The organism is Paenibacillus sp. FSL R5-0475, assembly GCF_038004585.1.
Taxonomy (GTDB): Bacteria; Bacillota; Bacilli; order Paenibacillales; family Paenibacillaceae; genus Paenibacillus_AQ.
The window spans coordinates 7,029,751-7,087,421 of the sequence record NZ_JBBORK010000001.1 but is presented as its reverse complement, the minus strand read 5'-3'; the positions used below and the strand labels follow the sequence as shown (position 1 = coordinate 7,087,421).

The window sequence follows — 57,671 nt, the reverse complement described above, 5'->3', positions numbered from 1 at the left end:
CTGCGTCCATGAAATAATGGGCAGACTCAGATTCCAGAACAATCCCCTTATAATCAGGTGAACGCAATATCCCCGCCGCTCCTCGATCTCCATCTAATCCCTGTAGTGCTGGAAACAACGTCTTCGAGAACAAAGCCGGGGGCATAGCCGACCCATTGCTGACGCTAGCGACATAGTCCATCTCCGGAGATTGTTCAAACGTTTGTATTAGACGATTCACTAATGCTGTAGTAATAAATGGCTGATCCGCAAGCGCCACAACTACTGCATCGGGCTGTAAAGGTAATACCGCATTAAGACCGCAGCGCAGTGAAAAAGACAATCCTAGATGTGCGGTTAAGCAAGTTTCGGTACGTCTGGAGCCTTGCGGTTCAATCGCGGGTGGCAGCCATTCCAAGTTGTCATCCGCACGCACTACCACGATTAGCGGTTCTAGATTGCAACGATCCAATTCACTAAGCGCGACGCTCCCGAGTGAGACCTCCTGCGACAATTTCAGTGAAACCTTGGACACGCCCATCCGCCTGCTCTGCCCCGCTGCCAAATATATTCCTGCTACCTTCAATACTATCCGCTCCTTTGGGCAGCTCTCGTGAGCCCACCCTTCTAATTTGAATAATTTCTGCTATAATACTGACCGCAATCTCCTCCGGACCTTCTCCTCCAATCGGCAACCCTACAGGTGCATGCAAAGATGCAGGAGCCTCAAGCCCTTCCAGTAAAAGAGCTATCCGAGCTTTTGAACCAATAATGCCGATGTATAGCGGGGCTAGCGGAATTACACTCTCAAGGAACTGTCTATCCCGCCCAAGCTGATGACTACAAATCAATACATAATCCCGCTGAGCTACGCCCAAGCGTTGAACAAGCTCTGTAGGGGAACAAATTACTTGTTCAGCTCGAGGAAACTTATTGTGCAAGCTTCCTTCGCGCCAATCCGCAACCGCAACCCGAAAGCCAACTCTGTCAGCAAGTTCCGCAATTGGAACCACATCACGTCCTCCGCCAAAAATCACAAGCCGCGGTTTAGGCACAAAGCATGTATGGAATGCTGTCAATTCAGCTGAAGCGGCCATAAAGCGACCTGCCGCCATGCTTTCTTTTGCCGAGTGGGATAATTTCGGTTGTTGCTTGTTCTGCGATAGTGAAGTATCAGTATCCAGCTGCAGCTTATAGGTAAAACCTCTCGCCGCTGCCTCCCGAAACAGAACTAACCGCTCTCCTGCCGCCAGTCTGACACTCGCCTGCACCAAAAGCTCATAAAACACCCCCTGCACAGGTTCAAGCACCACTTTGATTTTGCCTCCACAGCCGACAGTCTCACCCCAGGACAGATCATCCGGAGACAACATATTGTATTCCACAATTTCGGGCAGCCCTCGTTCCCATATCTCAGAGGTACGTAACTCCAGATCGTTTTCCAAACAACCTGGACTCAGACTCCCAATCGTGCCCCCTTCAAAAAACAGCATCACTGCCCCAGGTTTACGATACGAGTGTCCCTCCACCTCAATCAGTGTTGCCAGCACCGCAGGCGCCTGATGGGTTTGAATATGCATTGCGATCTCATGTGTATTCACGAGGTTCCCCTCCTCCGTGTTTGCATTTCAACCCAGAACTTAGACCTTAGTCCCGCCCAAGCATCCTCCGAAACATGAATACTAGCTTTAGCCTCATTAGATCATTTATTTTTTTAAAATCGACGTCCAAGAGCTCACTAAGCTTCTCGATCCGGTAGGTAGCCGTGTTCCGATGAATAAACAACTTTTTGGCTGTCTCATTGACATGCCCATCGTTCTCTAGATAAATCTCCAGCGTCCGCAGCATTTCTCGCACATACTCCGGCTCACGGCTAAGCAGTCCTCTAAGCGTTCCGTTGCAATATTTCTCCATGACCTCTGTCGGGATTTGCCCAAGAAGCAAGGAAAGCTCAAGCTGCCGATAATGCACAACATTCCCATGCACTCCCTCAAACTGAAGCATCCCCATACATTCCTTCACCTCCGCAAAAGCCTCCTTCAGCCCATCCGGCTTCAATTTACAACTACTTATCGCAGCTCGTGGATAACACCCCTTGTCAAACTTAAGGTTATCAAAACAAGCCTGGATTACATCCCGAAATTGCTCAGGACTCTGAAGAGCTGCCGGATAGATGGACAATAATCCTTGGTCTACAAGCACATGAATGGCCTTTAAATCCCGCAGTACGGGGTGTTCAGTGTATTCTTCTTTTAATCTAAGCAGCTCACTTTGGCGTTCTTCACTCGTCGTAGCAATATCGGTTAATAAGAGACAGAATGGCGATTGAAGCAGCTCTATCTCCAGCTTTACAGCAGACTGTACTAAATCGGAGTAAGATAAGTTACCATTTAGACAACGTCTCAGCAATCCACTGAACTCCCTATGTTCTGCCTGTTCAAAATAATCCTCGTATCCTGAGTGAATATGATATGAAATAAGTTCAGCACCCTGAACGAACAAGCTCTCTTCCACCGGGAGCAATAAAGGGTCGATGGAACAATACAATAAATATCCCGAGCACTTTTCTCCTTGTATTAGTGGTGTGCGATAACCTGCACGATCCTCTACACGAAAACGTTGATTCCGTTTCTGCCATGGCCATCCCTCCAGCAACTGTGAGGTCTGGTATTCAGAATTGTTATAGATTACATCCCCGCGTGCGCTAACCACTACAAGTGAATGGCCAATCACATCAGACACCGAGTCAAACAATGGACGGCTGCGGACAGATCGCAGGGCAAATTGCATCAGTTTTTTCTGCTTCTCCATTATGCTCTGCAAAACATGAGTGCTCCGGCTAAGCTCGGCTCGAAACAGGCCATTCATCTGATCCGAAAAAGTGAACTGGAACGGCAACTGGATTAAGGGGAAGTTAAGGCTCTCCGCTTCTGCGATTAGCTGCTCCGGTATTTTATCCCAAAATCGTCCCAGCTTAATACCCAAGGCCGATGAGCCCCTTCGATTCAGTGTTTGCAGCAAAGCAGAGGCATCCTCCAGATTGTCCTTGATTAAATAAGCTGTAGTTAGCAGCATCTCGCCTTCTTTGATCCAATCCGAAATATCAGGTGCGTCCATCACATTGATCGATTTCACAATTCGATGTTTCCCCTTGGACCCCGCGATAAGCTTCGCCTCGGACAAAGGATAAATGGACAACGCTTCTTCAACCGTAAGATGCATGCCATCCCTCCTTTTCAGGATCAATTGAACCATTTTCGATTCATAATGTTATTTTATGTAACATTATAATTAAAATGAACCTCTTTGGATAGAGCCGAATTAAAATTTAACGATTATTATGTTAGTTAATATAACACTAAATGAACATAACTGATGAACCATTAATCTTTAGTTCACATCACTTGTGTGAGTAGTATAATTAGATCGGACAATATTAGGATGGATTTGGAGGGGATCTTTTGAGTAAAAAGCAAGTGTTTACGGGTTCACCCTGGGAGTCGGTGGTTGGATATTCTCGTGCCATTCGAATCGACAACCGTATCGAAGTCGCAGGAACAACAGCCATGCAAGACGGGGAAATAGTCGGTATAGGAGATCCATACGCGCAGACGAAATTCATTCTACATACCATCGAAAAAGCGCTAAACCAGCTAGATGCTGATTTGTCGCATGTAATTAGAACAAGAATGTTCGTGACAGACATCTCACGCTGGGAAGAAGTCGGCAAAGCACACGGCGAATTTTTCAAAGATATTCAGCCTGTAGCAACCATGGTAGAGGTAAAAGCGCTTATTGATCCACTATTGTTAGTAGAAATAGAAGTCGAAGCATTCGTAGAATAGAGCTCGGATGGGGCACGGGGCATGGCACCTTCTTCACAGAAGGTGCTTTGTTTGCGTGTTCAGATGAAACGCGAGCGTGTCGTGGCTGACCTTTGTGGTGTGGGGCATTTATACCCCTTCTTCCGGTAATATCGCCAGAATTCTTGGATTCTGGGGGATTTATACCCCTCTTTCCTGTAATATGGCCGGAATTACTGGATTCTAGGGTATTTATACCCCTCTTTCCGGCTATATCGCCGGAATTACTGGATTCCGGGGCATTTTCGCCCTTCTTCCCCGCAATATGAGCCAATTTCACGCATTCTACGGGATTTATACCGTTATTTTCAGCTATACGGGCTAATTTCGCGAATTCTACGGGATTTATACCGTTATTTTCAGCTATATGAGCCAATTTCGCGCATTCTACGGGATTTATACCGTTATTTTCAGCTATATGAGCCAATTTCGCACATTCTACGGGATTTATACCGTTATTTTCAGCTATACGGGCCAATTTCGCGAATTCTACGGGATTTATACCGCTCTTCTTCTTCGCATGGCCATGGAGCTGTTTACTGAAATACTGGTCTTAAGTCAACTTTTGAGCGCTGAATTTATCTTTTACTCTAACACACCATTATTGAACCTACTTCATCACATTGAGATCATTTTTTTCAAAACCAATTTCACCTATCTTCTCAAAACCCATCAAGTCCCGTCATCTCAAGACCGCCGCCAAGCCTCCTTCACCCATGAGAGTAACCGAAGATCCTGACCATGTCCGGCGATAACGGACAAACCCAATGGTGGCCCATTTGTAGAGAGCATAGGTAACGTTACTTGAGGCAGGCCTGCCAATCCAGCTATACAGCTCAACATCATCGCCCCACTACGGTTCTCCTCCAATTGACGTAAATCCCCACCACGCAGCGGTGCAGGACCAGGTACTGTCGGAATCACAAGACAATTATCTTCTCCCAGCAGCTGGCGCAACTGGTTAGAAATCTCCGCTCGTTTATTCTGAGCGATACTGTGGTCCTTGCCAGCTAAGTTAGCAGCCCAAGAGAAGCGGGCTGCAATATCTGGTCCAAAGAATGGTTTTACCTCCTTAATCCAGATGCTATGGGTTGTCCAGATTTCACTACCCTGTAACTCTCGAAAAACATCCATCCAGACCTTCAATCCTTCTGGAGCTATATCAGTTTCGAAGAAATGATCAGCACCAGTCCTCAATTGGTTCAATCCATTCGCTAGAACACTCACATCCTTTGGATCGACCAAATTCCAACAGTCCGTAGCGACAAATAAAGTCCCCATGTTCTTTTGTATATTATTCTCCAATTCTTCCTCTTCATTTTTTCCCCCACCGTTCTCTATATTCAATTCTAAATTTCCATCTATGCTCATCGTTACTTTTTCATCCATGCGCCCATTTCCAAGTAAAACCTCCCCCACTTTCTGGAGCACATCCATACGATCAGCCATCCAGCCTACTGTATCAAATTGCGGTGATAACGGGATCACACCTTCCATATTCACAGCACCATGCGTCGGGCGAAAGCCATATACTCCGCAATAGGCGGAAGGGACTCGAATAGAACCACCTGTATCTGTTCCGAGCGCAAAATCAACACTACCTGAAGCTACCGCTACTGCCGATCCACTAGAAGAACCACCTGGGATACAGCCTGCAGCACGTGGATTTATGGGCGTTCCATAATGATGGTTCTCACCGCCCAGACTGTACATTAACTCATCCGTATGAGTCGCTCCTCGAAGCGTCGCTCCCGACTGGAGCAGCTGGCGTACTACTGCTGCATGTTCTGTAGAGGGATTGTGGCTCCGCAGCCAATCTGGATTACCTGCAGAAGAGCTGTGCCCTGCGATCGCATACACATCTTTTACAGCAAAGGTCATTCCGTCCAATATCCCATTCCCTAAACGTCCGACTGTTAGCTCAGAATCTATGAACGCGCCATACCGATTATCCAGAATCATTTCTCCTTCCTCCTCCCCTCACCATTCCTTCTCTGATCATAATCAACCCGTCATCCGTCATTTCTATTAAGAACCTATCGCTCCGTTAAACTAGGATTTTCCCATTTGCCTTTCCGAGAATCCTCTCACGATATCCTTCCTACCAAATAACGGAAGGAGCAAATTGGGGGATTTGGAGAGAGCACCTCACCCTACCAACCTATCGCAGCGCCATCGCAGCGCGGGTCTGTCCCCCCACTACGATATCCATTGTCATCTATGGATATCGCGTGAGCATGACCCACGCTCCCGTCATATGCTTCCACTTTCCGGACAATATGACCGGCTCCCGCCAGATCTGCCAGCACCTCATCCGCTACCCGTCCCTCTACCTTCAGCTCCTGCGTAGGTTCCCCCCACGTCCTCCCCCATACAAAACGTGGTTCACTTACAGACGTTTGCGGATTCATCCCATAATGCAGCATCCTTGTAAGTAGCAACGTTTGAGTCTGCGGCTGACCTTCACCACCTTGCGTACCATATAGAATCGCAGGTTTGCCCTCGCGGCAGGCCATGGCTGGCATCAGTGTGTGGAAGCTGCGCTTATGCGGTTCAAGCGTATTGATATGGTTCGGATCAAGCGAGAAAAACGAACCCCGATTCTGAAGCAGAATTCCTGTATTCCCAGCAACCACTCCTGAGCCAAACTCAAAATACAGACTCTGAATAAAGGAGACCGCATTTCCCTCCTCATCCACCACCGCAGCATATGCAGTATCACTACCAATAGGCTGACTGGTCAGCTGTGCCGCTTTTTGCATCGAGATCGTAGAGGCTAGTTGCCCTGCATAGTTCTTATCCAGCAACTGCACCAAAGGAATAGCACTAAAATCCGGATCTGTAAGCACTCTATCCCGATCACGAAAACTCAGCTTCAGCGCTTCAACAAGCAGGTGGTAATATTCATAAGAGCCATGCTCGATTTCTCCGAAATTAAAATGCTCCAATATATTAAGACTCATCAGCCCCGTAAACCCTTGAGAATTTGGCGGCACTTGATACACCGTATGCCCATGATATTCCGCATGAATCGGCTCGACCCAATCCCCCTGATGATCCGCAAAATCATCCCGTGTGAGATAGCCCCCAGCTGCCAGCATATAATCACAAATATCTTCAGCAATCTTCCCCTTATAAAAAGCGTCCCGTCCACCCGCAGCCAACGTCCTCAGGGTTGCCGCCAGCTGTGTCTGCTGAAATCTCGATCCAGCAGACACAGCCACTCCACCCGGCATATAAATCGCGGATGCCTCCGCCGACAACGTCGCTCCAGCAAACAGCGTATTATTCCGCTGGTCCGGCGACAGCGGAAACCCACTCTGAGCATAGCCGATGGCTGGCTCCAGCACCTCTGCCAGCGTTAAGCGGCCATACTTACTGAGCATAGCATCCCAGCTATCCACCATCCCCGGCACGGTGATGGCACTGCGGATTCCCCGCCTCGGGATAGCTCCCTCCCCGGCATAGCAACTTCTGCGAACTCCGTAACCCGACCGTCCACTTCCGTTATACGCCCGGACACGCGCCTCTTCTGTACTATAGGTCAACCAGAACGAATCCCCACCAAGCCCCGTCATATGCGGGTAGACTATAGCGAGCGTCGCACTAACCGCCACCGCCGCATCAAAGGCATTTCCCCCTTTTCCCAAAATGCGCGCACCCGCGGCCGAAGCTAAATAATGAGGGCTGACGACCATTGTTTTTGTGCCTATTACAGGTTTCTCCGCCATGTTCCCCATCTCCCTATTAACTTCTCGCTTAATTAATGTCATTTAACATTACATAAAAATCCCTTGTCAATCGGTTACGCTAAACCTCAAAATAACCATCCTCTTTTTGTGATTCATGCACAAAGATTAGCTGATTTCTAGTCAACCTCGTAGCTTCACACATATGAATTGTATAGAATGGGCTCTAAACACAAGGGGAGGTCTCACGTGATATCCATCCATAAAGATTATGTACAATTAGCTATCGCCATGTTCAGAACTGGGATTGTCGGCTATGGCGGAGGGCCTTCCGTGATTCCATTAATCCGGCATGATGCGGTAACTCGCTACACTTGGCTAAGCGACGATGAATTCGGGGAGACATTGGCGATTGCCAACGCGCTACCGGGACCTATTGCTACTAAAATGGCGGCTTATCTTGGATATAAACTTCGAGGAGTTAGGGGGGCGATACTGTCAGTTCTGGCACATATTTTACCTAGCTGCCTGGCCATGATCATACTTTTATCGGCTGTGAATTATTTAAGTGGCTCAAAAATAGTAGCTGGGATGATCGCGGGGGTATCTCCTGTCATTGCTGTCATGTTAGGAATAATAGCATATGAGTTTGCGCAAAAAGCCTATAAAGGGCTAGGAAAATATCTCAGCGCTGTCTTCATCCTTCTAGCCTTACTTCTGCTACAAATAATTCACATACACCCAGCTCTCGTAATCGTACTTTTTCTAGGTTACGGAGCCGTTCATTACCGGATCATCGCGAAGCAACAACAAGGAGGATCAAATTGATGGACTGGTTAGAGCTCATATACGGATTTTTCATGGCGAATTTGCTTGGATACGGCGGTGGTCCTTCCTCTATTCCATTGATGTATCAAGAAATCGTTCCCCATTACGGCTGGCTGACCGATGAACAATTCTCTAACATGCTTGCACTTGGCAATGCACTGCCTGGCCCGATTGCTACCAAAATCGCAGCTTACGTCGGCTATGATATCTACGGCTGGTTAGGACTCATCGTAGCTTTGTTAGCAACCGTCTTGCCCTCCGCAGTAGCGCTTATTATCCTGTTAGAGGTCATGCAAAAATACAAGCAATCCCCCGTAGTGAAAGGGATGACATTGCTTGTTCAACCGGTTATTGCAGTTATGATGGCTGCGCTCACTTGGACAATGGTCAAAGGTCCTACGAACTCTATCGGAATCTGGCAAACACTGTTCATTGCCGCAATCGCATTCTGGGCCATCAAGCGGCTTAAGCTGCATCCTGCCTTAGTCATCTTAGCCGCTTTTGCCTATGGTGGTCTGGTACTCCGCTACACGGTCTAACTAAACTATTTTAAAATATATTGTGACAATACCGCCTGTACCTCATAAATATTCACGGATTTATTAAAGGTCTTCTTGAGTGGCACAGTGCTGCTGGAAATATAGATACATAGCTCCGCATCCAGATCAAAGTGCCCTGCCGTCTCCACGGAATAATGCGAGATGCTTTTGTATGGGATGGAATGATAGTCCGTCTTTTTCCCCGTCAGTCCCTGTTTATCCACTAGAATCAGTCGTTTGTCTGTAAAAATAAACATATCTCTAATCAACTTGTAGGCTCGTTCAATTTTCTCTTGAGGGGCAAGGATTTGTGCATATTCCCGTTGTACCTCCGCTAGATTTACTTGTGATGCATTACCCATCAATCCGTCAAAAATCGCCATATAACTTCCCCTTTTCATCTGTTATTTTTAGTGGCTTGTCTCCTCCCACATAGAACCATATTATTCCACATTTCATATTCTATGCAGTGTAAAACTTCGCTCTGCCATCTTTTTACTTGCTAAATTTCCGATTATTGTTTACACTGTCATTAAATTTGTTAAGAAAGGGGTGTGGAAGGAATGGATCACAATTGGACCAACAGTGTTATGAGTCGGCTACCTAAAGCGATAGCTGGCATTGCTCATGTAAATGGCGATAACGGGAGAAGTCTGTCCATTTCCATGAATTTAATAACACTACACAATTGTGAAATGCCTTTCCTGCCATCACCCGGACGGATCAGTTAACCGGAAAATGATAAGGCCGTGGGGAAATTTCCCTACGGTCTTTTTTTATGGTTTTTTACAGAATTCCAGTTTCGATTTAGGGTTCTGGCGGTGCAAAGGGCATTCTTAAAGGAGAATATATATGATTATTCAATGCCAAAATGTTCAAAAATACCACGGTGCACAGCTCGTACTAAATAGCATCACCTTCGATATCCGCCAAGGAGAAAAAATCGGTCTAATCGGCCGCAATGGCTGCGGTAAAACTACACTTTTCCACTTACTGAATGGCGAAGAGCGCCCCGATCAAGGGCAAATCTCAATTCGCAAAGGTAGTGTAGTAGGAATGCTGGCTCAAATTCAAGAGGTTAACGAAAAAGAAACCGTATATGAAGTTCTACAGCGTAGCTTTGCTGAACCTATGCAATGGCAACAACGCCTGCGAGAGCTGGAGCTTGAAATGTCCACCTTCAATACCGGAACGGATGAAACGCTATGGAATCGGCTGCTGAAAGAATATGGTAGCCTTCAGGATAAATTTGAGACCGCAGGAGGCTACGAAATTGAATCCACCATTCAGCGAGTTGCCATTGGTCTAGGAATCGGAACTGGGCAATATAACCGACTCTTCTCCTCTCTTTCTGGCGGCGAGAAAACTAAAGTCGGACTCGCAGAACTGCTACTGCGTAGACCTGATGTACTTCTACTCGATGAGCCAACCAATCATCTAGACATGAACGCCATCGAGTGGTTAGAGCAGTACTTACAGAGCTATGACGGTACAGTGTTAGCCATTTCCCATGATCGTTACTTCCTCGACGCTGTAGTCAAGAAAGTGATCGAGATTGAGGATGGCGAGGCTTTTACCTTCCATACCAACTACAGCGGCTATCAAATAGAGAAGGAAACACGTCTACTTCAACAATTTGCTGATTATCAAGAACAACAGAAAAAAATAAAGCAAATGCAGGAGAGCATCAAACGCCTCATCGAATTTGGGAATCGGGGAACTCCCCCAAACCCTGCCTTTTACCGGCGTGCAGCTTCCATGCAAAAAGCACTGGATCGTATGGTAAAGGTTAAACGTCCTATTCTAGAGCGCAAATCGATGGATTTGCAGCTACAGCAAAATGATCGCTCCGGGAATCAAGTCGTCATACTGGAGGATATCGGTAAGGCATATGGAGAGCGAAGCCTGTTTACAGACGCAAACGAAGTTCTTCGCTACGGAGAAACTACGGCACTTATCGGTGGTAACGGGGCAGGGAAAAGTACACTTTTAAGAATTATATTAGGTCAGGAGACGCCAGACACCGGAAGCTGCACGCTTGGTTCAAGAACCGTGGTTGGTTATCTCGCGCAAGAGGCTGTCCCTGACAATAACAAACAATCCGTACTCCGCTACTTCCGTGAAGAGGCCGGACTAGAAGAAGGTGAAGCGCGCGGGCAGCTCGCACGTTTCCTATTCTACGGTGCCGATGTATTCAAAGACATCACGAATCTATCCGGAGGGGAATGGACCCGCCTGCGTTTCGCTGTGTTGATGCATCGTAAACCAAACCTGTTAATTCTGGATGAACCAACGAACCATCTAGACATTGACTCCCGGGAAGCGCTAGAGGAAGCATTAGAAGAATTCCCAGGTACAGTGCTGGCCGTTTCACATGATCGCTATTTCATTAATCGTCTGTTCCATAAGCTCTGGTCCATTGAAAGTGGACGATTTGGAGTTTTCAACGGCAACTATGAGTATTACAAGGAGAAGCAAGCTGAACAGGCGTTAGCAGTACCAGTCTCTATTCCTGATCAGCCTAAACCTTTCTCTTCAGATGGAACCACTGCACGCTCCGGTAAGCCTCAATCGAACCGTTCCGTGAATGTTAATGTCACCACGGCTAACTCGTCCAGTTCCCGCAAGAAGAGTATCCACTTTGATTGGGAAAAGGCTATTGCCGAAGTTGAGGATCAGCTTGGGGAAATTGATGCCAAAATGCTAGATCCACTGATCAGTAGCAATGCGGCAGAGCTCGCCGAGCTACAGAAAGAACGCGATGCAGTGCAAGAGCAACTAGATGAGCTCTATGCGGGCTGGATGGAAACTGCGGGACACTAACGATTATTACATGAGGAGAGACGGATATGAGCAACGAAACGAAGATTAAGCTTTTTTGGGAAGAATACACCCAGCTTCATCCACAAGCAGCGGATAACTACGAGGCTTGGGCCTTTGGCGACAGTCCTCCAATGGCCGATGAACTGCTAGATCTGGTGATCCGCAGGATTAAGACAGGAACCGCTTCGAACTATGAAATTTATGCAGTCTGTGACGAGACCTTACCAGAAATTGGCCGACATAGTATCCTGCTGGACGGCCGTGGTAATCCGCAAGCAGTGATCGTTACGACAGATGTGCAAATTACACCTTTTAATGAGGTAGGCGCTGACTTTGCCTATAGCGAAGGCGAGGATGACAGAACGCTAGAGTCGTGGCGCCATGAGCATGAGAAGTTCTTCTCCAGAGAATCCTTAGCGTTTTTGAAGAAGCCTTTTGATCCAAAGATGAAGGTAGTTTGCGAGAACTTTAGACTGGTATATTCGAAATCTTGAGAAACGCAGGAAACTAAAAAGGCGGCCTCTTCAGTTACGAAGAGACCGCCTTTGATGTATACTATACAACTAATAGAGTTAGATAATTATTAAAATACGGCTCAGCGCCAAAACCCCAGAATCCAGCCAATCACAGAGATCCATAACGGAATGCTGATTAAGATACCCCAAACCAGCCCAGTGGCAATATTGCCCTCTGCAGGACGCACCACATTTTCCTGTTTCAATGGAATGCTCAACTCTTCTTGTTCCATGCGATCCCCTCCTAAAATTCTTATCGTCACAGTAGAGGAAAAAATGTAGACCGCTCGACCTAAAAGCTTAGAATACCAACATTGTAAGTGCTTACATAATAGTAATTACCCATCATTTACATCATTAAAAACATCACTTTACGGAAGTCATATATAATATGCAAATTCTTAGTCCAATATTACTACTTTTTCTGGATTTCGTAAATATTCAAACATCGTTTCAATCTGCTCACTTGTATTCCTCTCTAATGAGAGCTCAGGCAGTTCATCTTCAGCAAAAAAGGATACTTCACTCGTCTCCACCCCTTGCAGCGCCTCGCCGCCTACAATTCTGCACAAAATAAAAAACTTATACACGTGATACGGCTCCGGAGGATGGTTATGAAATTTCTTATCTAAAACAGCCAGCAAGCGAATTGCTTCTGTCTCAAATCCTGATTCTTCTTGAATTTCCTTAACAACGACTTCACTCGGTGACAGACCGATGTCTCCCCAGCCCCCGGGAAGCGCCCACTTTCCATCTAATTTCTCGCGGACAAGCAGGATTCTGTCATCCTGAAAAACAACACCACGGATATCCACTTTCGGCGTAGAATAGCCACCCTCACTAGCAAAGGAGAGTCTTATTCTCTCCTTGCTTTCGAACGTATAATTAGCGAGGATATCTACACTTAGCTCCCGCAAAGCTTGATACCGTTCTATATCATAGACATCTTTAGCGTAAGTTAGTCCAGTCTGTGCGATGGCCTGTATTTCTTTAGCCCAGGTTAACCATTTCTGCTCCATTGCTGCACCCCTTTAAATAACTTGATTAGGATTACTGGCAAAGCATTAAATGACGGGAGAACAAACCTTTTTTAGCTTCACAGCGGTCTATAATCGTAAATCCAGCCTCCGTGATCATCTCATCCATCGGTTCAATCGCAACGATAACTACCCGATCTGCAATCCGGCGCGCATTCACTAGAATCGCAAACTGTTCCTCAGGTGTAATACTAGAATATAGATTATAAGGCATATCTACAATAGCTACATCGTAATGTTCTGTGATGTCAGCAATATCTCCAAGCGTAACCTCACTTGTGAATCCAAAATGAGCAATATTCGTTCTGGCACCGATCGCGATTTGAGGGTTAATGTCACGTCCAACCATATTGATTCCCATCGAGAGGGCTTCTACCATTACTGTTCCGATGCCGCAGCAAGGATCGATGGCTCGTACACCTTCCGGATTCGGAACGGCTATATTGACCGCAGCTCGGGCTACACGTGTGCTAAGCGCGATAGAGTAGCTACGCGGCTTTTTCATTTGACGGAACCAGGTGGCCTTGTTCTTATGATAAGCTCCAAAGTACCAGCGACCGCCCAGAGTAACAATGCCATATACCAACTGAGGGTGGTTTACATCCGCTTCCCCTTCAATACGTAACCCAATTTCCCGCTCGATCACTCTTCGCTCATCATATTCTATTTTGTCCGCAGGGGACAGATCATTGGTCTTCACAAAAATAACCTTAAACGTCTTGCCGCCAAGCTCCACCTGCTCCGTTTGATCATAAATCTCAGGCAAGCTATCTCCTTCGTACATAACATCAATTCGTTCTTTAATGAAGGGACTGCGGCTGACATCCACCTCTACCTCACTCTTAAAGATTGAAGAAGGTACTTCCTCTCCAAAAAGACAACGAAGCTCCATCTGACATAGTGATAACTCGTCCTCTGAACAGGTGTAAGTATATAAAAATGTGTTTTCTTCACTTTTCTTTTGCAAAATAATCCATCCTCTATCCCAGTAAATTGTACACCTAGCTTGCTACTCCAACATTTCGTGCTGACGATCATACCCTATACGCGCTTTGGCGATTTCAGCGTTGTTTCTATTGACCCATTCCACTAGGGAAGTTAAAGGATCCAGCAAGGACTCTCCTAAACTTGTCAGACCATATTCAACAGTCAAAGGTACCGTAGGCGTAACTTTACGCCAAACTATACCATCTCGTTCTAAATGACGCAGGGTTTGGGTCAGCATCCGTTGTGATATACCACCAGAACGCCGCTGAAGTTCTTTAAACCGCAATGCTTCTGCACCCAAATTAACAATGATGAGCACACTCCATTTGTCCCCAACCCTGTCGAGAATTTGGCGGGTGATGGAGCAATCCTCTAGCGTCGGCATTAGCCGAATGGGTTCGTCCATTGAATGTTCCAAAGTGGTTACCTCCATAGGAACTCAAGCATGTAATAGTGCCTTCTTGTCCCTTAAGTTTAATCAGCTTATCATGGTTACTGTTAGTAATCAACAACCGGAAAGGAACTATTAATTACGAAAAAAAGCTCCGGTCACGAGGATCAGATAAGACGTCTTTCTAATCGCTTTTGATCCATAGTGAGTTCTCCAGTATAATGATTCCTATAGAATGCTAAACAAGACGGTCACGCATGGCGATTAAGCTCATAGCCGGTTTTGCGCAGCAAAACTTAAGGAGGTACATACACACTATGTCATATGAAACGTATTTTTTAACACACCGGGATGAACATCTCGAAGAACTAAAACAATGGCTCAAGATTCCAAGTATTTCTGCCTTGTCTGAGCATAAGGACGATGTACTAGCTGCAGCCCATTGGCTGACAGACACACTAAAGAAAGCCGGACTTGAGAACATTGAACTTCATCCGACAGCGGGACATCCCGTCATATATGCTGACTATCTTCATGCTCCGGGTAAGCCAACCATTCTTGTATACGGCCACTACGATGTGCAGCCAGTAGATCCGCTAAACCTGTGGACTACACCTCCGTTTGAACCAGAGATCCGTGACGGCAAGCTGTATGCACGTGGAGCAACGGATGACAAAGGACAAGTATTCATTCACCTCAAAGCGATTGAAGCAATCCTGAAACAAGAAGGTACTCTTCCTGTTAACATCAAGCTCTGTATCGAAGGCGAAGAAGAAATCGGCAGCGCAAATCTCCCTCCATTCCTGGAAGCTAACAAAGAGAAGCTGGCTGCGGATGCGGTGTTAGTCTCCGATACTTCCCTGCTGGAACGTGGTCGCCCTGCAATTTGCACAGGACTACGTGGCCTAGGATCACTTGAAGTGAGCGTAACTACAGCTCTTACAGACCTGCACTCCGGCTCTTACGGTGGTGGTGTTCCGAATGCACTGCACGCTCTCGTGTCCCTGCTCAGCTCCCTTCATGACGACAAAGGCCGTGTTTCTGTAGAAGGCTTCTATGATGGTGTACCTGAACTTTCTCCAATGCTACGTGAGGAATTCGTGAAGCAAGGCGTGAATGAATATAAGATTCGCGAAGGACTTGGACTTGATGCGTTATACGGCGAAGAAGGTTATTCTTTTGTAGAACGTATTGGTGCTCGCCCTACACTTGAACTTAATGGTGTCTATGGCGGCTTCCAAGGCGAAGGAAGCAAGACCGTTATTCCAAAAGAAGCACATGCCAAGATTACTTGCCGTCTCGTTGGCGATCAGGATCCACAGCATATTCTTGATGCCGTTGAAGCGCATCTGAAGGCTAATATTCAAACCGGAGCGAAAGTGCATGTGACGCAAATGGAGAAGGCACGTGCCTTTAACATCGATCCATCGAACCCTATTCTACAAACTGCAGCAGACGCTTACGGCAAAGTATACGGAACCCGTGCCCTCTTCACCAAAGACGGTGGCTCCATTCCGATCATGGAAAGCTTCTCCCGTGTACTTGAAGCACCAGTGGTCCTGATGGGCTTTGGCCTTGATGATGAGAACCTGCATGCACCGGATGAGCATTTCAACCTGGAGAACTTTGATAAGGGACTGCTCACCATTGTTGAGTTCTTGAAGACTGTTTAAGAGAATCAGGTAGTATAACAAAGCCAGACTCCTCTTCATTGAGGAGCCTGGCTTTTTGATATCTAAGAATAGTTCATGACAAAACCATCAACCAAAACATAAAAAAATCCTTGCATCGCAAGGATTTGGAAGTTTAAATTATGGAGCGGGTGATGGGAATCGAACCCACGCTATCAGCTTGGAAGGCTGAAGTTCTACCATTGAACTACACCCGCATTAGAAAGTGAGTACAAGAGATATTGTATCACCCCCATAAATAAAAATCAACATTTTTTTATTCAAGCATAAACGCCTTCGGCGTCCTTATAAGGACGCCGAAGGCGTTTATGCGAAATATAAGACATAGAGTATGGTGTGAAACTTATACTTTCTTATATTTTACAAGGAAGCGCCAAGGGGAGCCTTTTTCAAAAATGAGGTCTCAAATTCAGCTGCTTGAATAGGTTTACTGAACAAAAACCCTTGAGCTTCATGGCAATGCTGCTCACGCAAAAACTGCAGCTGCTCCTTGTTCTCCACCCCTTCTGCGGTAACCTTGAGCTTCAAATGATGCGCCATAGAAGTAATCGTGGAGACTATTGCCGCATTATTACTGTCCTCCATAACCTCGGAGACAAACGATCTGTCAATCTTTAGCCTGTCGATCGGCATATCCTTCAAATAGTGCAATGAGCTATAACCTGTACCAAAATCATCGATGCTAATGAACACACCTAGCTCTTTCAAGCGCTTCAGCTGATCAAAAGCCGTTTCTTTATCCAAGGTCATACTCTCTGTAATTTCAAGATCTACATAACATGGATCCAAACCAATATCGGTCAGAATGGAATGAATTTTACCAGCCAGGTTCGGCTGAAGGAATTGACGCATAGATAAGTTGATAGAGACGCATATCGGCTGGTAGCCTGCTTGCTGCCACTGTTTATTTTGCTGGCACGCCGTCTTCAGTACCCATTCCCCAATTGGAACAATTAGCCCGCTATCCTCAGCTAATGGAATAAACTCATTAGGTGAGACAATACCACGCTTAGGATGATTCCAGCGCAATAAAGCTTCCATACCTACAATCTCTTCTGTCTCCAGCTGCACCTTTGGCTGATATAAGAGATAGAATTCATCACGCTCAAGCGCTCTTCGAAGGTCATTTTCCAGCTTCAGGCGTTCCTTTGCCTTCATCTGCATGGCTGGGATATAACGACGAATCTCCACACCCTGTTCCTTCGCATTATGAACAGCAGTATCCGCATTTTGAATGAGATGTTCAGCAGTTTCCCCGTCACCGGGATAAATACTCATCCCCAAGCTGAGTGAGATATGGTACTCGCCAGATTCTATATTAACGGGGGCTTCAAATAATCTGAGCAACTCTGTAGCTCGTGCCAAGCATTCTCCAAGACTTGCTCTTTCTGTCATTAGAAAAGCAAACTCATCCGCTCCCATACTATACAGTTCTTCACTGGATCTAGACTCATTACTGAGACGCTCAGATACCAATTTCAATAAAAGGTCTCCGGCATAATGACCCAGAGAGTCATTTATATTCTTAAAATGATTAATATTCATAATAGCCAAAGCTGAGAATTGATCATTTGTGTCCGTCTCTCCAGCATCAATCATTTCTTCTACACGCTGTGTCAGCCGACGTCTATTAGGAAGTCCTGTTAAATCATCATGATACGCCAAATAATTGATCCGTTCTTCGGCCAACTGTTTCTCGTAAAATGGCTCTTCAATTGTCAGGCGATACACGCCGGTAAGCAACTGGTAATAAGCAATTCCGCTACATAACATCCCAAAGAGATCATCAATATTTCCGCCACTTATGGGAGTCATAAAAAAAGCCTGGCCTAGCGAGAAAAAGATAAGTGCCCGAATAATAACAAGCAGCGAGGCTGACTTTTCATTATTCCCAGGAAATACGATGGCAGCAACACCTGCTAAATAAACAAAAAGTACTGCCAGATCAACGAATTGTTTAAGTGTACTCATCCAAGGCTTAGTAAATAACTCAGGCACTGCTGAGTGGATAAATACAAATAATGCGATGAAGAGCACGATCAACATGAAGGCGATTCTGAATACATTTCTTTTTTCGGTAACGGTCACTGGTTTATCTTCTCTACTAAAAATAAACAATATGCCCAGGCCGCTGGATAGACGTGAAAAGGTAAGCAGCCACCTTGATTCCTCAGGGGTTATAAACGATGAAATCAATGGAAATGCTACAAAGCCGAGTGTATGCAAGAAATCAATAATACATATTCCACCAAAAAGAGCTGCGACATATAATCTTCCTTTAGATAATCTGCTAGAGAAGAACAACCATCCCTGTGCAAATATCGCAAATCCAAAAGCAACAGTACAACAGCCGACAATGAGATAGAGTGCAGAAATAATATCCCAATTGTCCAATCGGTTTAACGATGTATGGAAAATTTGAATGAATAGGAACAGTAAGGCTCCTACAATAGCCGCTTGAATTGTCTTTTTCTCTTCTTGTCTCATAGATCCCTCGCGTCTGAAAATGATGTCGATTATTAAGCAACTATGTATAGTCTTGTCCTATGTATAAATATCGGCTAGATCGGTCTTTAAAGTTACATTTCTTTTGTGAGGTCGTATTTTTATGGCGATTATTCATAAATCTTGCATAAATATAAACCATTTTCTTCTAGCAGGCAAGCAAAAATACCTTCAGGCTTCTTATTAGAACGGTAAGTATTTTAGCGAAAAATATTAGAATCATTTATCAGAGAAACTTATAGAAATTTATTTTTATTCAAAAAAAAAGCACTTCCCCCTACGAACGGGTTCAGTGCTTCTGAACAACAGGTTTATTTATCTCCGAAGTTAACCTCTGGTGTTGTAAGCTTATCATAGAAATCAACCGCTTTATCCTTATCCGCCGATGCGCGAAGCGCCATTGCTGAACGTGGATGCTCATCAAGTGTTCCAGTGATCATGTAAGGAATGATATAGCCCCACTCTTCTTTTTCACGTAAAGGAATCATCAGGCGTTCAATGATATCAATTACAGGGCGCAATGTGTAACGTGTATTCTTCAAATGAGTCACTAGCAGCTCTGTAGGACAGTTCCCCGCAGCACGTCCCATTCCATAACAGGAAGCGTCCAGCAGCTCTACACCTTTCTCAGCAGCAATCAACGTATTGGAGAACGCGAGTTGAAGATTATTGTGGGTATGTACTCCCAGGCGTTTGTTTGGCAAATGAGTTTTGAACTTCTCAACTAAGTAATTGATGTCGTTGTGATCTAGACTACCGTAAGAATCCACAATGTATACCACATCAACTACACTCTCACGAATCATTTCGAAAGCTTCTAATAATTCATTCTCCATTACATTCGACAAAGCCATAATATTGATCGTTGTCTCATAGCCTAGATCATGGAAGGTTTGTACCAGTTGTAAGGCCTTCTCCACATCTTTGCTATAACAAGCTACCCGAATCAGATCCAGCATACTTTCGCTGCGAGGTAAAATATCATTCTCATCCACACGACCGATATCAACCAAAGCGGAAAGCTTCGTATGTCCCTTTTGCGGGATAACTTTACGTAAGAAGTCATCGTTTAGAAAACGCCATGGTCCAGCACCTTCTGCTCCTTTGAGCAGTTTAGGGGAGTTTTTATAACCGATTTCCATATAGTCAACACCAGCCTCATTCAAGCCGGCATACAAATTTTGCACAAATTCCACGCTGAAATCCCAGTTGTTAACGAGCCCCCCATCGCGAATGGTGCAGTCAACAATTTTACATTGATTAGTCTTCATAATTATCTCCCTTCAATTCCTGCAATCATCGTATGTGCTATTGCAATCATTATAACCTCTAGCATAGCTTTACTATGCAATTTATATCGTTCAATCATACTTTAATGAAGAATAAATTGTAAAGGTATTTCGCCTTTAGCACTTTAAAGTAATTACCACAGTAGGTCAGGGACAAATGTCACAGTATACAAACACTTAAAAATGCTACATTACAAGAAAACAGTTGAGATTGATTCTCAATCTCTTTTGGAGGGATTACAATAGCTACTTCTACCTGCTGTTCCTTACTGCAATTACAACCTGGCACTGCTGGAAATATTCATAAAATAGAAGGAATGAACCCCGTTCTACGCCGTCGTCTTGCTGATCTCGGAGTGTCAGAGGGTGTGAACATCCGTCTTAAAGGAAAGGGACCTTTTTGGGGACCGATTACGCTAGAATGTAACGGCCAGCTGTTCGCCATACGCCGCAAAGAAGCTTCTCTGATTGAGGTGAACGTATCTTGAGTTCTATAGCTCTTGTGGGCAATCCCAATACAGGTAAGACCTCTCTCTTCAATACATTAACGACTTCATACGAATATGTAGGTAACTGGTCAGGCGTTACGGTTGAGAAAAAGATCGGAAATCTGAAGAACGGGGCAGGCAAGCTCATTGATTTGCCCGGGATCTATTCTCTGCACCCACTCTCCCGTGATGAAGGGGTCGCAGCCCAATATCTGATAGAAGAATCCCCTGAAGCATTAATCAATATCGTGGATGCATCCCAGCTGGAACGTAATCTGCTGCTCACGCTTCAACTACTTGAGTATGGCAAGCCTACTGTACTCGGTCTTAATATGATTGATGTCGCTAATGCGCGTGGTATTCATATTAATCAAACCATTTTACAATCAAGATTGGGTGTCACCGTCCTCCCACTTATAGCAAGAACCGGTAAAGGCAGCGTACAGATGCTTAGCATCCTCGAGGAATCGTCAGCTATTCCTGCTGTAAAGTTCAAGCTGAATTATGGTGAGGTCGTCGAGCGAGCGATATCTTCTATAGAAAAGGAATTACGTTCTATAAAAGATCTGCCCAATCACCGTTGGGTCGCTCTACAGCTATTGGAGCAGAATCCGGTTATACTTCAGTTTCTGAAGTCGCGTATAGATGTTACGGGACTGCTAAGCATCTGCGAGTCTTGTCAGAGTGAGCTACAAATCAAAAAACTCGCCCTGACACTCCCGCAATGGATTCGCTCGAACCGTATGGAGTATATTCGTAATATTTGTGTCGAAGTCCTTGATACGACAGCTCAGAAGCCCCATAACTTAACCGAAAGATTAGATTCGGTATTGACTCATCGATTTTGGGGACTCCCCTTATTCATTTTCTTTATGTATGCTCTCTTTAAGACAACATTTGACTGGGTTGGCGGCCCCCTATCGGATATCGTAGATGGCCTGATATCCGGCCCTATTAGTGATGGAACGAACTCACTGCTTCAGACCATTGGAGCTTCAGGCTTCACGCATGCATTGATTGTGGATGGCATCATCGGCGGTGTAGGAGGCGTACTGGTCTTTGTTCCGCAAATCTTTATTCTCTTTCTGATCATTTCCTTCCTAGAGGATTCCGGATACATGGCAAGGGTCTGCTTGTTGATGGACAGCACCATGGAACGAATGGGACTGAACGGAAAAGCATTCATTCCATTTATCATTGGTTTTGGTTGCAATGTACCGGCCATTATGGCGGCGCGAAGCATCGAACAGCCCAAAGACCGCATGCTGACAACACTGTTAATGCCGCTGATGTCTTGTTCTGCAAGATTACCTGTTTATGCATTATTCGCAGTTGTATTCTTCCCTGAGCAACAAGCGTTTGCCGTTCTCTCTATGTATGTTATGGGGATTGTGTTTGCCCTAATTCTTTGTAAGGTATTCTCTAAATACTTATTCAAGAATGAATCCTCCGTCTTCATCATCGAACTTCCTCCTTACCGTATGCCGCAGATCAAAACCTTATCGCGCAGCACTTGGGAGAAGGGCAAAGGGTTCCTTCGTAAAGCGGGAACGATTATTCTAGCTGGATCAGCCATTATTTGGTTCATGTCTTATGCTGGTCCTGGCGGATTTGATGTAGAAATGGATCATAGCTATCTAGCTAAATTCGGAGGCATGATTGCACCACTACTGGAACCGCTTGGTTTCGGAACGTGGCAGGCCGGCTCTACCTTGGTCCCAGGATTTTTAGCGAAAGAGGTTGTTGTGTCTACGATGAATATCATCTATCACGCACCAGATACCGCTGGATTAGAGAATCAAATTTCACAAGTCTTTACACCGCTGAGTGCAATCAGCTTTATGGCCTTTATCCTGTTATATATTCCTTGTCTGGCCACTGTAGGGGTTATCAAAAAAGAAACAGCCTCTTGGAAATGGACTTTCTTCTCCATTGGCTATTCTCTTGCTCTGGCATATATCGTATCTTTTGTTATTTTCCAAGGTGGGCGATTATTAGGCTGGTCGTAGAACTTGTAATTCGTTGATTCTCTTAATGAAAGTGGGGCACCATAATGATAAATGTTCTAATCGTCACTCTGATCTTCGGTTATTCAGGCTGGATCATCTATCGACATGTGCAAAAGGGCAAGCAAGGCGCTTGCGCTGGCTGTGATAAGGGCAAGACCTGTTCTGCAGCGTCTTTAGATTCTCCCCTCTCCTGCTGCTCAACACCTGTTAATAAGAAGAAGTAGGCTTGCCTAACCGTTATATGAAAGGGTTCATAGTTTAGCTTGCATTGCTTTCGGGTATGTTTGTTATAAGCAACTACAGACTATACCTAAGGAGGTAATCACTATGAACACAAAAAAAACATTTTTCACAACAGCCGCATTGGGCGTAGCCTATTTACTGAAGAATAAGGGAACTCGCGATAAAATAATGAACAGTATTCAATCCTTTACTTCTCAATCAAAGGCTAAAAAATCCAGTGGCAATATTTAATCTTCAGCATTCTTACAAAAGCAAAGAAACCTCGCCTTAGGGAATGGTCGGTCTTCCATCCATTGTCCTAGGGCGAGGTTTCTTTTTGTTGATTATGAAGAGCTAATCATTCGCTTTCGCTGAGCAACCACTGAACCAATGTGCGAACCATGACTCCTGTACCGCCTCTAGGATTAACTCCACGTTCTTTAGAAAGAAATGCGGTTCCAGCAATATCTAGGTGTATCCACGGCAGACCTTCCGCAAACTCACCTACAAATAACCCAGCGGTAGTGGCTCCCCCGAATCTTCCTGCGGTGTTACGGATATCGGCCACTTCGCTCTTTAGCATTTCGCGGAATTCCGGGTAAGCCGGAAGCTGCCATATTTTTTCACCCGAAACATTAGCTGCTGTCAGAAACTGCTCCATAAATTCCTCGTTGTTAGTAACAGCACCTGTAGCTATATCTCCTAATGTCGACAACACTGCACCTGTCAGCGTAGCGACATCAATAACTCGTTTCGCTCCCCATTCCCGGGCATAGGTCAGCGCATCCCCAAGTACAAGTCTGCCTTCTGCATCGGTATTCAATACTTCTATGGTTCTTCCGCTCATTGATGTAATGATATCCCCGGGTTTAAAGGCATTAGCAGATGGCATATTCTCAGCGGATGGAATGACCATTACGACATTAATTCGTGGACGTAATCGGCCTAATGCCTCCATGACTCCAAGCACAGCCGCTGCGCCTCCCATATCACTGATTAACTCTTCCATGCCTGGGGCTCTTTTTAAGGAAATTCCCCCCGTATCAAAAGTAATCCCTTTACCGACCAGCCCCACTACATTATCCCAGTGCCCCGTTCCCTGGTAACGGATGACGATCATTCGCGGAGGGTTTACACTTCCTTTTCCGACTGCGAGCAATCCGCCCATTCCTTTTTGCTCAATTTCCCGTTCATCCAGCACTTCGGAAGGAAATCCATAACGTTCAGCAACTTCGATAGCGGCCATAGCAAGGTCAGATGGAGTCAGCAGATTGCCGGGCATATTCGTCAAGTTCCGTGCCAGATTCGTAGCCTCACCAAAAGCCAGCCCTCTCTGCATGCCCAGATTCCAGTCACGCTCGAAAGTATCCGCTGGCTTCTTCTCGATAGTAAAAATAACCGAGTTTGGACCTATATATTGAGATTGCTCCTGCTTATAGGTGGGACGACGATAGGAACCAAGTGACAACCCCTCAGACAACGCATAGGCAATAGATACGATATCCTTATCTTCTGTTAGCTCCTGAACACCTTCAGGCAACTGAAACACTAGCTGTATTGCCTTCAATCGAAGTGCTGCACGTGCTATCTGAACCGCCATTTGACGTAGGTCTTCAGTACTAAGTAATTGATCCCCTTTTCCAACTAAAATAGCTACAGGACAACCAGATGGATAATCTAATGGCAGTACATAAGTCTGATTCAGCTTCCCACTAAAGAGACCTGACTTTCCTAATAATCGAATTCTGTCATTCCACCTCTCTGAGAGGCCTCCATGTTGGGCTTCCGACTCAGAGATGATAAGAATAAGGGCATCACCCTGTATTTCATTAATGGCACTGCCACTATTAAATTCTATATTCATTGTGTCTACCTCCATTTGTCTCCCAAAACCAACCCCCATTGTAACATAAGCAAGGCCGATCTCTGCATCTGTATTATCCGCAGGGATCAGCCTCTTAAACACTTTATATTCTAATCGAATGTACTAATGAATTAATGAATTAATGGCAATGAGATTACAAAATGAGTACCTTCGTTAACTCTACTACTGACAGAGATACATCCGCCATGATTTTTGATGATTCGGTCACTCACGGATAGCCCAAGCCCAGTCCCATTCTCTTTTGTCGTAAAAAATGGATTGAATAACCTGTCCAGTGTACGGATATCCATGCCCTTACCGTTATCAGAAATGAACATACGGACCTCAGAACCCTCTCTGTGGGCTCCAACCTCTATTATACCCATTAGACCATCTGCTCTATCCGCAACGGCCTCCATAGCGTTTCTAATCAGGTTGAGGACTACCTGTTTCATTTGTTTTACATCTCCAGAAATCATCATATCTCCCTCCTGAAAAGGATGTAGATTGATCTGGCAACCTTTCATCAGGGCTTCGCTCTCTGTAAGCAGCACTACTTCCTTGAGTAAAGCTGACACAGGAATCATTCCCACTTGAGGAACTGACGGCTTGGAGGAAGTAAGGAATTCATGAATGATATCATTGGCACGATCGATCTCTGCCAAGATTATCTTGCCGTATTCCTGCTTCCCAAGCTGCTGTAGATGCGGGTGAAGCAATTGAATAAATCCACGAATTGCAGTTAATGGATTCCGGATTTCATGTGCAATAGATGCAGATAATTTACCTAGCATAGCCAAACTATCGTTCTGGTAAGCCGTTTGCTCAATCAACTTATAATCGGAGATTTCTTTAACTGTAAACAAATAACAACCCTTCATTTGCTCTCCACAGCATAATGTAACCTTCCAGTAACGGCCATACTCGTCTAAAAATTCATAATTTGATTTTCCTTTGTATACCATCTCTCTATAGCTTTGCAGTACTTGCTTTTTCTTAAAGCGGCTTAGTCTAACGTTAGATAATAGGTGTGATATTGTACAGCCGACAAGGGAGTGACGGGTTAATTCTAGCATCCCGTACATTTGCTTATTTACAAAACTTATAACTCCCTCTTCATCAAAAAGCATGATTCCGCTGTCAATATTCTCTAGTACATCCTCGTATGTAGTATCCACAGGCCCTGACTGATAGGTTCTTCCCGGTAATAGAAGACTTTCTTGATATTGGCTAATCACGATACGAAGTTCCCCCTTTTACTGCATTTGACGAAGACGCTAAAGCGACATCAAATTACTATGTATTTGAGTATATGACGAAGCCGCCAGAACATTCGGTAATCGTTGCACTTTTTCCAACCGGTTCAATTATATTCCAATCATATCCAAGTGAAGTAGACAACGCAATCAGAGAAACTGTCGAATGATAAAAAAATTCATAAAATGATTCCAAAGACATATAAAAAATCACATCTAATTATATTTATTACTATTAATTCGTTCAATTGATTTAAACACGTTTAAGAAAAATTCAGAAAAAGCTAAAAGCCCTCGCAGTTGCGAAGGCCTTGATAAAGAAATGGGTCAGACCCAAATTGTAAATAATCTTACGCTTTCTGTTGCAGACGAAGGCGTCTTTGACTCATCACAGCTAATCTTTTCTTCAATTCCCGTTCCCACTTCGTATCCTCAATCTGTTTGGCTACAGCAAGCAGGTCAAGCGCCATATCGATCTGACTCCGCACAATAGCTAGAGGCTCTTCACTCTCGATGTTAATGACATTCTCGAATATTGCAGTTTCGTCTTCCATGACATAGTCCTGAAAATCCACATCAGTAACACCGTCTCCATGTGCGTATTCCGCCAAGATCTCATACTCGTTTTCGACCTTATAGTGAACCTCTACACGATGACATACCGGACAAAAAAGCAGGGGAACATTATGGACTTGCGTGCGATAATGTTTAAGGGTTCCCTTTGTTCCTACCATACTCGCTCCACAGCAAAAGCTCATATTTGTTCACCCTCCTTAGAATAACTAACCCATCTGAGTTTTTATTATTGTATTACATTACCCCAATGGAGATTCCTCCACTCGAGGACATAATATAACTTTTCACGCCTATTTTCAAATCCATTTTTTATTTAAGTCTTTTTTGGTGCAAAAAACCTCCATACAGAAAAAACTTCTGCAAGGAGGTCGAAATCAGAATATCAAAGATCAGATAATAGCAGAACAACATTTAAAGGTTTCTGTCACCTGGTTTCCAGTTCATAGGGCATAAGCCACCAGATTGCAGGGCTTGCAGGACACGAAGTGTTTCTTCTACGCTGCGACCTACATCATTGTGATTAACGACCTGATATTTCAATTCACCTTCAGGATCAATGATGAACAATCCACGCAATGCAATACCTTCTTCTTCAATCAGAATGCCGTAGTCTTTAGCAACTTGTTTAGTAATATCAGCAGCAAGCGGGAAATTCAAACGGCCAAGACCATTCGAATCCTTAGGTGTATTGATCCATGCTTTGTGGCTGTGGATCGAATCTACACTTGCGCCGAGAATTTCTGTATCAAGCGCTTCGAACTGCGCAGCTGCTTCACTGAGAGCTGTGATTTCAGTCGGACATACAAAAGTGAAGTCCAGAGGATAAAAGAAGAATACCAGCCATTTGCCACGATAGTCGGACAGACTTACTTTACCAAAATCCTTACCATCACCTGATACGGTTTGCATAGTAAAATCTGGAGCTGGTCTACCTACTAAACGTTCAGCCATTGCCAAAATCCTCCTTTGATTATGTAAGAAACCAACCATTTCTTGTCGTGATATGCTGGAATAATTTACATCTTGTCTACATATCAAATGGTATCATCGTACAAAATCAAAGTCAATCTTAGACAAATTCCCCTATAATCGTAATTAGAAATTAGATTATATTATGCTTTGCGGATAGCTGCAACAATCAGGTCGCCCATTTCAGATGTACTGATCGCTTTGCTCTTATCTACGGCGATATCACTTGTACGGTGTCCTGCATCCAATACTTCAGCTACTGCAGCCTCTATCGCAGCAGCCGCATCCTCATAACCAAAGGTTAAACGGTACATTAGTGCTAAGGACAGGATTGTTGCAATCGGGTTCGCAAGTCCTTGTCCGGCAATATCAGGTGCGGAGCCGTGAACGGGCTCGTAGAGACCGTAGTTACCATCGCCCATCGAAGCGGAAGCAAGCATACCGATAGAGCCTGTCAACATCGCAGCCTCGTCGCTCAGAATGTCACCAAACATATTCTCGGTAACGATAACATCAAAGCTAGCTGGACGACGCAGCAGCTGCATTGCGCAGTTATCAACGAGTACATGCTCAACCTCTACCTCAGGATATTCTGGAGCAATCTTATTTACGACCTCACGCCATAAACGAGAAGTTTCAAGTACATTCGCTTTATCAACACTTGCCAGCTTATTGCGACGCTTGCCAGCAATCTCAAAAGCCTGACGTACAATTCGTTCCACTTCCATTACGTTATATACACAAGTATCCACTGCTTCTTCACCATGTTCACCTTGACGACGCAGTTTATCTCCAAAATAAATCCCACCAGTCAGCTCACGAACGACCATAAGATCGGTACCTTCCAGCACTTCTGGCTTCAATGTCGAAGCGTCCTTAAGGCAATCGAATACGACTGCTGGACGTAAGTTTGAGAACAATCCAAGTGCTTTGCGAATGCCAAGCAATCCGGTTTCAGGACGAAGCTCCTTAGAATTGTTATCCCACTTCGGTCCGCCTACAGCGCCCAGTAATACGGCGTCAGCACTGCGACAGATTTCCAGTGTATCTTCCGGCAGCGGTGTGCCTCTTTCGTCTATTGCAATGCCTCCAAAAAGAGCGTACTCCGTTTTAAAAGCATAACCAAATACTTCTTCCGTTGCTTTCAATACTTTTTCTGCTTCAGCTACTACTTCAGGTCCAATACCGTCCCCTGCGATTACGGCGATTTTTTTAACCTCACTCATCTCAGTCACTCCTCAAGTGGTCTGCTCTAACAGACATAGTTCTTCTTTATATTGTTGTATCATACCCAGTCGTAAAGGACAAAGATATAGATTCTATTGAGTTGATAGGCATAGCCTATCAACTCAATGAGATAAGACAACTTATCCAAATTGCCGCTTCATATTTGCTCTTATTTGCTCTTATTTCTGAAGATGTTTACAATTAAGTTGAAATCATCTACCTAAGGAGTGAATGCGAAGTGCAATATGCTAAGCTTGGTAAATCCGGTATGAAGGTCAGTCGGCTATGTCTCGGAACAATGAACTTCGGCCCACAAACAGATGAACAAGAAGCCTTCCGTATTATGGACGCTGCACTCGACGCAGGTGTTAATTTTTTTGATACCGCTAACATTTATGGTTGGGGTGAGAATTCCGGTTTAACAGAAACGATTATTGGTCGTTGGTTTAAGCAAGGTGGTGGGCGACGTGAAAAGGTCGTGTTAGCTACCAAGGTATACGGTGCAATGAGCGATAAGCTCGATGGGCCTAATGATGAGGGTGGACTATCATCTTATATTATACGCCGCCATCTAGAGGGGTCTCTGCAGCGTCTCCAGACCGATCATATTGAATTGTACCAGATGCATCACGTTGACCGTAGTGTCTCTTGGGACGAGCTGTGGGGGGCTTTCGAGCTTGCTGTAAACCAAGGAAAGATTGGTTATGTCGGCTCCAGTAACTTTGCGGGATGGGATATCGCTGTAGCCCAACAAGAAGCGAAGGCACGTGGCTTTTTAGGTTTGATTTCTGAGCAGCATAAATACAGCCTCACCTGTCGCCTTCCTGAACTTGAAGTATTACCCTCCTCTCTCCATCATGGATTAGGCGTTATTCCTTGGAGCCCACTGGATGGAGGTCTTCTTGGACGCAATGCACTTAAGAAAATAGAAGGCAGCCGCAGTGGAGGAAATGCTGAGCGCGTAGAGCAATACAAAGATCAACTTGAGGCTTTTGCAAGCTTATGTATAGAGCTTGGGGAACCACAAGATAATGTAGCACTAGCATGGTTATTAGCCAATCCTGCTGTAACCGCACCAATTATTGGACCACGCACACTAGAGCAATTCGAGAGTGCACTGCGCAGTCTTGAGATTGTGCTAGATGAATCTGTCCTTAAACGTTTAGATGAGATCTTTCCAGGACCGGGCGGAGAAGCTCCTAAAGCTTACGCTTGGTAGGTTTCTTATAATTTGAAAAAGGGCGCTAAGGCTTCAGCAGAACCAATCGCTGAAGCCTTAACTCCCTTTCTTGTTCGTACTTATTCAGCTGTGTCCACGGTCACACTTCCATTACTCGTACTTAAGTCCACAGTATAAGTTCCTTTACCAAGAATGGCAGTGCCAAAGCTGTCCCCGTCTAGATCCCAAGGGACATTCCCCTTTAGTGAGCCATTGCTAGTATCCGCTGTAATCTTCGCATCGGACACAGTTGGCAATCCCACCGTAATCTTTCCGTTACTAGACGAACATTTCCATTTTCCAGTCACTGCTGAATTAATAGTGATCTTGCCGTTGCTGCTCTTTGCGGTCAACGCTCCATCTATATTATCCAATATAATCGCACCATTAGAGCTTTTGAGCTGCGCTCCACCTTGGATGTTCTGAACAGTCAGTGAGCCATTGCTGGTATCTGCCTCAACTCCGCCAGCAACATCATGAATATTTATAACCCCATTACTAGTGTCAACCACTAAGCCAGACTTTAAATCCCAGGCTTCTATTGACCCGTCACTAGTATCTACCTCAACGGCAAGGCTGCTAGGTACACTTACATTTAAATAAGGACTTTTAGTATTAAATCCAAACTGAATATTAGAGAACCAATTATGATCTGTATCAAGCTCCATAATCAGTGTATCTCCCTCAGTTTTTACTTTCCATTTCTTTTCCAACGCACTTTCGGCTTCACTTTGTGATTTTCCAGGTAGGAGTAAGCTTCCCTCATAATCCAATGAGCTTCCATCTATTCCCTCGACCTTTACTTTTCCACTTGGAAGTACGATTTTCAGCGTCGTAATATTGTCTTTCACTTCGAGATTGCCGCTTAGTGGAGTTAAATGTGTATTCCCGATTAAACTGCTAAGTGAGCCGCCGGCCATTACGCTCTGTGCACTGCTTGCTCCAACCAACAGGATGATCAATAGGATTGCCCAACCGCTCACACGACTTTTGGCATCGGATTTGATAAACAATCTTAGCAACATCTCGAGTCCGAACAGGATCAACAGTGCTGGCCATAAATAACCAAGTACTTCATAGCTGATCATATTATACTGAGCCATCACAATAATGACACCAAGTGCAATGCAGCCTATAGCTGCAGTAAAACTCCCGATTTTCCATCTCCCCATAGTCAAATCCCCGTTTCTTACGCTCTCGTATTGTTTCTTAGCATCTTCAGACCGTACGCAATCAGACCCAGTGATAACAAGATCGTACCAATGTTAATCTCAATTAACATTCTCCAAAGCGTCGGAAATGCTGAGATCACCAGCATAAGGAACCCAGCAACAACACATCCAACACCAACCCAAGCCGGATTCACATCTTCATGTGGGTAACCCGGCATAGAGGACATCCCCATCGTCCAAGGTTCTCCGAAGCTGTCAGGATGGAACATCATACGCTCATGTTCGGCTGCAGTTATTTTCATCCAAGCCGCTTTCTGCAGGGCATCAAACAATTGGTAAAACCATAGTGCAGCTAGCGCAAAAGGGAAGATCATGGGCTCAGACGGAATAAACATAATACATAAGGAAGCCCCGATCATAAACTGCAGCCCCTGCTTTTTGAAACCTAAGTACAAATGACCTACACCAGGAACCATAGCTAGCATAAAAGTGAGCCAACGTCTCTTCTTAATCATAATACATCCTCCTAAAATTTGGATAGCATAAACTTTTCAGTTTACCTGAATCCATCTATTATTTATAAATCTCTTTATGACTATTTTCTAAAACCACCAAACCATTGGGTCACCGAATTCGACACATGACCATTAATTTCAGTAATCCCATAAGCCAAATTCTCAAAAACGCCAAACTGTAACAATAAGAAGCTCAAGCAGGCAGCCACCGCATAATGCATCCAAGATGTTCTAGGAGCATAGCGACGTCTTACGCTTGTCGCTTTAACCGCTCGCTTTCTGCGTCCTGTTTCGAGCTGCTCGATATGGGCCATAACACCTGCTGCGAGATCTGGAAAGTCCATCTGTTCATGCTGATATTCACTGTCCGTTTCCATTTCTGACCAAAGAGCGGACATTTCCTTAGCTTCCTCCAGCCACTGCGCGCAATCAGGACAGGATTGTATGTGCAACCGGATACTCAGCTCCATATCTGGAGACAGTAGGCCGTCAATGTAATGTGGCATCCATTCCTTCACTATTGCACAATTCATCGCAATTCCTCCCTTTGTCTACGCATCATCTGTCTGGCACGATAAAGCTGCGATTCGATAGTCTTAACGGAAACACCTTTTTGCTCCGCTATCTCTTGATAAGAATTTCGCTGAAAATAGTACAGCTGTACGACCGACCGGTACGGTTCCGCAAGGCTGTTCACATTCTCACCCAGCTCAGCTGATTGTTCCTGCTCTAGCACCTCTTGCTCTGGTGTTTGAGACGTTACCCAATCATTCTCAGTGTAATCAGCTGCACTCCGATGCCTCCACTCCCTATCATTGGCCCGTTTCCAGTCCAGACAGGTTCGATAGGCTATCCGATAAAGCCATGTCGAGAAGGTAGACTGTCCTCTGAAGGAGGGGAGCGCTTTGTATGCTTTTATAAAAACCTCTTGGGCCATATCTTTGGCCGATTCGGCTTCTCCAGTAATCTTGACGCACACTCTGTATACCATGCCTTGATAACGTGTCACCAAATGCCCAAAGGCCTGATGCTCACCGTTCAGCACAGCAGAAATCCATTCCGCCTCTTCCAGCTTTCTCCCCTCCTTCACCTACATAACGTTAGACGCCAGCCAATTCTAATCCCCTGCAACTTTTTTTAATTTTCGAAATATTTTTGGGAAAGGAATATATTGTTTTTTGTCGAATAATGTTTAATTACTATGACTAAAAGAAAACTCTTTCTAATTATCGTGCTATTTCTTACAATACTTACTGGATTTCGCTTCCTATGGGTTTGGGCATCGCCTCATGCCATACAACCACAATTAGTCAAAGGAGTTCTCGATTTACGGAATAAAGACTTAAATCAAGACAAGCTCCTTACCTTAAAAGGCCAATGGGAGTTCTATCCTAATACGCTGCTTCCCACTTTCAATAAAGAATCTCTAAACAAAGCTCCCCCTAAAAAATATATACAAGTCCCGGATCAGTGGAACGATGCCATTCATAATGGCGAAAAGTCTGCTTTTGGCTACGGCTCTTATCGGTTACGGATTCTTGTAGATAAAAACGAAAAGCAGTCTTATGGCATACTCATATCCGGGGTTCGGACTTCTTCGGAAATATATATCAATGGTGAACTACTGGGAAATTCAGGTTCTCCATCTGCCAATAAAGAAGACTATGTTGCTCGTGTATTACCTTACTCCGTATCTTTTACAACGGATAAGACTGAAATTGAAATTGTGATTCATGTAGCCAACTACTCTTTATCTCATACAGGCGGTATTGTTAAACCCATTTTATTTGGTAACGAAAAAACCTTAACACATCAGCGGATCGTTTCCATAGGCCTTCAACTGTTATTATGTGTAGTACTTCTACTTCATGCAGTCTATGCAGCAATATTATATACCATTGGTCCGCGGCAAAAGATGTTGATCTATTTTTTTCTGTTGGTAATTTCCGCTATAACTACAGTACTCATTGATGATGACAAGCTTTTGCTGCATATGCTTCCCTTAAACTACCAATGGAGCTTAAAACTATTAATCATATCTAATATTATGGCTTTTATATTCATCTTACTGACAAGCAAGCAACTAATGTTCCATAATTTAAAAATTAAAAGCGTTCGGATCCTGACCAGCTTATCCTTGGTACATATCCTTTTCATACTGCTTGGTCCCGTTGTCCACTATTACGAATCATATACGCTTCTTTTTTTCATCAATATATTCGTTCTATCATTAGAAGTTGTAGTTCTCTTTCTGAAATCTGCGCTTAAAAACAACGATGGCTCTATTTTTCTATTGCTATCTATCCTAGCCATCATTAACAGCAATCATTGGGGATTGTTCAAAAATTTCGATCTGGTTGACGTTACCTATTATCCTTTCGACCTGATTATTGCCTTTTTATGCTTTGCGACTTTTGGGTTTAAGCGCTATTTCTGGAATGTTAAGCAGACTGAAAATCTGGCAAAAAGCCTTCAAAGAACCGTTACGCAAAAGGATGATTTCCTAGCTAATACCTCTCACGAGCTGAAAAACCCTCTACATAGCATCATTAATATTGCTGAGACCGTCTTAGACAGTGAGAGAGACTCTTTAATGCATCAGAACGCAAATAATCTAGAACTGCTAATTACCGTCGGAAGACGTATGTCTTTACTGATAAACGATCTTCTAGATCAATCACAGCTTCGTGAAAGCAACATTCAATTACAGTTAAGAAATGTTCCCATTCAATCCGTAGCTGTTGGCGTACTCGATATGCTCAAGTTCCTAACGGAAGGTAAGCACATTACACTAATCTCGGAGATTCCCGACTCGTTTCCTTCTATTGTGGCAGATGAGAAAAGGCTCATTCAAATTTTGTTCAATCTGCTTCAAAATGCTGTGAAATATACGAGTGTAGGCTCAGTTAGGGTCCATGCGAATATTCATAAGGGTGTGGCGCGCATCCATATTACGGATACTGGCATTGGAATGAACGAGGAAACACAGCTTAGAGCCTTCCAACCCTATGAACAGGGTGACTCAAGCGTGACAGCAATAAGTGGTGGAATTGGATTGGGCTTAAGTATTTGTAAACAGTTAGTTGAACTTCACGGTGGAGAGATTAGCGTAAAATCTTCACTTGGCAAAGGCTCTACTTTTACTTTTACTATGCCTCTATCCGATTCAAACATTCAAAAATTCAATTTAGAATTCTCAACAGTGACTGAATACACGGACAAACTATCTCATATTAGTCTATCCGAATTTAACACTACATCTGCTACTTCAACGGTTGGAAGAAGACCTAAGATTTTGGCTGTCGACGATGACCCGGTTAATCTAAAAATCCTTACTAGCGTACTATCCATCAAAGACTATGAAATGGTTACGGTAACCAGTGGAATTGATGCTTTAATAAAACTGGATACTGATCAATGGGATTTAATCATTACAGATGTAATGATGCCCCAGATGTCCGGCTATGAATTAACACAGAGAATTCGTGAACGTTTTACTATAGCTGAGCTTCCTATTCTACTTCTGACCGCACGTAGCCAGCCGGAAGATATCTACACCGGATTTGTTTCGGGCGCGAACGACTATGTAATGAAACCCATGAACGCTATGGAGCTAAGAGGACGGGTACGTTCCTTAACAGACTTAAAACAGTCCGTAAATGAACGGCTTCGTCTGGAAGCAGCATATCTTCAAGCGCAAATACAACCACATTTTTTATTCAACACATTAAATTCTATATCTGCTCTGGCATCTTTTGATACACAGCGTATGGGTCACCTTATTGATGCCTTTAGCTCTTATTTACGCTTAAGCTTTAACTTCTTGAACGCTGAGCCGATGATACCGATTGAACACGAGCTTGAGCTTGTCCGTGCCTATCTGTACATAGAGAAAGAGCGCTTTGAGGACAGGATGACCATCAACTGGGAGTTAACAGAAAATCTACATTTTCAGTTACCTCCCTTGACCATTCAGCCACTCGTTGAAAATGCCGTTAGGCATGGTATATTAAGCCGCTCCAAAGGAGGTATGCTTTCAATATCCATCAAAGAACTAGCTGATGACATCGAGATTACAATCGCTGATAATGGTAAAGGTATGACTTCCGAGCAACTTCAGCAACTGCTGAGCAGTCAGTCTAATGTAACAAGAGGGATTGGATTTCTTAATACACATAAACGCTTGTTACGTGTCTATGCTAAGGGTTTGCAAATTAAAAGCAAGGAAGGGCTAGGTACTTCAGTAAGTTTCATAATCCCTTCTGAAAAAAGAAATATGAATCGCAAAAATACCTAGTTACAGACAGACAATAATGAACCGAAATATAAGTAAGAGTTTATTGTTTTTTGCTAAAAAATACTATATTGAGTGGTGAAATAACAATGATTCAAGCAGTATTGGTGGACGATGAACGCCTTGCTCTCGTAAAGTTAGAATTCATGTTAAAAGAAATGGAAGCTGTTCATATCATCGCGTCCTATACAGATCCTGTTCAAGCTATACAAGAAGCTCCAGCCTTGGAGCCTGACGTTATTTTTATTGATATTGAAATGCCAGAAGTGAGCGGACTTCAGGCTGCCGCAATTCTGCAAGAGGTGTGTCCAAACGCTAATATCGTTTTCGTGACCGCGTATAACCAATATGCAGTGGAAGCCTTTGAGCTAAATGCGATTGATTATATTTTGAAGCCTGTGCGACATGACCGTTTATTCAAAACAGTACAACGCTTGGAGGACAGATTGAGGTTTGCACCAAAAAGCACAGAGGTAGCACATGAACTAACGATTCGTTGTTTTCAATCGCTGCGTTTTGAACGAGGAGGACAACCTTTAAACAATCTCCGTTGGAGAACTTCTAAGGCACAAGAATTGTTTGCTTTCTTGCTTCATAATCGCAATCGATTCGTCAGTAAAGATACCCTGATTGACCTACTATGGCCAGATTTCAACCTTAAAAAGGCTTCTACCCATCTCTACACAACCATTTATCAAGTACGGCAATGTTTAAAGCAGAGTGAGGTAGATCTGCATATCAGCAACGTTAGTGGCGGGGAAGGGTATACGCTTGAGACCGGGCCGCTTCTAATCGATGCAGCCCAGTGGGAGCACAACATTCTTGCACTCGAATCCATCGGAGAGAACAATTGTTCAGAACATCAAACCTTATTTGAACTTTATTCGGGGGATTATTTTGGAGATTACGATTATTTGTGGGCGGAGGGCGAACGACAACGTCTGCGCACCATTTGGCTACACCATGCTATGGGAATGGCCCAGTTCTATATCGACAACAACAGAGTTCCCGAAGCTGTCACCGTGTATCAAAAGGTAGTACAGCTTCAGCCCTATTTTGAACAAGGACATTTAGGATTAATGAAGGTCTACGACAGTATTGGGGAACGATCCGCAGTGGAAGAACAATATAAGAATCTGACGGAATTATTGAAAGGCGATCTAAGTATTGGTCTTCCGGCCGTTGTTCAAGATTGGTATGAAGAATGGGAACTACATAACCTTAGAATACGCAGCAAGAAATAGTTTCTATTTATCAAAGACACCCGGATCTATTCGGGTGTCTTTGTTGTTACGATATATTAATTGCTGCGTTTGAAACAGCTAGTTAAACGAAGCTAGCGAATTACGCAAGATTGAACAAACTTGTCCGAAGCAAATTCAAACATTGTTCAATAAGCCGCAATTCTAACATGTTGTTGGCAGAGCTATGCCCTATTATCCTAGTTCCGGTTGATCTACGAAGGTAACAGCGGTATCTGAAGTGCTGTGCAATTCAAAGATGACAATCTCATTGTCGCCTTGTTTCAATAGAGGACCTGGCACATACATTGTTTTCTGTGGTCCGATATTCCAATAGCGTCCAAGGTTGAACCCATTAATGAACACGACGCCTTTAGTCCATCCTTCCATGCTCAAGAACGTATCACAAGGTTCATCCACAACCAAGGTGCTGCGGAAGAAGCTAGGTTCCATTTGCCTGAATAAACCTTCAAACTGCAGACCAGATAAATCCGTTAATGGCAACGTATAAGTCGTCCATTCCGACAGAAACTGCCGTCCATAACGTACCCCTTCGGTAATCCCTTTACAATCTCTCATAAAAGGACCATAGTTGACACGTCCTAAATTCTCCACAAGTATACTAACATGCAGCCCTTCGGCCGGAACCTCGAACTCTAATTTCACCTCTGGCTCTACACGATCTAAGGTTGCAGTGAGCTCTCCATTCAGAAAGACTAATGCACGATCATGTAAATCCTGGATGAAGAACTCATCTTTGGGACGAGGTCCTGTAAGGAACGTACTATAATGAATAAAGCCATAATCCTGACCCAATTTCTCCATCGATTCAGGGTATGCAGAGTGAATAGGTGCAGAAATACGATTCAAGTTTGCGGTAAGTGAAGTCTGCTCCTTCATCTCTACTCTCCCATATGCTCTCTTAGCGACAGGAGCTGGCAACTCAATGGGTCCGAGATCTACATATTTGGAGATCACTTCACGAACTGCATAATATTTAGCTGTCGGCTCACCGGATTCACTCAGTAAGGAATCATAGTCATAACTAGTAATTGTTGGTTCATAGCTGTCAAACGTATGTCCATTCGCTCCGTTGTAGAACCCAAAGTTAGTTCCGCCATGAAACATATAGAAATTAACGGATGCGCCTAAACTAAATATCTCATCCAATACCTTCGCTACATCCTCAGCCGGACGCGTATGATGCTCCTCACGCCAATGATCAAACCAACCGTTCCAGTATTCCATACACATGATTGGAGCCTCTGGTTGGTATTCACGGAGCTTGTTGAATGCTTCTACTGGACGTGATCCAAAGTTCACCGTCTCTAGCACACCTGGGACCATACCTCCCTGTAACATCGCGTCTTCAGGTCCATCGGAAGTGAATAGTAGTACATCTATCCCACGGGAAATCATGCTGTCTTTTAAATGAGTCAAATAGCGCTTGTCATTGCCGTAACTTCCGTACTCATTCTCAATCTGCATAGCAATGATCGGGCCACCATTTGTACATAACAGTGGTTGTAATTTGGGGAGCAATACATCATAATACGCATCTACATGATCTAGAAATGGCTTATGGTAGCATCGAAGACGCATATCCGAATCAGCTAGCAACCAAGATGGCAGTCCACCAAATTCCCATTCTGCACAAATATAAGGTGCGGGACGAACGATGACATGCAGACCCAAATCTCCTGCCAATTCAATAAACCGGACTACATCTGCCATACCTTCAAAATTATGTTGGCCTTTCTTCGGCTCGTGTAAATTCCATGCCACATAGGTTTCAACCGTATTGAAGCCGCAAGCTTTTAATTTGATAAGACGGTCTTCCCAATGTTCCGGCAGAGTCCGAAAATAATGGATGGCCCCTGAGATAAGCCGTATCGCCTGATCGTTATAATAAAAGGAAGATCCTGAATAATGAAAAGTTGCCATATTCTCAACACCTCGTAATGGTATGATCACTTAAGTAGAATATCTTGCTATCGCTTGATTGATCCGCTCTCTTGCCTCTAAGAGCCATGTTCCCTGATCCCTCGGGTATACAGAGAAGGTCAACGACGTACTCAGACCCTCTTCCATAATGGCTATCGTTGCTTTCTTGCCAATTTTCTGCTCAAGTAATTCTAGTGCGCGCAAATCCTGCAACCCTTCATATAGAACTTCCAGTCGAATGGATTCAATCGGGCCTTCTTCTCCCGGATAGACCAAGTAGGCATCTCCTGAGGGAAATGCATGCTCAGCGTCAGTCGTACGATAAGGGTCCAGCTGCTGATTCAATGAATATTGCGAGTACCAGAAGTTATAACCCCAATGCAAGAAGCCCTGTAATCCGAATTTATACAATTGAAACCCGATTATACGATTTCTAGCAGATGGCATGTTGAAAAACCGGTTGGATACTTGTTCACCTTGAGCGCAGCAATAGTACGTCCAAAGGTCTGGAACCTGATGTTCTAAGAACGGTTCAATATGCGTATTCGCAGGAATCGGCCTTTTCACCAGGCCCTGTTCATACAACTCCAATTCGGACAAAGCGTCCATGATCGGATAACTTGATAAATGTTTATAAATGATCTCACTTGCAGCTCGGTACGATTCCAAATGTTCCTCTCCTGGTTCATCTGAAATATGGAACCAGCTTTGCTGGTCTATTCCCTGCTCTTTCAAATATTGATCTAAGCAAGGTAAAAATTGATCCAAGAAACTACGGTATTCCGCCGAGGATGCGTCCGTATCCCAGCCAAATAGTTGCTGATCTTCACCTTGAATGGTTACCATTATTTTTGGTGCACATTTTGCACCCCATTGAGTAAATAAATGAGAGAACTCAAAGTATTTGAAGCCAAGTCGGCGGCACATCGATACCCAACGAGTAAGCAGATCAAATCCGAATTCATAACGATCTCCCGCTTTAGTCACGGAAATCAATTGAACGGTTGGACGTACTCCACCAATGGCTGTATCCAAAGGCGGTGTAAACAACGGAGTTAAGATCATGTTCATGCCATGCTTAACCATCGTATCTGCATAACGTTCTATAAGGGCCCAATGTGCTTCACTAAATACTTCGACACCATACTTTGTAGCAAGACAATCCACATGGAACCATTCCGTATGAATTAACTGTTGCGGCGGTAGTGTTGCAGGGATAACGGTTAACTCGAATACATCCGATTCACCTAACATCTGCCCTTCAGATGATTGGAAGAGGACCTGAATAGAGCGAAGCCCCGTACTCATTGTTTCATCCAAGGTTATCGTCACCCATAAAGATCGCCATTGTCCCGGGATCGATGAAATAGATTGTTGATCCAGCGTATACAATGGATCTGGATATAATCCCGGCGTAGTTCTTAGCACATCGTCATCATGATTTTTGAAACAAGGCATTTCTGAGGGAACAAGTCCAACGGATCTTATACATATTAGATCTGGAAGAGATGACTTTATCTCTACTTTAATATTCTTTAGAAGTGTATCTGAGGTATAAGCGACTTGGAACGAAAATGTTTCTCCGACAAGTGCGGTTGCACTGTGATAGGATTCATGATTCGGCACTTCATCAGCAAATACCTTAACCAACGAACTTAATAACATCGTCTGAAATGGCTGCGGGGCATTCATCGTTGCTTCACCTCTTCATCATTACAGACACTTTGTGCAAATTCTTTCAGAACAATACTGTTACCCTCGATGCGAGATTGCTCTGCTGCAAAAGCCATAAGGTGACTTTGAACGGAATGATTTGCTGATGTAAGACCTTGAATCTTCCCTTCCGCTCGAACCAGCTTAACAAAATCTTTGATTAACCCCATATCGCCGCCGCCATGACCAACATGACCACCTGCATTCTCGAACGAGATTCTCTCTACCTTACCGCTGCCAAAATGGATCACTTCAATTTCATTCTTCTCCATCGCACCGCGAATTTCCCCCGTGGTACCCATCAGCTTGAGGGTACGACTTACATCTTTGGTAAACGCACTCATTGTAAAAGCTATAGTTACGGAATTAGCAAATTCTAGATTTACCACTTGATGGTCGACGACATCATTATCACAATGATAGACACATCGTCCATAAGGTCCTTCCTGAAGAGCATTCAGTCGGGCTTCATAGCTTGGATCATCGCTAATTGCCGATGTAGGCCAATCCGTATCCTCCGTCAAATATTGATTAGGAGCATAATAGAGACATTTATCTGCTGCTGGGCATCCATCTGTGCAACGTAGCGGGGCTCCTTCCGGTGCTTCACTAGATTTGAAATGGGACAGTGAGCCGAAGGAAGACACTCGAACACATTCTGAATCTGTCAACCAGGAAAGAATGTCCAGATCATGACAGGACTTAGCAAGAATCATCGGACTGGACTCATCCTTTTTGCGCCAATTCCCTCTTACGAAGCTATGAGCTTGATGCCAGTAACCCACGTTCTCATTATGTTGAATGGACATCAATTGTCCGATCGCACCACTTTCCAGCAGTTCCTTGATCGTAGAGAAGAAATTGGTATATCTCAATACATGGCATATCGAGAAGACACGATTCACTTTAGAGGCCATTTCCCCCATAAGTACACATTCCTTGGCATCAGGGGACATCGGTTTTTCTAATAGCACATGATACCCTGCCTCCAGTGCTTTCATTGTTGGCACATAATGCTGATTGTCTTGGGTACAGATAAATACCGCATCTGCTACTTTCGGGGAGGCAAAAAAATCATCCCAATGGGTAAAGCACATATCATCAGCCAGCTTATGTCTTGCCTTAAATTTATTTCTCCGCTTCGCATTCGGCTCTGCAACAGCTACAACTTGAAGCTCATCGGGGTGCTGAATCGCATATTCTGAATAATTAATTCCTCGCAGGCCCGCTCCAATTAAAGCAACAGTAACTTTCTTCATCGCAATCTGCTCCTTCATATGAGACTTTATGCTATGTCTTTCCTCTATTTCTTTATTCTTTAACACTACCAACCGTCATTCCTTTTACGAAATACCTTTGTAAGAATGGATACACTACCATAATTGGCAATGCGCCCATGAATATTTGCGCCGTTCGGATCGTCTTCTCACTCAGGTTCTCCATCACCTTGAGCTGCTCAATGGACATCGATGACATCTGGGCATTGATAGACATAATCAAGGTAGAAAGATAGGTCTGTAGCGGATAATGCTCAGGTGAATTCAGGTAAAGGATACCGTCAAACCAAGCGTTCCAATGCCCAACTATGGTGAATAACCCAATCGTTGCGATGGATGGAAGGGATATCGGTAAATAAATTTGCCAAAGTACTCTCCAATGTCCGGCACCATCAATCGTAGCCGCTTCATCCAATTCTCTTGGAATAGATCTGAAGAAGTTAAGCATCAGAACCATATTCCATACATTCAATGCACCTGGTAAGATAAGTGCCCAAATGGAATCGATTAAGCCTGTATTCTTCACTACGATATACGTCGGAATTAAGCCGCCTCCAAAAAACATCGTAATCGCGAATATCCATACATATACGGTTCTAAATTTAAACTGATCATTCGATTTGGACAGCGGAAAAGCAGTAATAAATACTAGAAACAAGTTAACTACTGAACCGAGCACTACTCGTTTTACGGAGACTCCCAAGGAACGAAAGAACTCTACCTTTTCTCCTAAATATACATAAGCATCCCAGGAAAAGCCGACGGGCCAAAGCTTCACTTCTCCAGCCATCGCAGCTGTATTCGAGCTTAGTGAGATGGAGAGTAAGTGTACAAATGGGATAATGCCGAGTATGGTAATGAAAGTTAACAACAGCATATTGAACACGATAAATAACTTTCTGCTGAATGATTGTTTATGTAGCACCATCTCCACCTCCTAGAATATGCGGTAATTGTTAAATTTGTAAGCTGCATAGTAAGTTGTTGATACCATAAATAAAGATATTATCGATTTAAAGAGACCCACTGCTGCCGCAGGTCCAAATTGTTGGCTGAACATCCCCAATCGATAGACAAATGTATCTATTATATCTGCGCCTGCATATACAGTCGGGTTATACATAATCAATATCTGCTCAAAACCTGCGTTAAGAATACCACCGAGACCTAATACACTAAGTAAAATAATAATCGGTGCTATACCTGGAAGCGTAATGTTAAGCATTTGCTTCCATTTCCCTGCACCATCTACCTCTGCCGCTTCATACAGCGTCGCATTAATTCCTGTGATGGCAGCAAGCATGATGATCATATTGTAGCCCATGCCTTTCCAGACATCCGAGCCAATGATAATCCCCCGGAACCAACCATTATCAAGCATGAACATGATAGGTTCTAAGCCCATAGAGGAAATTAAGCCATTAATAGGTCCATTCAGAGAGAATAATTCAATAATGACACCCCCAAGGACGGTCCATGAAAGGAAGAACGGGAGGAAAATGGCGGATTGAATAAAACCTGCGAACCATTTCTTAGTAAGCTCATTTAATAATAGAGCTAGAATGAGCGGGACAAGCAGAGACAATACCATTTTGATGATAGCTATGACTAGCGTATTCCAAAGTACTTGCTTGAAATCCGGTAAATTAAATACATAACGGAAGTTATCTAATCCCACAAAATCGGATTTAAAAAAACCGGATAACGGCTCAAACTGTTGAAACGCCATAACCAGGCCGGCCATCGGTCCGTAGGCATAAATCAGTGTAACAATCACACCCGGTATTAACATGATATGAAGCGGATATTCTTTCTTCAGTGATTTCATAGATGCCCTCCTCACCAACTTACTCATTTTAAAACGGGAGGTGAGTCGGCTCACCCGACTCACCTCACCCGCTTTCTTGTCCCTATGATTTATTTCGTAGCTTCCGTGCTATACCATTCATTGACCTCATCGATAATTTCATTACCGCCAAGTGCCTTCCAGCTATCCACGAATTTATCGAAATCATCAAGAGAACCACCCATGATAATCTTGGTAAAGGACTCTTGCATCAACTTATCCAGCTGACCGCCCTTTTCCACTACTGTTGGTGTAGGAAGACCGTAAAACTCGTTGTATACAAATTGTTGATTTTCTTTAATTTGTCGTGTTAAGCCCCAGCCACCGTCTTTTGCAGCCCGGCTATAATATTGACCCCAGTTTACACCTTTGGTAGCGTTAGATGTGTCGCCTGCCAGGAAGTCCTTAGTCGCTTTGAAAGTATCCGCAACGGTCTTATAATTTGCATCGTCTATTGTAATTTCAGTCTGATTAGCATCGAGCGCTTTGTTTACTTCCCTGTAAATCGTATCAATATCAACAGGGTTGGCAATCCGTGGGTTAAACCAGTTGTATACATAGCCATCTGCCGCTTTGTTCTTATCCTTGTATTTCTTATTACCAACTTCGATGTAGAAATTGAGCATCTTAATCGCTGCTTCTGGGTTCTTCATCTTTTTGTTCACAACGAAAATTTTGTTGCTGCGAATTTTTGGAACGAGTGATTTAGCTGGACCATCAATCCCTGGAAGCTGAATTGCAATCCAATCCGCCTTTGGATCTTTGTCTACGCTGGAGTTAAGCGGCCAGTTCGGATACCACCACTCTCCGTAGGAAATACCCACTTTACCTGCAGTCAGATCTTCTACAGCCTTATTCTCATCCTTTAGTGCAAACTCTTTATCAATAATTCCATCTTTATACCATGCTTGTAGCTTACCAAGTGCAGTCTTCACTTCAGGCTGAATCAATCCCGGTAACAATTTGTCATCGCCGCCTTTAATCCAAGCCGATTGTTTATCACCAACGGAAGGATAAGCACCGAATCCATTAAAGAAACCTCTGACATCAAATCCCCAAAAGAAGAGATTCTTTTGCATGGCGATACCATAGGTGTCATTCTTACCATTCTGATCTGGATCATTATGTGTGAATGCTTGTGCAACTTTCTCAAGCTCATCGATCGTCTTCGGTGCCTGTAAACCTAGATTATTAAGCCAATCTTGACGAATCCATAGCAGTTGCGTGGATAAAAAGGGATCTTCAAATGCAGGAATACCTAATTGCTTACCATCCGCACTAAACGTTTTCATCGCGAATCCACCATCTGAGTCCATATAAGCCTTAAGAGCTGGTGACGCATATTGTGCATAAGCATCTGTCAGATCAGCAAGCATATCTTGCTTTTTAAGTTTCTCATAGTTCTTCTGATCAACTTCTATCACATCGGGTAGATCCCCCGATGCCATGGCAAGCGAGAACTTCTGTTCAAACTGGGCAGAGGGAACGGTCCATTTGTATTTCACTTCAATATTCATCATCTCTTTGAGATCTTTCAGGTAGGCATTTTGTTCCGGTGTTATTCCGCTTGGAGTTCTTGGATCTTCTGGTGGATTATATCCTAGTATTTCTGTAACAGTGACCGTTTCCGGGTATTTCCCTAGCGGATCAGGTGCTGTGGCGCTGTCTGTCGCACTATTCGTAGTGTCTTCCTTAGGCGTAGATGGTGCATTCGCATTTCCATTCCCTTGACTTCCACATGCTGACAATAATGAAAGAATCATCGTTACTGACAAAATTATTTTCCATGGTCTCATTTTTTTCATCTGAACGCTTCCCCCCTTTGTTTGCTGCAATTCTTGTTGTTAATCAGTGTTCCTAGTTATTATTTTAGTCACAGAGGAAACCGCTTTCAATTTCACTTTTTTTACATCACTTTCACTTTATTTACTTATTTTGAATTTCGATATTCCTGTGGAGATAAACCCATCTTCCGTTTGAAGAATGTTGTAAAGTAGGATGGTGATTCAAAACCGACCCGGATGGCGATTTCATTTAATTTCAGAGTTGTATTCTTCATCAGCTGCAGAGCAACATGCAGCTTCGTCGACTGGATATACTCTAATAAATTTTGACCTGTCGTCTGTTTATAATAACGAGATAAATAGGACGGATTAAGATGCACCTCTGCAGCAATTGAGGTAAGGGATAAATCTCCAGATAGGTTCTCCTGCACAAACTGGTGAATTTGTTCGATGATTAGCGTCTTGAAATCTTCCTGCTCGATTCCTCCAGCTTTATGCATCGTATCCTCAAGTTGACTTAGTTTCTCAAGGTCTAAGATAAGCATGTGCTGACCTAATAAAGCTCTCTTAAGAATCATAGAGCGCACAGCTTCAACTTGAAGATGGATTGATTCCCAATGGTTAAGTAAATCCCCCGATATTCCGAATGAAACGCAGACACTTAGCAGCTCATCACACTCATTCTGTACAGGCTCTAATATCCCTCTCATATAAGCAACGATTCCAGGCCAATTTACCCCTTGATCTGGATAGCCACTACGAAAACGATTCAGCAATCCTTCATCTGGTTGAAGCAGCCATATGAATACACGATCATCATAAATCACTTCTTCACATGCAATAGATGCAGGCAGGTGATCATGGAAAATACGCTGAACTGACGGAGGCATTTTAAATTTAGGATCATCTAGTCGATCCAAGATACCAACAAGAAAGAACGAAGGACGATCTAATGCAATGCCGAACTCTACATCCTTGTAACGTACATTATTGAGTATAGAAGTAATAGACTCCCCGCTCAGCACCCGCTCCATCAGCTCTTTCTTTAGGAAGGAACTAGCGATTTGATAGTGCATTTGTGCCTTCTCCAATTGAAGTCTACGACGGTTCTCCTCGTCTAGCTTGTCGACTGCTGCCTTCACAGCTTGGAAAATAGGTTCAATTCCTTCCGTTTTCAGAATGTAATTGTCCACATTCTTACGAATCGCTTCGTATACATAATCAAATTCACTGTATCCTGTAAGGAAAATCACTCGGCATAATGGCCAATAATAGACGATTTCGTCCACGAGCTGGAGACCATTCTTCTGAGGCATACGAATATCGCTAACCAAAATATCCAATTTCGTTTTCTTAGCAATTTCAAGAGCTTCGCTTGAGGAGTAAGCTTTTCGTATATCCAGTTCAAATTCTGAGTTATCCTGAAACAGTTGGACTAATCCATTCACAATCACAGGCTCGTCATCTACGATTAGTAATCTATACATAATCACACTTCCTTACTCTCATATTTAACTATCAGTTCTACCCTCAATCCTCCGTATTTGCTGCGTGAGACAAACAAGCCACTATCTGGTCCGTACTTCAATTGGAGTCTATTATTAACGTTGATTAATCCCGTCTTCTCAACTTGTTTCAGACCCATCGCAAGTTTCTTCTGCAAGTACTCTATTTCCTCATCTTTTAAAAGATTGCCGTTATCTTCAATTGTGATAATTACTATTCCCTCTTCGCATTCGGCACCAATATAGACAACCCCTTGTCGGGAGTCGTCTTCGAAAGCATGCTCGAAAACATTCTCAACAATCGGCTGAATAATCAGCCTCGGTACTAAAATCGCGTTCGCCAAAACGGGTATTTCTTCATATTCGAAAGAAATACGATTCGAGAAGCGAATACACTGAATTTCACAATAATCAAGCGCATGCTGATACTCCTTAAAGAAAGCCACCTCGTCCGATCCACTTCTTGTGATGTATTGGTAGTAGCTCCCTAGCTTTTGTGAGAGCTCAGCCGCACTATCGGAATCTCCTACTTTACACATCATGTAAATATTAAAGAAGCTGTTATAGAGAAAATGCGGGTTAATCTGTGACTGCAATTGCTTCAACTGCGAATGCTGCAGGGCAATCTTCTGTTCATAATTCTCCTCAATAGAACGCTTAAGTCTAGAAGCCATACGATTAAAACTATTAAATATATAGTAAAACTCATCTTTGGTCTTTGACTCGATGACTAAATCAAGATTATCCGTTTCTACCATACGGAATGTCTTAACCAATTTGGATAAGGGCCTATGAATCATTAGATTTACCGAATAAGAATAAAGTATCATTACCACAATAGCGATGACGAAAGAGGCATATAGTAGTGTATTAAATTGGCTTAAGGGTCTTGTGATTTCATTCTGATTCACGTACATAATCAAGGATAGATTCAAAGAACTGATAAAGTTATGGGCAATAAAGTAACTTTTACCGTTCACCTTGTTTATTTCTGGGATATCGGAATTAAACTGATCCTGTTTGGTGATGAGCCTAAGGACCTCAGTAGATACTAACTGATCGTCTGTAGTAGATAGAATATTTCCCAGCTCATTACTTCCCAGAAATACCTCCGATTCTTGATATAAGGTTGCGATTTGATTTAGTGCCTCCAGTAGCTTACCTTTTGAGATTTCAATATACGACCAAAGCTCCGCATTACCTCCTGTTTCTATAAGGAAAATCGCATCACCGCTCCGATAGAATGAAGGCTTCTGCTTAACGTTAAGTAACGAGGAAATCTTTTCGTACTCCATATTAGGAATAGACGTGATCCCCGTCTTACCAGAGATCGTTTTGCCCAGAGACTTAATATATATCCCGGCGTTAACCACATATTCGCTTGAGGCAATGATCCGATTCAATAGATCTTCAGCATTACCGATTAATTCTACCTCTTCATACTTTTCTAAACTTTCGCCTCGGAAACTAAGCTTCTGTATGTTTTTATCTTCTTGAAATTGTAATTGTTGATTGCGGATGAAATATATCTCTTTATCCAGTTGCTTGGAATAGAACGACGCCCCAGCCAGGGATGAGTCCAAAATCGTATTTTTGGTGAATGACATCCCTTTATAATTCACCCAAATATTCATCGATATGAGCGGAATCAAAAAGACGATAAATACGATGACAACTTTCTGATAGACGAACCATTTTACTTTTCCCGTAGCCAGCAGCTTCATTCTCTACCTCCGTATCTACTCATTTTGAGCCCTTAAAGCTATAAAAAAGACCCGTAAAGTAGTCCTTTCCTCAAGGGAGGATTTTACGGGTAATGACTATTCTTTTAATTATAGATAAACATCATCACGTCATGCTAAGAAGACTTTCATCCCATCATAGGAAATGATGAAATTCTCCTCTGCTGTATTCTTAACTAAAGTATCATGCAACTCTGCGCTGTAGTGAGAGAAATGAGTCAGAATAAATGATGTACTAGTATCACAACTATTTTGGTCAAGCAAACGTTCTCTTACTATCCGACAACCGGAGATCCCCATATGATAATCATATCTATCCTCTAGCCCATAATTACAATCCAGACTAACAACGTCCAGGTGCTTATCACGTAGATAATTGAAGGTTTCATCACTGAATATACCACTATCATTGCCGTATAAGAATCTTGTGTTATTCTGCTCAAGTAGATAGATAAAGCTATGTTCATCCGGCTTGTGATGGGCTGGCAATGCGGTTACTGTCACTTCTCCAAGAGTGAAGGGCATGAAAGGCTGTATGATATGAAACTCGTAAAAAGGATCTTCAATCGTATCGGTTCCATAATCATAGCGAAGAGCTGATTTCATCGTTTCTTCTACCGTTTCATTTCCGTAAATATGCAGTTTTTTTCCACTCTCCTGCAGCTGACAATACCAATGTTCATGCCTCATCATGAGCTCTGCTGCTGCAAAATGATCAGTATGCGAATGCGTAACAATCAAATGATTAACTTTCCCCAAATCCAATTTGTAACGAAGCTTATTCATATACATGTCAGGTGAGAAATCCAGCAGCAAATCAGAGTTAATAAGCGCTCCTGTACGAGCGCGAATATTCTTGCCACCAAGCTCCATCGCCATAGAGCAACGTTCACATTGACAAAATAAAGCTGGATAACCCTCGCTTGCTCCAGTTCCTAAATACATAAATTCCATGGTATCATCTCCCAGCGCATTTTATGATAGCGCTTACTAATTAGTAAAAAAAAGATATATGCTAAATAGTGTCGCTGGCGCTACATTACGAATAATGAGTGAAAATCCCATTTTCGTCAAGGTTCACTTCGTTGGGAGTTGGGTAGTAAGTGAAGAAGGTTATGAAACGAGTAGCCATAGACCAAAAAAAAGCAAGGCTCCTCCAATAACAGGAGGAGCCTTGCTCCGTTGACTTTTATCGTATGGGTGTTGAGTGCCGGGACAGCACCCTTATCATTACGATATATTAATTACTTCGTTTAAATCTTCGAGCTAACACAAATCCCACAAGAACTAGACCTCCACCTACTAAGTAAATAGGAAGTGCACTGTCTTCTCCCGTTTTCGGAAGCTCTGTTGGTTTATTGCTGTTATCCCCTGGTTCTTTCACAGTACCTGTCGGTACTTCCTCGACATCAATCTCGATCTCAATCTCTTCTTCATTTCCATTCTCATCCGTCACAATGATCGTGAACTTGTCTTTGCCAATGAAGCCTGGATCTGGTGTATAAATCCACTTGCCATCCTTAGTAATTGTCACCTTACCATGATCTGGCTTTTCACCGACACTCGGCACGCCCCCAAGTGGTATTTCACCTTCAAGAGGAACTTCCTCATCTGTAGTCAGTTTCTCTACAGGTGGCGTCACCTTCGGAACAATAGGCGTACTAGTTGGCACCGACGTAATAGTTGGTGTTACTGTTGGTGTCGCCACCACAGGTGTTGCGGATGGAGTAGCCGTAACGATTACTCCCGGTATTGACGTCGGGGTCGACACAGGGAAAATTGGATTGTCTGGCGTCGACGTAGGTGTTACTGTCGACACAGGTGTTTCCGTCGGTGTTGCTGTCGGCGTTGCCGTTGGCGCTGTTGTTGGTGCTGTTGTTGGTGCTGTTGTTGGTGCTGTTGTTGGCGCTGTTGTTGGCGCTGTTGTTGGTGCTGTTGTTGGAGTCACTATCTTTTGATTCGTTACAGTCATATCTGTAACTGTTGTTGAACTAAATTTCACCTCATATTTATTTGCATCCTTGATATATCCAATAGGTGCCGTTTTTTCTTGCAAGAAGTATTTACCAGGCCGGAGATCTTTAAATACTGTTTTACCGTCTTTATCTGTCGGAATAGATGTGCTAAATAAAACCTCCTCGGATCCAGACACGCGATATAAATTGAAGATAGCTCCTTCAAGAACTTTACTATTATCTGCTGCATCTACTTTCTTGACAGCTAATTCTTTTCTAGTCCCTTGTCCAATTCCACTGGAATCCGAAAATACTACAGTTACACTTGATTCTTTGGATTGGGTTTCCGTTTGGGATCCATTACCACTAAATTTAACAGAGTTACTAATTTTCCCACCATTTTTCGCCTCTAAAATTATAGAGTCATACTTCAAAATAAAAGGTTTCTCAATCGTTTTATTGAACTTCAATTTAAATTGCTCTGCACCTGTCTTGTCATCCTTTGTAAATTCAAGCGTATAATCCTTGTCGGCTCCTTGAATGAGTGCTGGACCAGATTCATTGACTGTGCCATCCTTTAAAATTGTTGTCGGCAGCAACCGGAATGACTCCGGCAAGAACATTTGATTAGCGTCCGGATTATCAATGATTTGTGCATCTTCTACAAGAGATTGGTTATAGTTGATCTTTAAAGTCCAATTTAGTTTTGTCTCATTTTTAGGGTCCTGTACTCCTGACTTGGTAACATATTGATCATTTTTACCACCGTTTGGAATGCTAACTTCACTTTTCAAATCTTTTGATACAGGCACACCATTGTCAGACAGCTTAGCTGTATTGTAAATCGTTCCATTCTCGACCACTTGATCCTTTAAGCTGGTGCTGAATTTAATCAAATAAGGCTTAGCAATTTTTTCATTAAAGCTTATTTTCAACAATTTAGTCGTTTTATTGTAATCTACAGAATATAGTTTGGGATTAGAGCTGGCAGTAACAGTGACTTCTTTTCCAACTTTAGGGTTACCACTGCTTTCTATCGAAAGTTCATAAACCTTTATAGATCCCTCTATCAACTGCTGTTTATCTTCTAAGGTATCAACAAGCACAGCTTTATCAAGCTCTTTGCTATTGTAGTTAATCCCTATTTCCCAAGAAATCTCTTTGGTTTGAGCGTCATAGGAACCGTTTTTGTAGCCATTATTCTTTGCTTTTGAATCAGGATAGAATGTATCCTCAACCGTGATGGTTTTCGTTTCTGTAGGATTGGACGGGTCATTCCATACAACAGAAGCTCTATTCAAAAATTTCACTTCGTTCTTAACCCAATCATATACAGTCCCGTTACTATTCTTCAACCAATCATTATTGAAATACGTTTTGTAAGTAATTGTATAAGTCTTATCTATTGATGAGTTGAATTTCACGGTAAAACCTTCTGTAGGTTTTGAATCATCAAGAGTATACATAGAAGAGTCCACTAGTTTACCGCTATCATCTTTGATAACAAACCCAACATCAGTAAATTTCAAACCTCTGTTAGGGAAGGTATCCGTAATCACTACATTATTCATTACTTTTTTATCACTATTAATTTTTATTGTCCAGCTTATAGTTTTATCAGCGTAATTAGCCTGTCCAACCTTCTTGGAGATAATATCTTGATTAAGTGTCCCGCTCGCAGGCTTGTCATTAGTAACACCATTAACTATAGTAGTAACAGTATTTGAAACCTTTGTTGCTTCTTCGATGCGATCTTTCGCCCGGGTCTGATACTCGATCTTGTAAGCATTCGAAATATTATTATTAAATGATAATTCGAAATTTTTCAGCCCTGCTTTCGGAGTTAAAGTATTCTCAGATACTGTGTAGTCAGTTACTAAAACTTTATCAGGATTATCTTTAGACTTAGTGAAATCTAATTTATATACCTTCAGAGAGCCAGGTACAAACTGTTGAGAGTCCGTATAATAATCGAACAATTTGGCATCTGCTTTAGAGATCGATTTTTCACCATAATTGTACTCAATCGCCCAATAAGTGTCCTGTGTCACGGAATTATAACTGAGAAAAGATTTCTTCAATAATGCTCCATGATTAAGAGATACACTTGCATTATCTGAAAAAGGTCCTGTATTATTCCCCTTGAAAGTTGCCGTGTTTACAAAAGTGGTTTTAGTATCATCAATAACATCCGTAACGTATTCAATACGGTATGCTTCCGTAATAGGTGTATTAATATCAGGGGTAATAAACTTTACCTCTAGGGTGTTCCCCACTAGAGTTGCAGAATATTGACTATTGTTTAAAGGAGCACCCGGAGATACAGTACCGTTTAACGCTACATTAAGCTTACTGACCTTGATATCACTTATATCAGTTAAAGCTAAACCCGTAGGGATTACATCAGTTACAGCAGCTCCATATACACTATCCATAACTTTGTTCACATCAACAGTCCATTTAATCTGTTTGGCATTATAATTTCCTTGATTAGTGCCTACCGCAACTCCATCTTTGTCAATAGTAGAACTAACCTCAGGTTTAAATTGGACTGTAAACTCCTGCTCTGCACCACCATTTATCGGAAACTTAATCGTATAGGGTATAGTATCCGTAAACTTTGTTGTGTCAAATCGAGTCTCCACTTCAATTGCACCTTTGACATCGAAATATTCTCCGACTTCACCGGTGAATGTTAAGGTAACTTTGTTAGGACTCCCTTTTATAATGTCGTAATGCCCCAGTTCTTGCCCTTCAATCATAATCTTTTTATTCAAAAAGTCTTTCTCGAGCACAAACCCTTCTGGTAGTTCAAATGTAAAAGTATCACCTGCAACGTAATCACTTCCATCTGGAACCGCCCAGTTATAGTTCAACTTCACGGTGGAGCTCAGCTTGTAAACAGAATCTGTGACCTGTACCCCATTCTCATATACAGACATCGTCACACTTGTAATGATATTAGCACTGTTCTCAATCGCCTTTGCTTTGACCTGAGAATCGAAGCCAAAAGCATTGAAAAACTGCGTACTAAGAAGTATTACTACCATCCATAAACCAATTTTCTTTTTCCACATAAAACGAAAGTCCTCCTTCTTCCTATAAAAGTACTTACTCGACTATTTCTAAGTTGTTTGTTCTCCAAATACTTCAATAATCTCCCTTCGATTGTAATTTGCCGACATGAACAATTTCTGAACAGATCTGAAATTTCGCCAGAATTGGCTCAATTAGCAAATTTTTTGAATAACAAAAAAGCCCTGACAGTGAGTTCACTGTCAGGGCTTCCTCTAAGTATTAGTAAATTTCTGCACAATATAATTTCACTTATATACTTGCGTGATCACGTTTGGTGTAAGTCTTACGCTTCTCCAGAAGCTTGTTCAGCGCATCAATATAAGCGCGGGCACTTGCTTCTAGAATATCGGTGCTAAGTCCACGGCCTTGTGCAGCTACTTCTCCCTGCGAAAGCACCACATGAACCTCACCCTGCGCATCTTTACCACGGGAGACCGATTTAATCGAATAATCTCCAAGGGTAACTTCCTCATTCGTGGCTTTATCAATAGCATTGTAGATGGCATCTACTGAACCATTACCTTCGGCCTCAGCTACAATCGGCTGATCTTCCGGACCCGCAATAATAACCTTGGCGGTTGGAACAGCTTCATTACCATAAGTAACGAACATCGTTTGCAGCTTAAAGACTTCTGGCGTATCAATTAATTTCTCTTCAATCAAAGCCAAAATGTCTTCATCTGATACTTCTTTTTTCTTATCTGCCAAATCCTTAAATCTAGAAAAAGCGGTGTTCAGCTCTTCTTCGGACAAATCATACCCAAGATCACTCAACTTATCGCGGAAAGCGTGACGTCCAGAGTGTTTGCCGAGTACCAGCTTGCTCTCTTTGAGTCCAATAGTCTCCGGTGTCATGATCTCGTAGGTAGTTTTCTCTTTCAGCATCCCGTCCTGGTGAATACCCGATTCATGAGCAAATGCGTTAGCTCCTACAATCGCTTTATTCCCTGGAACCACCATACCTGTCAGCTTGCTGACCAGACGGCTTGTGCGAGAGATCTCGGATAACGTAAGCGATGTTTTTGCGCCAAAAAATTCAGCCCGTGTCTCAAGCGCTAGCGCAACTTCCTCAATCGCTGTGTTCCCGGCACGTTCACCGATACCGTTGATCGTTCCTTCGATCTGATCTGCACCATTCTGAATCGCAGCCAGCGTATTTGCTGTAGCCATACCAAGATCGTTATGACAATGGGCACTAAGCTGTACGCGTTCAATATCAGGCACATTCTCTTTTAGATATTTAAAGATAGCTCCGTACTCCGAAGGATTCAAATAACCTACAGTATCCGGGATATTAACAACATTAGCGCCTTCCCGGATAGCCATGCCGACCATTTCAGCCATGAAATCATACTCCGTACGTCCCGCGTCTTCTAATGAAAACTCGAGCTTAGGGAAATATTTTTTAGCGTATCGGATAGCAGACTGTGCAGTTTCCAGCACCTGAGCCTTATCCATCCGTAGCTTATGCTGGCGGTGAATAGGAGATGTAGCCAGAAAAATATGAATACAAGGGTCCTGCGCTCCCTGTAGTGCTTCTTTTACAGCATCAATATCTGTCTCTCTAGAACGAGAAAGGCCGATTACCGTGACGTTCTTCACAGCTCTTGCCACCGCATTAACAGAAGCTAGATCACCTGGAGAAGCTGCAGGAAAACCCGCTTCCATGCGATCAATTCCCAGCTTCTCTAACTGGTAAGCGATCTCCACTTTCTCACGCGTGTTGAGGTTCACACCTGGTGACTGCTCTCCATCTCGTAGTGTCGTATCGAACACATAAATTTTCCGCATGCTAAGCACCTCCCAAAAATTGTGCTGAAACTCTCAAATGCGGCTCGCAAAGTCACGGCCGCATTTGAAGGTAATACTATTTAATCATAAGTATGATTATGATTATTTCTTAATCCAGTGCATCATTTCACGCAATTGGCTACCTACAACTTCTACTGGGTGAGCAGCTTCGTTGCGGCGTGTAGCGGTAAGGAAAGCACGTCCGGATTGGTTCTCAAGGATAAAGTCACGAGCGAATTTACCTTCTTGAATATCTGTCAGAACAGCTTTCATAGCTTTTTTAGTATCTTCAGTTACAATGCGTGGTCCAGTTACATAGTCACCGTACTCCGCAGTGTTACTGATGGAATCGCGCATGCTGGACAATCCGCCTTCGTATACCATGTCAACGATCAGTTTCAATTCGTGCAGACATTCGAAGTAAGCCATTTCAGGAGCATAGCCTGCTTCTGTCAAAGTTTCGAATCCAGCTTTGATCAGTGCGGATACACCACCACAAAGTACTGCTTGTTCGCCGAACAAGTCGGTTTCGGTTTCTTCACGGAAAGAAGTTTCGATAACTCCTGCACGTGTACAACCAATACCTTTTGCATAAGCAAGACCAATTTCTTTCGCTTTACCTGTTGCATCTTGTTCGATAGCAATCAAGCCAGGAACGCCGAAGCCTTCAACATAAGTACGACGAACCATGTGACCTGGAGATTTTGGTGCTACGAGCAGCACGTCCGCATCTTTAGGAGCAACGATTTGTCCGAAGTGTACGTTAAAGCCGTGGGAGAACATCAAAGCTGCGCCTTTTTTGAGGTTTGGTTCCACTTCATTTTTATATACGGATGCTTGAGTTTCATCTGGCATTAAGATTTGCACAACATCTGCACGGGATACTGCTTCAGCTACTGGCAATACTTCAAAACCGTCATTTTTCGCAGTTTCAAAAGATTTACCTTCACGAAGACCGATGACAACTTGAAGACCACTGTCACGTAGGTTTTGTGCTTGGGCATGTCCTTGGCTACCGTACCCGATTACCGCAATTGTCTTTCCTTTTAATACACTAAGTTCTGCATCCTGTTCATAGTACGTTGTAACTGCCATTGTCAATATCCTCCTTTAATTTGAGACCCATCATAAAGAGCGGGTGCTTCAAGAGAACTGGATTCGTCGATTAGATCAAGCTGCTCCTCAAGCTCCCGCTCTTTAGCGGGAATGTCATTCATATCATATCAGATTAATGCAATCAAGCAGTAATCCGTTAAAGTCGCAAAATAAACTATTTAAGAGTTGCCACGTACCATAGCCGTAACACCTGTGCGAGACAGCTCTCTGATTCCATAAGCCTTCAATAGCTCGATCATCGCGTCAATCTTCTGTGTCTCCCCAACTACCTGCACCAGTATAGTGGTGCTGCCGATATCGACAACTGAAGCACGGAAAGTCTCAACTACACCCAAAATTTCCGGACGCTCACTTGGATCAGCATTCACTTTAATCAGAGCCAGCTCGCGTGCAACCATTGGCTTAGCTCCAAGATCAACAACTTTGATAACATCAATTAGCTTATAGAGCTGCTTCTCGATTTGTTCAAGGGTATGCTGGTCGCCAAGAGTAACGATAACCATCCGGGATAATCCAACCTCTTCGGACTGGCCGACTGTAATACTCTCAATATTAAATCCACGGCGACCGAACAAGCCTGACACCCGCTGAAGCACACCTGGCTGGTCATTTACAAGTACAGAAATCGTATGTCTTGTCACTGTTATTCATCCCCCATCAGCATATGATCGATGGTTGAACCTTGAGTTACCATCGGGTAGACATTCTCGTCTTTTGGAACAACGAATTCTA

The 57,671-nt window shown here is 43.4% G+C and carries 49 protein-coding genes and 1 tRNA gene (2 of these 50 only partly in view); 14 read left to right on the top strand and 36 right to left on the bottom strand.

What is annotated here, in order from left to right; translation table 11 throughout:
- The 3 genes in view from MKX41_RS31940 to MKX41_RS31930 are tightly spaced (at most 46 nt apart) and all read right to left on the bottom strand, a layout consistent with a single transcriptional unit that may run on beyond the window.
- Nucleotides 1-514 carry the 5' portion of an NTP transferase domain-containing protein gene (locus MKX41_RS31940; protein ID WP_175617362.1) on the bottom strand. 59 nt of this gene lie to the left of the window's left edge, so 514 of the gene's 573 nt are visible here — the first part of the coding sequence; it begins with the start codon at nucleotides 512-514; its stop codon lies beyond the left edge, outside the window.
- Nucleotides 456-1,580: an XdhC family protein gene (locus tag MKX41_RS31935; RefSeq protein WP_340974712.1), complete on the bottom strand. Its 1,125-nt coding sequence runs from the start codon at nucleotides 1,578-1,580 to the stop codon at nucleotides 456-458. Before MKX41_RS31935 ends, MKX41_RS31940 begins: the two co-directional genes overlap by 59 nt.
- Nucleotides 1,581-1,626: 46 nt before the next feature.
- Complete coding sequence (locus tag MKX41_RS31930; protein ID WP_340974711.1) at nucleotides 1,627-3,201, bottom strand: PucR family transcriptional regulator; 1,575 nt, start codon at nucleotides 3,199-3,201, stop codon at nucleotides 1,627-1,629.
- 239 nt (nucleotides 3,202-3,440) lie between these two features.
- Here MKX41_RS31930 and MKX41_RS31925 point away from each other — a divergent pair, with 239 nt between their 5' ends.
- Nucleotides 3,441-3,824, top strand: a complete 384-nt coding sequence (locus tag MKX41_RS31925; protein WP_340974710.1) for a RidA family protein — start codon at nucleotides 3,441-3,443, stop codon at nucleotides 3,822-3,824.
- A 705-nt stretch (nucleotides 3,825-4,529) separates the two neighbouring features.
- On the opposite strand, the gene MKX41_RS31920 is transcribed toward MKX41_RS31925, so the two are convergent.
- Both MKX41_RS31920 and ggt read right to left on the bottom strand, forming a co-directional pair.
- Nucleotides 4,530-5,798, bottom strand: coding sequence for an amidase family protein (locus tag MKX41_RS31920; RefSeq protein ID WP_340975141.1), 1,269 nt, complete (start codon nucleotides 5,796-5,798; stop codon nucleotides 4,530-4,532).
- A gap of 197 nt (nucleotides 5,799-5,995) precedes the next feature.
- On the bottom strand, nucleotides 5,996-7,573 hold the full coding sequence (gene ggt, locus MKX41_RS31915) for a gamma-glutamyltransferase (RefSeq protein WP_340974709.1): 1,578 nt from the start codon (nucleotides 7,571-7,573) through the stop codon (nucleotides 5,996-5,998).
- Between the two features lie 207 nt (nucleotides 7,574-7,780).
- On the opposite strand from ggt, the gene MKX41_RS31910 reads away from it, so the two are divergent.
- Entirely contained in the window at nucleotides 7,781-8,359 is a 579-nt protein-coding gene (locus MKX41_RS31910) for a chromate transporter (protein ID WP_445671335.1), read from the top strand.
- Entirely contained in the window at nucleotides 8,359-8,898 is a 540-nt protein-coding gene (locus MKX41_RS31905) for a chromate transporter (RefSeq protein ID WP_076286319.1), read from the top strand. The genes MKX41_RS31910 and MKX41_RS31905 overlap by 1 nt, the downstream gene beginning before the upstream one ends.
- 5 nt (nucleotides 8,899-8,903) lie before the next feature.
- Here MKX41_RS31905 and MKX41_RS31900 read toward each other — a convergent pair whose 3' ends face one another.
- On the bottom strand, nucleotides 8,904-9,281 hold the full coding sequence (locus MKX41_RS31900; protein ID WP_076298221.1) for a PH domain-containing protein: 378 nt from the start codon (nucleotides 9,279-9,281) through the stop codon (nucleotides 8,904-8,906).
- 180 nt (nucleotides 9,282-9,461) lie between these two features.
- Here MKX41_RS31900 and MKX41_RS31895 point away from each other — a divergent pair, with 180 nt between their 5' ends.
- The 3 genes from MKX41_RS31895 (at nucleotide 9,462) to MKX41_RS31885 (ending at nucleotide 12,215) form a co-directional block, all read left to right on the top strand.
- Entirely contained in the window at nucleotides 9,462-9,629 is a 168-nt protein-coding gene (locus tag MKX41_RS31895) for a hypothetical protein (RefSeq protein ID WP_156114741.1), read from the top strand.
- Between the two features lie 121 nt (nucleotides 9,630-9,750).
- Nucleotides 9,751-11,721: an ABC-F family ATP-binding cassette domain-containing protein gene (locus MKX41_RS31890; protein WP_076298222.1), complete on the top strand. Its 1,971-nt coding sequence runs from the start codon at nucleotides 9,751-9,753 to the stop codon at nucleotides 11,719-11,721.
- A gap of 26 nt (nucleotides 11,722-11,747) precedes the next feature.
- The gene (locus tag MKX41_RS31885) at nucleotides 11,748-12,215 is read left to right on the top strand and encodes an ASCH domain-containing protein (RefSeq protein WP_340974707.1); all 468 of its coding nucleotides are present in this window, start codon (nucleotides 11,748-11,750) and stop codon (nucleotides 12,213-12,215) included.
- Nucleotides 12,216-12,316: 101 nt separating this feature from the next.
- Here the strand turns inward: MKX41_RS31885 and MKX41_RS31880 are convergent, their stop codons facing one another.
- The 4 genes from MKX41_RS31880 to MKX41_RS31865 form a co-directional block, all read right to left on the bottom strand.
- Nucleotides 12,317-12,469, bottom strand: a complete 153-nt coding sequence (locus MKX41_RS31880) for a hypothetical protein (RefSeq protein WP_156113065.1) — start codon at nucleotides 12,467-12,469, stop codon at nucleotides 12,317-12,319.
- Nucleotides 12,470-12,637: 168 nt separating this feature from the next.
- Nucleotides 12,638-13,255 carry an NUDIX hydrolase gene (locus tag MKX41_RS31875; RefSeq protein WP_042185753.1) on the bottom strand — a complete coding sequence of 206 codons (618 nt, stop codon included), beginning with the start codon at nucleotides 13,253-13,255 and terminating at the stop codon, nucleotides 12,638-12,640.
- A 31-nt stretch (nucleotides 13,256-13,286) separates the two neighbouring features.
- Nucleotides 13,287-14,240: a TRM11 family SAM-dependent methyltransferase gene (locus tag MKX41_RS31870; RefSeq protein ID WP_076298224.1), complete on the bottom strand. Its 954-nt coding sequence runs from the start codon at nucleotides 14,238-14,240 to the stop codon at nucleotides 13,287-13,289.
- A gap of 42 nt (nucleotides 14,241-14,282) precedes the next feature.
- Nucleotides 14,283-14,678: a winged helix-turn-helix transcriptional regulator gene (locus tag MKX41_RS31865; protein WP_081382709.1), complete on the bottom strand. Its 396-nt coding sequence runs from the start codon at nucleotides 14,676-14,678 to the stop codon at nucleotides 14,283-14,285.
- 290 nt (nucleotides 14,679-14,968) lie between these two features.
- Here MKX41_RS31865 and MKX41_RS31860 point away from each other — a divergent pair, with 290 nt between their 5' ends.
- Complete coding sequence (locus tag MKX41_RS31860) at nucleotides 14,969-16,324, top strand: dipeptidase (protein WP_340974703.1); 1,356 nt, start codon at nucleotides 14,969-14,971, stop codon at nucleotides 16,322-16,324.
- Nucleotides 16,325-16,465: 141 nt separating this feature from the next.
- On the opposite strand, the gene MKX41_RS31855 is transcribed toward MKX41_RS31860, so the two are convergent.
- The 3 genes from MKX41_RS31855 to MKX41_RS31845 form a co-directional block, all read right to left on the bottom strand.
- Nucleotides 16,466-16,539, bottom strand: a tRNA-Gly gene (locus MKX41_RS31855).
- Between the two features lie 163 nt (nucleotides 16,540-16,702).
- Nucleotides 16,703-18,829, bottom strand: a complete 2,127-nt coding sequence (locus MKX41_RS31850) for a putative bifunctional diguanylate cyclase/phosphodiesterase (protein WP_340974702.1) — start codon at nucleotides 18,827-18,829, stop codon at nucleotides 16,703-16,705.
- A 329-nt stretch (nucleotides 18,830-19,158) separates the two neighbouring features.
- Nucleotides 19,159-20,118: an aldolase catalytic domain-containing protein gene (locus MKX41_RS31845; protein WP_170880320.1), complete on the bottom strand. Its 960-nt coding sequence runs from the start codon at nucleotides 20,116-20,118 to the stop codon at nucleotides 19,159-19,161.
- Between the two features lie 239 nt (nucleotides 20,119-20,357).
- Here MKX41_RS31845 and MKX41_RS31840 point away from each other — a divergent pair, with 239 nt between their 5' ends.
- The 4 genes from MKX41_RS31840 to MKX41_RS31825 all read left to right on the top strand — a co-directional run bounded on the left by MKX41_RS31840 (nucleotide 20,358) and on the right by MKX41_RS31825 (nucleotide 23,107).
- Nucleotides 20,358-20,624, top strand: a complete 267-nt coding sequence (locus tag MKX41_RS31840; protein ID WP_331281439.1) for a FeoA family protein — start codon at nucleotides 20,358-20,360, stop codon at nucleotides 20,622-20,624.
- Nucleotides 20,621-22,633 carry a ferrous iron transport protein B gene (gene feoB / locus MKX41_RS31835; protein ID WP_340974700.1) on the top strand — a complete coding sequence of 671 codons (2,013 nt, stop codon included), beginning with the start codon at nucleotides 20,621-20,623 and terminating at the stop codon, nucleotides 22,631-22,633. Before MKX41_RS31840 ends, feoB begins: the two co-directional genes overlap by 4 nt.
- 44 nt (nucleotides 22,634-22,677) lie before the next feature.
- On the top strand, nucleotides 22,678-22,857 hold the full coding sequence (locus MKX41_RS31830) for a FeoB-associated Cys-rich membrane protein (protein ID WP_076286329.1): 180 nt from the start codon (nucleotides 22,678-22,680) through the stop codon (nucleotides 22,855-22,857).
- A 103-nt stretch (nucleotides 22,858-22,960) separates the two neighbouring features.
- Nucleotides 22,961-23,107 carry a hypothetical protein gene (locus MKX41_RS31825; RefSeq protein ID WP_179085847.1) on the top strand — a complete coding sequence of 49 codons (147 nt, stop codon included), beginning with the start codon at nucleotides 22,961-22,963 and terminating at the stop codon, nucleotides 23,105-23,107.
- A 106-nt stretch (nucleotides 23,108-23,213) separates the two neighbouring features.
- Here MKX41_RS31825 and MKX41_RS31820 read toward each other — a convergent pair whose 3' ends face one another.
- The 5 genes from MKX41_RS31820 to leuB all read right to left on the bottom strand — a co-directional run bounded on the left by MKX41_RS31820 (nucleotide 23,214) and on the right by leuB (nucleotide 28,746).
- A complete protein-coding gene (locus tag MKX41_RS31820) occupies nucleotides 23,214-24,719 on the bottom strand; it encodes a leucyl aminopeptidase (RefSeq protein WP_340974699.1) in 1,506 nt (501 codons plus the stop codon).
- A gap of 131 nt (nucleotides 24,720-24,850) precedes the next feature.
- A complete protein-coding gene (locus tag MKX41_RS31815) occupies nucleotides 24,851-25,957 on the bottom strand; it encodes an ATP-binding protein (protein WP_042125133.1) in 1,107 nt (368 codons plus the stop codon).
- 368 nt (nucleotides 25,958-26,325) lie between these two features.
- Nucleotides 26,326-26,733, bottom strand: a complete 408-nt coding sequence (locus MKX41_RS31810) for a hypothetical protein (RefSeq protein ID WP_042125131.1) — start codon at nucleotides 26,731-26,733, stop codon at nucleotides 26,326-26,328.
- 229 nt (nucleotides 26,734-26,962) lie between these two features.
- Nucleotides 26,963-27,502, bottom strand: a complete 540-nt coding sequence (locus MKX41_RS31805; RefSeq protein ID WP_042125130.1) for a peroxiredoxin — start codon at nucleotides 27,500-27,502, stop codon at nucleotides 26,963-26,965.
- A gap of 161 nt (nucleotides 27,503-27,663) precedes the next feature.
- On the bottom strand, nucleotides 27,664-28,746 hold the full coding sequence (leuB, locus tag MKX41_RS31800; protein ID WP_340974698.1) for a 3-isopropylmalate dehydrogenase: 1,083 nt from the start codon (nucleotides 28,744-28,746) through the stop codon (nucleotides 27,664-27,666).
- A gap of 239 nt (nucleotides 28,747-28,985) precedes the next feature.
- On the opposite strand from leuB, the gene MKX41_RS31795 reads away from it, so the two are divergent.
- On the top strand, nucleotides 28,986-29,966 hold the full coding sequence (locus tag MKX41_RS31795; RefSeq protein ID WP_339269454.1) for an aldo/keto reductase: 981 nt from the start codon (nucleotides 28,986-28,988) through the stop codon (nucleotides 29,964-29,966).
- An 80-nt stretch (nucleotides 29,967-30,046) separates the two neighbouring features.
- Here the strand turns inward: MKX41_RS31795 and MKX41_RS31790 are convergent, their stop codons facing one another.
- The 4 genes from MKX41_RS31790 to MKX41_RS31775 all read right to left on the bottom strand — a co-directional run bounded on the left by MKX41_RS31790 (nucleotide 30,047) and on the right by MKX41_RS31775 (nucleotide 32,743).
- On the bottom strand, nucleotides 30,047-31,138 hold the full coding sequence (locus MKX41_RS31790) for a DUF4097 family beta strand repeat-containing protein (RefSeq protein WP_339269452.1): 1,092 nt from the start codon (nucleotides 31,136-31,138) through the stop codon (nucleotides 30,047-30,049).
- A gap of 17 nt (nucleotides 31,139-31,155) precedes the next feature.
- Nucleotides 31,156-31,653 (bottom strand): hypothetical protein, encoded by a 498-nt coding sequence (locus MKX41_RS31785; protein WP_042185734.1) that lies wholly within the window; start codon nucleotides 31,651-31,653, stop codon nucleotides 31,156-31,158.
- A gap of 80 nt (nucleotides 31,654-31,733) precedes the next feature.
- The gene (locus tag MKX41_RS31780; protein ID WP_340974697.1) at nucleotides 31,734-32,186 is read right to left on the bottom strand and encodes an anti-sigma factor family protein; all 453 of its coding nucleotides are present in this window, start codon (nucleotides 32,184-32,186) and stop codon (nucleotides 31,734-31,736) included.
- Complete coding sequence (locus tag MKX41_RS31775; RefSeq protein ID WP_042125119.1) at nucleotides 32,183-32,743, bottom strand: RNA polymerase sigma factor; 561 nt, start codon at nucleotides 32,741-32,743, stop codon at nucleotides 32,183-32,185. The genes MKX41_RS31780 and MKX41_RS31775 overlap by 4 nt, the downstream gene beginning before the upstream one ends.
- Before the next feature lie 111 nt (nucleotides 32,744-32,854).
- Between MKX41_RS31775 and MKX41_RS31770 the strand changes: the two genes are divergently transcribed.
- Nucleotides 32,855-35,950: a hybrid sensor histidine kinase/response regulator gene (locus tag MKX41_RS31770; RefSeq protein WP_340974696.1), complete on the top strand. Its 3,096-nt coding sequence runs from the start codon at nucleotides 32,855-32,857 to the stop codon at nucleotides 35,948-35,950.
- Between the two features lie 86 nt (nucleotides 35,951-36,036).
- A complete protein-coding gene (locus MKX41_RS31765) occupies nucleotides 36,037-37,191 on the top strand; it encodes a response regulator (RefSeq protein ID WP_340974695.1) in 1,155 nt (384 codons plus the stop codon).
- A 192-nt stretch (nucleotides 37,192-37,383) separates the two neighbouring features.
- On the opposite strand, the gene MKX41_RS31760 is transcribed toward MKX41_RS31765, so the two are convergent.
- The 14 genes from MKX41_RS31760 to ilvB all read right to left on the bottom strand — a co-directional run.
- Nucleotides 37,384-39,132, bottom strand: a complete 1,749-nt coding sequence (locus MKX41_RS31760) for a glycoside hydrolase family 35 protein (RefSeq protein WP_340974694.1) — start codon at nucleotides 39,130-39,132, stop codon at nucleotides 37,384-37,386.
- Nucleotides 39,133-39,162: 30 nt separating this feature from the next.
- Nucleotides 39,163-40,824, bottom strand: coding sequence for a DUF4091 domain-containing protein (locus MKX41_RS31755; RefSeq protein ID WP_076286335.1), 1,662 nt, complete (start codon nucleotides 40,822-40,824; stop codon nucleotides 39,163-39,165).
- Nucleotides 40,821-42,104: a Gfo/Idh/MocA family protein gene (locus tag MKX41_RS31750; protein WP_340974693.1), complete on the bottom strand. Its 1,284-nt coding sequence runs from the start codon at nucleotides 42,102-42,104 to the stop codon at nucleotides 40,821-40,823. The genes MKX41_RS31755 and MKX41_RS31750 overlap by 4 nt, the downstream gene beginning before the upstream one ends.
- A gap of 52 nt (nucleotides 42,105-42,156) precedes the next feature.
- Nucleotides 42,157-43,050 carry a carbohydrate ABC transporter permease gene (locus MKX41_RS31745; RefSeq protein WP_340974692.1) on the bottom strand — a complete coding sequence of 298 codons (894 nt, stop codon included), beginning with the start codon at nucleotides 43,048-43,050 and terminating at the stop codon, nucleotides 42,157-42,159.
- A 9-nt stretch (nucleotides 43,051-43,059) separates the two neighbouring features.
- Nucleotides 43,060-43,950, bottom strand: a complete 891-nt coding sequence (locus MKX41_RS31740) for an ABC transporter permease (protein WP_339269438.1) — start codon at nucleotides 43,948-43,950, stop codon at nucleotides 43,060-43,062.
- An 89-nt stretch (nucleotides 43,951-44,039) separates the two neighbouring features.
- Nucleotides 44,040-45,773, bottom strand: a complete 1,734-nt coding sequence (locus tag MKX41_RS31735) for an extracellular solute-binding protein (protein WP_340974691.1) — start codon at nucleotides 45,771-45,773, stop codon at nucleotides 44,040-44,042.
- 125 nt (nucleotides 45,774-45,898) lie between these two features.
- Entirely contained in the window at nucleotides 45,899-47,239 is a 1,341-nt protein-coding gene (locus MKX41_RS31730; protein ID WP_340974690.1) for a response regulator transcription factor, read from the bottom strand.
- 2 nt (nucleotides 47,240-47,241) lie between these two features.
- Nucleotides 47,242-48,981, bottom strand: coding sequence for a sensor histidine kinase (locus MKX41_RS31725; protein WP_340974689.1), 1,740 nt, complete (start codon nucleotides 48,979-48,981; stop codon nucleotides 47,242-47,244).
- 129 nt (nucleotides 48,982-49,110) lie between these two features.
- The gene (locus tag MKX41_RS31720; RefSeq protein WP_042125099.1) at nucleotides 49,111-49,953 is read right to left on the bottom strand and encodes an MBL fold metallo-hydrolase; all 843 of its coding nucleotides are present in this window, start codon (nucleotides 49,951-49,953) and stop codon (nucleotides 49,111-49,113) included.
- A 286-nt stretch (nucleotides 49,954-50,239) separates the two neighbouring features.
- Complete coding sequence (locus tag MKX41_RS31715) at nucleotides 50,240-54,031, bottom strand: collagen binding domain-containing protein (protein ID WP_340974687.1); 3,792 nt, start codon at nucleotides 54,029-54,031, stop codon at nucleotides 50,240-50,242.
- 250 nt (nucleotides 54,032-54,281) lie between these two features.
- Nucleotides 54,282-55,823: a 2-isopropylmalate synthase gene (locus tag MKX41_RS31710; protein WP_340974686.1), complete on the bottom strand. Its 1,542-nt coding sequence runs from the start codon at nucleotides 55,821-55,823 to the stop codon at nucleotides 54,282-54,284.
- Nucleotides 55,824-55,925: 102 nt separating this feature from the next.
- Complete coding sequence (ilvC, locus tag MKX41_RS31705; RefSeq protein WP_036679485.1) at nucleotides 55,926-56,918, bottom strand: ketol-acid reductoisomerase; 993 nt, start codon at nucleotides 56,916-56,918, stop codon at nucleotides 55,926-55,928.
- A 179-nt stretch (nucleotides 56,919-57,097) separates the two neighbouring features.
- A complete protein-coding gene (gene ilvN / locus MKX41_RS31700; protein ID WP_340975138.1) occupies nucleotides 57,098-57,586 on the bottom strand; it encodes an acetolactate synthase small subunit in 489 nt (162 codons plus the stop codon).
- On the bottom strand, nucleotides 57,583-57,671 hold the 3' portion of the coding sequence (gene ilvB / locus MKX41_RS31695) for a biosynthetic-type acetolactate synthase large subunit (RefSeq protein WP_340974685.1). Its footprint extends 1,654 nt past the window's final position; the window shows 89 of its 1,743 coding nt (coding positions 1,655-1,743); the start codon falls outside the window, past its right edge; its stop codon occupies nucleotides 57,583-57,585. Before ilvB ends, ilvN begins: the two co-directional genes overlap by 4 nt.

Excerpts from the sequence above, each read along its gene's own strand:
- MKX41_RS31930 (WP_340974711.1), bottom strand. The coding sequence starts at position 3,201 with ATGCATCTTACGGTTGAAGAAGCGTTGTCCATTTATCCTTTGTCCGAG.
- ggt (WP_340974709.1), bottom strand. The coding sequence starts at position 7,573 with ATGGCGGAGAAACCTGTAATAGGCACAAAAACAATGGTCGTCAGCCCT.
- MKX41_RS31905 (WP_076286319.1), top strand. The coding sequence starts at position 8,359 with ATGGACTGGTTAGAGCTCATATACGGATTTTTCATGGCGAATTTGCTT.
- MKX41_RS31900 (WP_076298221.1), bottom strand. The coding sequence starts at position 9,281 with ATGGCGATTTTTGACGGATTGATGGGTAATGCATCACAAGTAAATCTA.
- MKX41_RS31895 (WP_156114741.1), top strand. The coding sequence starts at position 9,462 with ATGGATCACAATTGGACCAACAGTGTTATGAGTCGGCTACCTAAAGCG.
- MKX41_RS31890 (WP_076298222.1), top strand. The coding sequence starts at position 9,751 with ATGATTATTCAATGCCAAAATGTTCAAAAATACCACGGTGCACAGCTC.
- MKX41_RS31885 (WP_340974707.1), top strand. The coding sequence starts at position 11,748 with ATGAGCAACGAAACGAAGATTAAGCTTTTTTGGGAAGAATACACCCAG.
- MKX41_RS31880 (WP_156113065.1), bottom strand. The coding sequence starts at position 12,469 with ATGGAACAAGAAGAGTTGAGCATTCCATTGAAACAGGAAAATGTGGTG.
- MKX41_RS31875 (WP_042185753.1), bottom strand. The coding sequence starts at position 13,255 with ATGGAGCAGAAATGGTTAACCTGGGCTAAAGAAATACAGGCCATCGCA.
- MKX41_RS31860 (WP_340974703.1), top strand. The coding sequence starts at position 14,969 with ATGTCATATGAAACGTATTTTTTAACACACCGGGATGAACATCTCGAA.
- MKX41_RS31850 (WP_340974702.1), bottom strand. The coding sequence starts at position 18,829 with ATGAGACAAGAAGAGAAAAAGACAATTCAAGCGGCTATTGTAGGAGCC.
- MKX41_RS31845 (WP_170880320.1), bottom strand. The coding sequence starts at position 20,118 with ATGAAGACTAATCAATGTAAAATTGTTGACTGCACCATTCGCGATGGG.
- MKX41_RS31830 (WP_076286329.1), top strand. The coding sequence starts at position 22,678 with ATGATAAATGTTCTAATCGTCACTCTGATCTTCGGTTATTCAGGCTGG.
- MKX41_RS31825 (WP_179085847.1), top strand. The coding sequence starts at position 22,961 with ATGAACACAAAAAAAACATTTTTCACAACAGCCGCATTGGGCGTAGCC.
- MKX41_RS31820 (WP_340974699.1), bottom strand. The coding sequence starts at position 24,719 with ATGAATATAGAATTTAATAGTGGCAGTGCCATTAATGAAATACAGGGT.
- MKX41_RS31810 (WP_042125131.1), bottom strand. The coding sequence starts at position 26,733 with ATGAGCTTTTGCTGTGGAGCGAGTATGGTAGGAACAAAGGGAACCCTT.
- MKX41_RS31805 (WP_042125130.1), bottom strand. The coding sequence starts at position 27,502 with ATGGCTGAACGTTTAGTAGGTAGACCAGCTCCAGATTTTACTATGCAA.
- leuB (WP_340974698.1), bottom strand. The coding sequence starts at position 28,746 with ATGAGTGAGGTTAAAAAAATCGCCGTAATCGCAGGGGACGGTATTGGA.
- MKX41_RS31790 (WP_339269452.1), bottom strand. The coding sequence starts at position 31,138 with ATGGGGAGATGGAAAATCGGGAGTTTTACTGCAGCTATAGGCTGCATT.
- MKX41_RS31785 (WP_042185734.1), bottom strand. The coding sequence starts at position 31,653 with ATGATTAAGAAGAGACGTTGGCTCACTTTTATGCTAGCTATGGTTCCT.
- MKX41_RS31780 (WP_340974697.1), bottom strand. The coding sequence starts at position 32,186 with ATGAATTGTGCAATAGTGAAGGAATGGATGCCACATTACATTGACGGC.
- MKX41_RS31770 (WP_340974696.1), top strand. The coding sequence starts at position 32,855 with ATGACTAAAAGAAAACTCTTTCTAATTATCGTGCTATTTCTTACAATA.
- MKX41_RS31765 (WP_340974695.1), top strand. The coding sequence starts at position 36,037 with ATGATTCAAGCAGTATTGGTGGACGATGAACGCCTTGCTCTCGTAAAG.
- MKX41_RS31760 (WP_340974694.1), bottom strand. The coding sequence starts at position 39,132 with ATGGCAACTTTTCATTATTCAGGATCTTCCTTTTATTATAACGATCAG.
- MKX41_RS31755 (WP_076286335.1), bottom strand. The coding sequence starts at position 40,824 with ATGAATGCCCCGCAGCCATTTCAGACGATGTTATTAAGTTCGTTGGTT.
- MKX41_RS31750 (WP_340974693.1), bottom strand. The coding sequence starts at position 42,104 with ATGAAGAAAGTTACTGTTGCTTTAATTGGAGCGGGCCTGCGAGGAATT.
- MKX41_RS31745 (WP_340974692.1), bottom strand. The coding sequence starts at position 43,050 with ATGGTGCTACATAAACAATCATTCAGCAGAAAGTTATTTATCGTGTTC.
- MKX41_RS31740 (WP_339269438.1), bottom strand. The coding sequence starts at position 43,950 with ATGAAATCACTGAAGAAAGAATATCCGCTTCATATCATGTTAATACCG.
- MKX41_RS31735 (WP_340974691.1), bottom strand. The coding sequence starts at position 45,773 with ATGAAAAAAATGAGACCATGGAAAATAATTTTGTCAGTAACGATGATT.
- MKX41_RS31730 (WP_340974690.1), bottom strand. The coding sequence starts at position 47,239 with ATGTATAGATTACTAATCGTAGATGACGAGCCTGTGATTGTGAATGGA.
- MKX41_RS31725 (WP_340974689.1), bottom strand. The coding sequence starts at position 48,981 with ATGAAGCTGCTGGCTACGGGAAAAGTAAAATGGTTCGTCTATCAGAAA.
- MKX41_RS31720 (WP_042125099.1), bottom strand. The coding sequence starts at position 49,953 with ATGGAATTTATGTATTTAGGAACTGGAGCAAGCGAGGGTTATCCAGCT.
- MKX41_RS31715 (WP_340974687.1), bottom strand. The coding sequence starts at position 54,031 with ATGTGGAAAAAGAAAATTGGTTTATGGATGGTAGTAATACTTCTTAGT.
- MKX41_RS31710 (WP_340974686.1), bottom strand. The coding sequence starts at position 55,823 with ATGCGGAAAATTTATGTGTTCGATACGACACTACGAGATGGAGAGCAG.
- ilvC (WP_036679485.1), bottom strand. The coding sequence starts at position 56,918 with ATGGCAGTTACAACGTACTATGAACAGGATGCAGAACTTAGTGTATTA.